The organism is Shewanella jiangmenensis (genome assembly GCF_018596335.1).
GTDB classification, from domain to species: Bacteria; Pseudomonadota; Gammaproteobacteria; order Enterobacterales; family Shewanellaceae; genus Shewanella; species Shewanella jiangmenensis.
Genome location: NZ_JAHEPS010000012.1, coordinates 1 through 57,671, shown reverse-complemented (window position 1 = coordinate 57,671; position 57,671 = coordinate 1). Strand labels below are relative to the sequence as shown.

General features: G+C 57.0%; 42 protein-coding genes (1 of these 42 running past the window's edge). 14 read left to right on the top strand and 28 right to left on the bottom strand.

What is annotated here, in order from left to right:
* A protein-coding gene (locus tag KJI95_RS18240; RefSeq protein ID WP_214508639.1) for a LysR family transcriptional regulator crosses the window boundary here: on the top strand, nucleotides 1-246 show its end. The gene continues 672 nt to the left of window position 1, outside the view; 246 of the gene's 918 nt are visible here — the last part of the coding sequence; the start codon falls outside the window, past its left edge; it ends in the stop codon at nucleotides 244-246.
* 55 nt (nucleotides 247-301) lie between these two features.
* On the opposite strand, the gene rho is transcribed toward KJI95_RS18240, so the two are convergent.
* Both rho and trxA read right to left on the bottom strand, forming a co-directional pair.
* Nucleotides 302-1,567, bottom strand: a complete 1,266-nt coding sequence (gene rho / locus KJI95_RS18235; RefSeq protein WP_214508638.1) for a transcription termination factor Rho — start codon at nucleotides 1,565-1,567, stop codon at nucleotides 302-304.
* Between the two features lie 216 nt (nucleotides 1,568-1,783).
* Complete coding sequence (gene trxA / locus KJI95_RS18230; RefSeq protein WP_011761323.1) at nucleotides 1,784-2,110, bottom strand: thioredoxin TrxA; 327 nt, start codon at nucleotides 2,108-2,110, stop codon at nucleotides 1,784-1,786.
* A gap of 151 nt (nucleotides 2,111-2,261) precedes the next feature.
* Here trxA and rhlB point away from each other — a divergent pair, with 151 nt between their 5' ends.
* The 3 genes from rhlB (at nucleotide 2,262) to KJI95_RS18215 (ending at nucleotide 8,045) form a co-directional block, all read left to right on the top strand.
* Nucleotides 2,262-3,581 carry an ATP-dependent RNA helicase RhlB gene (rhlB, locus tag KJI95_RS18225; protein ID WP_214508637.1) on the top strand — a complete coding sequence of 440 codons (1,320 nt, stop codon included), beginning with the start codon at nucleotides 2,262-2,264 and terminating at the stop codon, nucleotides 3,579-3,581.
* 9 nt (nucleotides 3,582-3,590) lie between these two features.
* Complete coding sequence (locus KJI95_RS18220; protein ID WP_214508636.1) at nucleotides 3,591-4,508, top strand: Ppx/GppA phosphatase family protein; 918 nt, start codon at nucleotides 3,591-3,593, stop codon at nucleotides 4,506-4,508.
* Nucleotides 4,509-5,039: 531 nt separating this feature from the next.
* Nucleotides 5,040-8,045: a TonB-dependent receptor gene (locus KJI95_RS18215; protein ID WP_214508635.1), complete on the top strand. Its 3,006-nt coding sequence runs from the start codon at nucleotides 5,040-5,042 to the stop codon at nucleotides 8,043-8,045.
* A 71-nt stretch (nucleotides 8,046-8,116) separates the two neighbouring features.
* On the opposite strand, the gene KJI95_RS18210 is transcribed toward KJI95_RS18215, so the two are convergent.
* From KJI95_RS18210 to rraA, 18 genes are all read right to left on the bottom strand, one after another.
* The gene (locus tag KJI95_RS18210) at nucleotides 8,117-8,653 is read right to left on the bottom strand and encodes a thioredoxin family protein (RefSeq protein ID WP_214508634.1); all 537 of its coding nucleotides are present in this window, start codon (nucleotides 8,651-8,653) and stop codon (nucleotides 8,117-8,119) included.
* Between the two features lie 145 nt (nucleotides 8,654-8,798).
* Complete coding sequence (locus tag KJI95_RS18205) at nucleotides 8,799-9,410, bottom strand: OmpA family protein (protein WP_214508633.1); 612 nt, start codon at nucleotides 9,408-9,410, stop codon at nucleotides 8,799-8,801.
* 1 nt (nucleotide 9,411) lies between these two features.
* Nucleotides 9,412-10,707 (bottom strand): TolC family outer membrane protein, encoded by a 1,296-nt coding sequence (locus KJI95_RS18200; RefSeq protein ID WP_214508632.1) that lies wholly within the window; start codon nucleotides 10,705-10,707, stop codon nucleotides 9,412-9,414.
* 12 nt (nucleotides 10,708-10,719) lie between these two features.
* On the bottom strand, nucleotides 10,720-12,009 hold the full coding sequence (locus tag KJI95_RS18195) for an HlyD family type I secretion periplasmic adaptor subunit (protein ID WP_214508631.1): 1,290 nt from the start codon (nucleotides 12,007-12,009) through the stop codon (nucleotides 10,720-10,722).
* Nucleotides 12,006-14,108, bottom strand: coding sequence for a type I secretion system permease/ATPase (locus tag KJI95_RS18190; protein WP_214508630.1), 2,103 nt, complete (start codon nucleotides 14,106-14,108; stop codon nucleotides 12,006-12,008). Before KJI95_RS18190 ends, KJI95_RS18195 begins: the two co-directional genes overlap by 4 nt.
* On the bottom strand, nucleotides 14,105-28,147 hold the full coding sequence (locus KJI95_RS18185) for a T1SS-143 repeat domain-containing protein (RefSeq protein WP_214508629.1): 14,043 nt from the start codon (nucleotides 28,145-28,147) through the stop codon (nucleotides 14,105-14,107). Before KJI95_RS18185 ends, KJI95_RS18190 begins: the two co-directional genes overlap by 4 nt.
* A 186-nt stretch (nucleotides 28,148-28,333) precedes the next feature.
* Complete coding sequence (gene hemB / locus KJI95_RS18180; protein ID WP_214508628.1) at nucleotides 28,334-29,347, bottom strand: porphobilinogen synthase; 1,014 nt, start codon at nucleotides 29,345-29,347, stop codon at nucleotides 28,334-28,336.
* A 14-nt stretch (nucleotides 29,348-29,361) separates the two neighbouring features.
* Nucleotides 29,362-31,254 (bottom strand): sensor domain-containing diguanylate cyclase, encoded by a 1,893-nt coding sequence (locus KJI95_RS18175; RefSeq protein ID WP_214508627.1) that lies wholly within the window; start codon nucleotides 31,252-31,254, stop codon nucleotides 29,362-29,364.
* Nucleotides 31,247-32,062: a TatD family hydrolase gene (locus KJI95_RS18170; protein WP_214508626.1), complete on the bottom strand. Its 816-nt coding sequence runs from the start codon at nucleotides 32,060-32,062 to the stop codon at nucleotides 31,247-31,249. The genes KJI95_RS18175 and KJI95_RS18170 overlap by 8 nt, the downstream gene beginning before the upstream one ends.
* A gap of 11 nt (nucleotides 32,063-32,073) precedes the next feature.
* Nucleotides 32,074-32,601: a hypothetical protein gene (locus KJI95_RS18165; protein WP_214508625.1), complete on the bottom strand. Its 528-nt coding sequence runs from the start codon at nucleotides 32,599-32,601 to the stop codon at nucleotides 32,074-32,076.
* Between the two features lie 93 nt (nucleotides 32,602-32,694).
* On the bottom strand, nucleotides 32,695-33,447 hold the full coding sequence (tatC, locus tag KJI95_RS18160; protein ID WP_214508624.1) for a twin-arginine translocase subunit TatC: 753 nt from the start codon (nucleotides 33,445-33,447) through the stop codon (nucleotides 32,695-32,697).
* Between the two features lie 3 nt (nucleotides 33,448-33,450).
* A complete protein-coding gene (tatB, locus tag KJI95_RS18155) occupies nucleotides 33,451-33,852 on the bottom strand; it encodes a Sec-independent protein translocase protein TatB (RefSeq protein ID WP_214508623.1) in 402 nt (133 codons plus the stop codon).
* Between the two features lie 6 nt (nucleotides 33,853-33,858).
* Complete coding sequence (gene tatA, locus KJI95_RS18150) at nucleotides 33,859-34,152, bottom strand: Sec-independent protein translocase subunit TatA (protein WP_214508622.1); 294 nt, start codon at nucleotides 34,150-34,152, stop codon at nucleotides 33,859-33,861.
* Between the two features lie 60 nt (nucleotides 34,153-34,212).
* Entirely contained in the window at nucleotides 34,213-35,862 is a 1,650-nt protein-coding gene (gene ubiB / locus KJI95_RS18145) for a ubiquinone biosynthesis regulatory protein kinase UbiB (RefSeq protein WP_214508621.1), read from the bottom strand.
* Nucleotides 35,859-36,476, bottom strand: a complete 618-nt coding sequence (locus tag KJI95_RS18140; RefSeq protein WP_214508620.1) for a ubiquinone biosynthesis accessory factor UbiJ — start codon at nucleotides 36,474-36,476, stop codon at nucleotides 35,859-35,861. Before KJI95_RS18140 ends, ubiB begins: the two co-directional genes overlap by 4 nt.
* A complete protein-coding gene (gene ubiE, locus KJI95_RS18135) occupies nucleotides 36,476-37,231 on the bottom strand; it encodes a bifunctional demethylmenaquinone methyltransferase/2-methoxy-6-polyprenyl-1,4-benzoquinol methylase UbiE (protein WP_214508619.1) in 756 nt (251 codons plus the stop codon). Before ubiE ends, KJI95_RS18140 begins: the two co-directional genes overlap by 1 nt.
* 263 nt (nucleotides 37,232-37,494) lie before the next feature.
* Nucleotides 37,495-38,532 carry a formimidoylglutamase gene (locus KJI95_RS18130; RefSeq protein ID WP_214508618.1) on the bottom strand — a complete coding sequence of 346 codons (1,038 nt, stop codon included), beginning with the start codon at nucleotides 38,530-38,532 and terminating at the stop codon, nucleotides 37,495-37,497.
* A gap of 143 nt (nucleotides 38,533-38,675) precedes the next feature.
* Nucleotides 38,676-39,161 (bottom strand): ribonuclease E activity regulator RraA, encoded by a 486-nt coding sequence (gene rraA / locus KJI95_RS18125; protein ID WP_214508617.1) that lies wholly within the window; start codon nucleotides 39,159-39,161, stop codon nucleotides 38,676-38,678.
* A gap of 335 nt (nucleotides 39,162-39,496) precedes the next feature.
* Between rraA and KJI95_RS18120 the strand changes: the two genes are divergently transcribed.
* From KJI95_RS18120 to KJI95_RS18110, 3 genes are all read left to right on the top strand, one after another.
* The gene (locus KJI95_RS18120) at nucleotides 39,497-39,745 is read left to right on the top strand and encodes a YgjV family protein (RefSeq protein ID WP_214508616.1); all 249 of its coding nucleotides are present in this window, start codon (nucleotides 39,497-39,499) and stop codon (nucleotides 39,743-39,745) included.
* Nucleotides 39,746-39,840: 95 nt separating this feature from the next.
* Nucleotides 39,841-40,344: a phosphatase PAP2 family protein gene (locus KJI95_RS18115; RefSeq protein ID WP_214508615.1), complete on the top strand. Its 504-nt coding sequence runs from the start codon at nucleotides 39,841-39,843 to the stop codon at nucleotides 40,342-40,344.
* Between the two features lie 95 nt (nucleotides 40,345-40,439).
* Complete coding sequence (locus KJI95_RS18110) at nucleotides 40,440-41,495, top strand: MJ1255/VC2487 family glycosyltransferase (protein ID WP_214508614.1); 1,056 nt, start codon at nucleotides 40,440-40,442, stop codon at nucleotides 41,493-41,495.
* Between the two features lie 57 nt (nucleotides 41,496-41,552).
* Here the strand turns inward: KJI95_RS18110 and KJI95_RS18105 are convergent, their stop codons facing one another.
* The 5 genes from KJI95_RS18105 to arfB all read right to left on the bottom strand — a co-directional run bounded on the left by KJI95_RS18105 (nucleotide 41,553) and on the right by arfB (nucleotide 46,197).
* On the bottom strand, nucleotides 41,553-42,881 hold the full coding sequence (locus KJI95_RS18105) for an acetyl-CoA carboxylase biotin carboxylase subunit (RefSeq protein ID WP_214508613.1): 1,329 nt from the start codon (nucleotides 42,879-42,881) through the stop codon (nucleotides 41,553-41,555).
* 2 nt (nucleotides 42,882-42,883) lie between these two features.
* A complete protein-coding gene (gene accB, locus KJI95_RS18100) occupies nucleotides 42,884-43,309 on the bottom strand; it encodes an acetyl-CoA carboxylase biotin carboxyl carrier protein (RefSeq protein ID WP_214508612.1) in 426 nt (141 codons plus the stop codon).
* On the bottom strand, nucleotides 43,309-43,764 hold the full coding sequence (gene aroQ, locus KJI95_RS18095; protein WP_214508611.1) for a type II 3-dehydroquinate dehydratase: 456 nt from the start codon (nucleotides 43,762-43,764) through the stop codon (nucleotides 43,309-43,311). Before aroQ ends, accB begins: the two co-directional genes overlap by 1 nt.
* Before the next feature lie 168 nt (nucleotides 43,765-43,932).
* Complete coding sequence (gene gbpA, locus KJI95_RS18090; protein ID WP_214508610.1) at nucleotides 43,933-45,399, bottom strand: N-acetylglucosamine-binding protein GbpA; 1,467 nt, start codon at nucleotides 45,397-45,399, stop codon at nucleotides 43,933-43,935.
* A gap of 384 nt (nucleotides 45,400-45,783) precedes the next feature.
* Nucleotides 45,784-46,197 carry an alternative ribosome rescue aminoacyl-tRNA hydrolase ArfB gene (arfB, locus tag KJI95_RS18085; protein ID WP_214508609.1) on the bottom strand — a complete coding sequence of 138 codons (414 nt, stop codon included), beginning with the start codon at nucleotides 46,195-46,197 and terminating at the stop codon, nucleotides 45,784-45,786.
* 90 nt (nucleotides 46,198-46,287) lie between these two features.
* Here arfB and KJI95_RS18080 point away from each other — a divergent pair, with 90 nt between their 5' ends.
* The 7 genes from KJI95_RS18080 (at nucleotide 46,288) to KJI95_RS18050 (ending at nucleotide 54,646) form a co-directional block, all read left to right on the top strand.
* A complete protein-coding gene (locus tag KJI95_RS18080; protein WP_214508608.1) occupies nucleotides 46,288-46,659 on the top strand; it encodes a SpoIIAA family protein in 372 nt (123 codons plus the stop codon).
* A gap of 27 nt (nucleotides 46,660-46,686) precedes the next feature.
* Complete coding sequence (locus KJI95_RS18075; RefSeq protein ID WP_214508607.1) at nucleotides 46,687-46,863, top strand: DUF3012 domain-containing protein; 177 nt, start codon at nucleotides 46,687-46,689, stop codon at nucleotides 46,861-46,863.
* A 73-nt stretch (nucleotides 46,864-46,936) separates the two neighbouring features.
* Entirely contained in the window at nucleotides 46,937-47,362 is a 426-nt protein-coding gene (locus KJI95_RS18070; protein ID WP_214508606.1) for a hypothetical protein, read from the top strand.
* Nucleotides 47,363-47,631: 269 nt separating this feature from the next.
* Entirely contained in the window at nucleotides 47,632-48,954 is a 1,323-nt protein-coding gene (locus KJI95_RS18065) for a TolC family protein (RefSeq protein ID WP_214508605.1), read from the top strand.
* 116 nt (nucleotides 48,955-49,070) lie between these two features.
* The gene (locus KJI95_RS18060; RefSeq protein WP_214508604.1) at nucleotides 49,071-50,294 is read left to right on the top strand and encodes an efflux RND transporter periplasmic adaptor subunit; all 1,224 of its coding nucleotides are present in this window, start codon (nucleotides 49,071-49,073) and stop codon (nucleotides 50,292-50,294) included.
* A gap of 13 nt (nucleotides 50,295-50,307) precedes the next feature.
* A complete protein-coding gene (locus KJI95_RS18055; protein WP_214508603.1) occupies nucleotides 50,308-53,508 on the top strand; it encodes an efflux RND transporter permease subunit in 3,201 nt (1,066 codons plus the stop codon).
* Nucleotides 53,509-53,734: 226 nt separating this feature from the next.
* Nucleotides 53,735-54,646: a cation diffusion facilitator family transporter gene (locus KJI95_RS18050; protein ID WP_214508602.1), complete on the top strand. Its 912-nt coding sequence runs from the start codon at nucleotides 53,735-53,737 to the stop codon at nucleotides 54,644-54,646.
* Nucleotides 54,647-54,762: 116 nt separating this feature from the next.
* Here the strand turns inward: KJI95_RS18050 and KJI95_RS18045 are convergent, their stop codons facing one another.
* From KJI95_RS18045 to KJI95_RS18035, 3 genes are all read right to left on the bottom strand, one after another.
* Nucleotides 54,763-55,779: a hypothetical protein gene (locus KJI95_RS18045; RefSeq protein ID WP_250885947.1), complete on the bottom strand. Its 1,017-nt coding sequence runs from the start codon at nucleotides 55,777-55,779 to the stop codon at nucleotides 54,763-54,765.
* A gap of 57 nt (nucleotides 55,780-55,836) precedes the next feature.
* Nucleotides 55,837-56,850: a hypothetical protein gene (locus KJI95_RS18040; protein WP_250885946.1), complete on the bottom strand. Its 1,014-nt coding sequence runs from the start codon at nucleotides 56,848-56,850 to the stop codon at nucleotides 55,837-55,839.
* Nucleotides 56,851-56,907: 57 nt separating this feature from the next.
* On the bottom strand, nucleotides 56,908-57,671 hold a 764-nt coding region (locus KJI95_RS18035), incomplete at its 5' end, for a hypothetical protein (RefSeq protein WP_214508601.1).

Sequence of the window (57,671 nt, the reverse complement as noted above, 5' to 3'; positions counted from 1 at the left end):
GTCGCCCGCCGCTGGGCGCTCGCGGGTAAGGGGTTGGTGTATAAATCCAAGCTCGATTTGGCGGCGGATTTGCTGGAAGGGCGGCTGGTGCCTTTGTTGCCGGATTGGCAGGGCGAGCCATTGGAGCTGTATCTGCTTTGCCCCGGCCGCGCCGAGGTGACACCGGCGGTGCTGGCGCTGCGGGATATGCTTAAACAAAAGGTGGCAGAGCGGCTCATTGCGCTTGATGAGGCGCAGCAGGGATAAAATAAAAACGCCGCTCAGTGAGCGGCGTTTTTGTGCGTTAGCGGGATAAGCCGGATTATGACTTGGCGCGCTTCATCGCAGTAAAGAACTCGTCGTTGGTCTTGGTCATGGCCAGCTTGTCGATGAGGAACTCCATCGCGGCCACTTCGTCCATCGGGTTCAGAATTTTACGCAGGATCCACATCTTCTGCAGCTCTTCGCTGGTGGTCAGCTTCTCTTCGCGGCGGGTGCCGGAGCGGTTGAAGTCAATCGCAGGGAACACGCGCTTCTCGGCGGCCTTGCGTGACAGGTGCAGTTCCTGGTTACCTGTGCCTTTGAATTCTTCGTAAATCACTTCGTCCATCTTGGAGCCGGTGTCGATAAGGGCGGTGGCGATGATGGTCAGTGAGCCGCCGTTTTCGATGTTACGGGCAGCACCGAAGAAACGCTTTGGACGGTGCAGGGCGTTGGCATCCACACCACCGGTCAGCACCTTGCCTGAGGAAGGCACTACAGTGTTGTAGGCACGGGCCAGACGGGTAATGGAGTCGAGCAGGATGACCACGTCTTTCTTGTGCTCAACCAGACGCTTGGCTTTTTCGATAACCATTTCAGCAACCTGTACGTGGCGGCTGGCTGGCTCATCGAAGGTAGAGGCAATAACTTCACCTTTGACCAGACGCTGCATTTCGGTCACTTCTTCAGGACGTTCGTCAATCAGCAGCACCATCAGCACAACCTCTGGGTTGTTGTAAGTGATGGACTGAGCAATGTTTTGCAGCAACATGGTCTTACCGGCTTTGGGCGGGGCCACAATCAGGCCGCGCTGACCTTTACCGACAGGAGAGCAGAGATCCAGAATACGGGCAGTGATGTCCTCGGTGGAACCGTTGCCACGCTCCATGCGCAGACGCTCTTCGGCGTGCAGGGGCGTTAAGTTTTCAAACAGGATCTTGTTGCGGGAAATTTCAGGCTTATCGAAGTTAACTTCGTTGACTTTCAGCAGGGCAAAGTAACGCTCACCTTCTTTTGGCGGGCGGATTTTACCGGCAATGGTATCGCCCGTTCGCAGGTTGAAGCGACGCACCTGGCTTGGGGAGACATAGATGTCGTCCGGACCGGCGAGGTAAGAACCATCGGCACTGCGAAGGAAACCAAAACCGTCCTGCAGGATTTCAAGAACACCGCCACCGAAGATGTCTTCACCGCTTTTGGCGTGGGCTTTGAGGATGGAGAAAATGATGTCCTGCTTGCGGGCACGGGCCATATTTTCGAGATTCATGCTCTCCGCCAAGGCCACCAGGTCGGCGATGGACATGTTTTTCAGTTCATTCAGATTCATGTTGATGGGTCTTTTTTACGCGAGAAAAAGTATTTCGCATTCAATCTGCAATGCTAACGAAGGGTATTGAAAAGATTGAACAGCGAAGAAGTGAGTTAAACGATAAGGATCTGGCTATTAAAGTAGCACCGATGGAAGTGTGCGTCCAGATTTTTAGGGAAGCCCGACACAATTAAGCCGTAAAGCTGTGCCGGGCATCACGCCGGATGGCAAAGATTAGAGCTGAGCGTCGATAAACTCTTTCAGTTGAGTCTTGGACAGGGCGCCAACCTTGGTGGCTACCAGTTCGCCGCCTTTGAACATCAGCAGCGTTGGGATGCCACGCACGCCGTACTTGGCTGGTGAGGCGTTGTTGTGGTCAACGTTCAGCTTGGCAACTGTAACCTTACCTTCGTATTCGGCAGCTACGTCGTCCAGAATTGGGGCGATCATTTTGCAAGGGCCGCACCATTCTGCCCAGAAGTCTACCAGAACTGGCAGTTCAGACTTCAGTACGTCGTTTTCAAAGCTGTCGTCGCTCAGGGTTACAATTTTGTCGCTCATGATGTTCTCCAAATGATGCCATCGCTGGTCTGTGAATGGCTTAGCATGTATATTGGGGCGGATTTAAACGAATTCAAGCGCCCACCGATTTATTGCCGCTATTTCAGCCGATCGGATATCTTATTGCAACCCTAACTGGTATGCTGCCGCTATGAGCGAAACACATTTAACCCAACAGAGGTTTGCCGACCTGCCCTTGTGTGACGAGGTCAAACAGGCACTTAACGAAAACGGCTTTGAACATTGTACGCCAATTCAGGCGTTGTCCCTGCCGGTTCTGCTTGAGAAAAAAGACATTGCTGGCCAGGCCCAAACCGGTACCGGCAAGACTCTCGCCTTCTTGGTTGCCACCTTCAACCACCTGCTGACAGCCCCCATCCCTGAAAACCGCCAACTGAACCAGCCCCGTGCCATCGTGATGGCGCCGACCCGCGAACTGGCGATTCAGATTGCCAAAGACGCGACGCTGCTGTCCAAGCACAGCGGTCTTAAGGTGGGTATTGTTTACGGCGGTGAAGGTTACGAGACCCAGCGCAAGGTGCTCGATAAAGGCGTGGACGTGCTGATTGGCACCACAGGCCGGATTATCGACTACGTGCGTCAGGGCGTGATTAACCTCGGTGCCATTCAGGCCGTGGTACTCGATGAAGCCGACCGCATGTTTGACCTTGGCTTTATCAAGGACATCCGCTTTTTGTTCCGCCGCATGCCAGACGCCAAAGACCGTCTGAACATGCTGTTTTCTGCCACTTTGTCGATGAAAGTGCAGGAGCTGGCGTACGATCACATGAACGACCCTGTGAAGGTAGAGATTGCGCCGGAAGAAAAAACCTCCCGCAATATCAGAGAAGAAATCTTCTACCCTTCGATGGAAGACAAGCTCAAGCTGCTGCACTCGCTGATTGAAGAAGACTGGCCTGAAAAAGCCATCGTGTTCGCCAACACCAAGCATCAGTGTGAAAACCTGTGGGCGAGCCTGGAGGCCGATGGCCACCGCGTGGGCCTGCTGACCGGCGATGTGCCGCAAAAGAAACGCCTGAAAATCCTCGATCAGTTCACCAAGAGTGAGCTCGACATTCTGGTTGCCACCGACGTAGCCGCCCGTGGTCTGCACATTTCCGATGTGTCCCACGTGTACAACTACGATCTGCCCGATGACTGCGAAGACTATGTACACCGTATCGGTCGTACGGGCCGCGCCGGTCAGAAAGGCGTGTCGGTGAGCTTTGCTTGTGAGGAATATGCCCTCAACCTGCCGGCCATCGAAGACTATATCCAGCACAGTATCCCTGTGACGTCTTACGATCAGGATGCGCTGATTGATATTCCGCCGCCGGTGCGAATTCATCGCAAGCCCCATGCAGGTGGCCGTAACCTGCGCGATCGCTCGGGTTCACCACGTCCGTCCGGTGCCCATCGCAGCGGCGGTGGTCGTCCTCCACGTCACGACAGGACCCGCAGACACTCATAAGACAGCCGCATGCAAAAAACTGCTTATGCCGCAATCACCCTGGGTTCCAACAGCTTTAACATGCTGGTGGCGACCACCGAGGCCGGAAAGCCCAGGGTTGAGGCCAAATACAAACGCAAGGTGCGTCTTGCCGAAGGGATCGGCTGTGATGGCATGCTCAGTGAGAGCGTCATGCAGCGCGGGCTTGAATGCCTTGAGATGTTTGCCCAGATGCTGGTTCAGCATCAGATTTCCCACGCCCGGGTTGCTGTGGTGGCCACCGCCACCCTGCGCGCCATCGCCAATGCCGACGAGTTCAAGGCGCGGGCGTTGCCTATTCTTGGCGTGCCCATCGATGTGATTTGCGGTATGCGCGAGGCTGAGCTGATTTATCGAGGCATGGTCGCTACTACTGTGGGTGAGGGGCGGCGCCTTGTGATCGACATCGGCGGCGGCAGTACCGAATTCATCATAGGCGATGGCGATAAACTGCTGTTCAAAACCAGCCTGCCCATGGGCTGCGTGACCTTTAAAAAGCAGTTTTTCAGCGACCTGCCACTGCAGGAGCGTGACTTTGCCGACGCTGAGGCCGAAGTTCACCGTCTGCTCGGCCAGTCGGAAGCCGAGATTAAACAGCTTGGCTGGCACACTGTGGTCGGCGCGTCCGGCACTGTGCAGTCGGTGGTGGAGTTGCTTGGCCACCGCGGCGAGTCGCAGCTTATCACCGTGAAGGTGCTCGAAGGATTGAAGCAGGAAATTCTGCTCCATGAAGATGCGAGCCTCGATGGTATCCATGGCCTTTGCCCAGAGCGGGCGCCGACCTTTGCCGCCGGTATCGCCGTGCTGCTGGCGCTGTTTCGTTTGCTGGGGCTTGAAAACCTTGCTCTTTCAGGTGGTGCACTGCGCGAAGGGGTGCTGCTTGAGCTGTCTGAGCGGCTTCTTGAATAATGGCCCGACTCATAAATTGAGCTTGCAGCAACCGCATAACTGAAACGCCGCACTGAGGCGTTTTTTTATGCCTGAATCGGGTCGTCCTGAACTGCCCGGTATCCATGGCAAAGCCTCGCAAATGCAGCATTCCGTCTCCCATGCTGTCTCCAGCCTCAACTCTCAACTCTCAAACCTCTAATCTCAGCTCTCAACTCTCAACTCGCAGCTCCCGGCCATTAATCCATTTCTGTGATGGTCTGAACTTCGGCTTAAGCCTCGTTGGCCATCTTCATCGCTTCGAAGGCATGCCCCAGCTTATCCAACTTTAATGCGATGATTGGTGTAATTGAATGAAAATAAACACATTTAATCCGTGGCATTTCTTAATCTGCGGCAGCTGGTTTTGATTGGTAATATGCATTTAATAAAATAGATTGTATACAGTATGTAATCGATGTTAAGGTTTTACCGCGCTTTGGCCATAAATTGCCCACAAGAAGGACTGGGCCGGCGCAACACTCAGGCAAAGGGAAAAAGGAAATCTTAACCATGTACCACACAAGCAAACAGGCGCCCAAGAGCGCCTTTTCTGCCCGCAAAACACTGGCCGCGATGGCGGTGGGTTCCGTGCTGATGATAGCCACCCCCGCCATGGCGGTAGACGGCTCCAGTATCGTTAAAGGGCAAATCGTCAACGGTGAAGGCGCAGCCCTTGGCGGTGCCACCATCACCCTCAAGCACAAGGCCAAGGGGCTGGTGTACACAGTCACCACCAACGATAAGGGTGAATACCTGCTGCGTAACGTGCCTGTGGGTGAGTACGACATCGAAATCCACAAGCCCGGCTTTAACGACTCCCGCGAGGCGGGTGTGCGGGTGGAAGTGGGTCAGGCGCTTATTCTCGACGGTCAGTTGCTGGGTGCCGGCGATGCGTCCATGGAGCGTCTGGCGGTAACCGGCAGCATGATCCGCCGGGTGGATATGGCCTCTTCGACCTCGGGTGCGACCTTCACCCAGGACGATCTGGCGCTGATGCCGGTGAACTCGGGCTTTGAAAGTATCGCCATGCTGACTCCGGGCACAGCCGCGCCGGGTGGCTCGGCGTTCCGTGGTGCTTCCAGTTTCGGCGGCGCGTCATCTGCTGAAAACGGCTATTACTTCAACGGTATGAACGTGACCAGCATCCGCACAGGCTTAGGCTCCATCGGCCTGCCGTGGGAAGCCATCGCCCAGACGCAGGTGATGACAGGCGGCGTGAGCCCCGAATTTGGCGGTGCCATGGGCGGTATCATCAACGCCGTGTCCAAGTCCGGTGACAACGAGTTTAAATTTGGCACCCAGGTACGCTGGGATCCGGACAGCATGCGCGCAAACCACGACTCCATTTACGACCATGCCGGCAATATCAGCACCAACACCCGCCACGACAGCTATGACTTCCGTGAGGTGCAGCTGTGGGCCAGCGGCGCGATAGTCGAAGACAAGCTGTTTTATTACGGCCTGTTTAATCCCCGCCGCGACGACAGCGACTGGGCCGGTCAAAAGAATATGGGCAGCCGCGAGCGTAAAGAAGACCGCTGGTTTGCCAAGCTCGACTGGTTTATTTCAGATGCGCACTCGGTTGGCATCTCGGCCATGAACAACGAGCGTAACTGGGATACCACCAACTATTTATACGACTGGGAAACCGATGTTATCGGCGCGCAAAACGGTGCCACGGCTCCCGGCCGCGACGGTGGTCAGGTTTACAGCATTAACTACAACGGCTACCTCAGCGACAGCTTCTCGGTATCGGCCGTGGTCGGCCGCACAGTCGAAACCATCTACAACGTGGTTGCCTCGTCTAATCCGTCGGTCTATGACTACCGCAGCGCGACTACCCTGAGCAGCCATACCAACTCATCTGTGTCGGAAGAAGAATACACCCGCGATCAGGCCAGGGTGGATTTTCACTGGGATCTGGATGATCACTCGATTCAGTTCGGGGTGGATTACACTCAGGTGCTGGTGGACTTCACCTCTGGCCAGAACGGCATAGGCGATGCCCAGGGTTGGTGGAGCATCAAGACCGCCGGCGTAAACGATCGCTCCGGTGCTGCTGCCGGTGAAGATTATATCGAGCGTCGCATCCGTACCCGCTACACAGATTCAGACGTGACCTCGCTTGCCTTCTACGCCAACGATTCCTGGCAGGTAACCGACCAGCTGGTGCTGAACCTCGGCCTGCGTTACAGCGGCTTTGACAACACAGTGTCGGACGGTCGCTCCTATGTGTCGGTGGATAACCAGATTGCCCCGCGCCTGCAGGCGATTTACGACCTGCACGGCGATGGCAGTGCCAAGGTATATGCCACCTACGGCCGTTACTTCCAGCCTGTGTCGGCCAATATGAACATCACTCAGGGTTCTTCTTCCATCGAATGGTTTGAGTATTTTGAGTTGGATCAGGTAGATGGCAGTGGTGCACCAGTGCTGCTTGCCGATGGCTCTCCGAGCCGTGGCGACATGCTGCGCGACCGTTACTGGCGTCAGCGCGGGATCACTGAGCCTGGCCTGATTGCCTCAAGCAGCCTCAAGCCCATGTACAGCGATGAGTTCACTGTGGGTTATCAGCAGGAGCTGTTTGACACCATGAGTGGCGGCGTGCGCTTTATTTACCGCGACCTTGGCCGCAGCGTGGAAGATACCGACGTAGGCCCGGTGCTGGCCAAGAAGCTTGCCGAGCTCGGGATTGAAGATAACGTGGGCCAAAGCTCCTACTACGTACTCAATAACCCGGGTGAAGCCATTACCATGTCTTACGACTTCGACGGTGATGGTCAGGTCGATACTGTCACCCTGAGTGAAGATGAGCTGATGCTGCCCAAGGCCAAGCGTAAGTATCTGGCGATGGAGTTTACCCTCGATGGCCGCGTGAGCGACGATTTGACCGTCAACAGCTCCTACACCTGGTCCCACAGCTACGGTAACACCGAAGGTCTGGTGAAGACAGACAACAACCAGGCCGATCCGGGCTGGACCACTTCCTATGACTATGGCGATCTGATGGATCACAGTTATGGCGATCTGCCCAACGATCACCGCCATGCGTTCAAGGTGAGTGGCGCGTACAACCTGACCGACAGCCTGGTGCTGGGTCTGGTGGCCCGTACCACCTCGGGTCGTCCGCAAAGCTACTTCTCTCAGCATCCGGAAGGCGTTGACAGCTGCGCTGCCGGCAGCCCGTGGGATGATTGCATCAGCCGCTACTACGACCACGCGTCGCACTACGATGAGAATGGCAACCCAGCCCCCCGTGGCAGCGCCGGTAACCTGCCCTGGGTGACCAATCTGGATTTGTCGCTCACCTACAACACCGCGCTGTTTGGTGGCGACCTGATGCTCAAGGGCACAGTGTATAACCTGCTGAACGCCGACACCGCCACCTCGGTGTTTGAAGAACGCACCCGTTATGCCGATACCCCGAGCGGTCTTGAGCTGAACCCGGATTACGGCATGGTGACTGACCGTCAGGAAGCCCGCTACCTGTCGCTCATCGCCCGCTACGAGTTCTGATAGCCCTAAAGGCTTTGGAACCCTGGGCATGAAAAAGGCCGGCAAGTTGCCGGCCTTTTGTCTTTTAAGTGTTACTTCAATATGTTGGCCAAATCTTTTTCCAGCGACTCGGTCGGGCGCTCGACGATGCGGCCTATCTCTTCGCCCTTATTCAGCACGATAAAGGTCGGAATGCGCTTGAAATCGTATTTGGCGGCCAGAGCTTCGGGGTCTGACTTGGCGCGGTCTACGCCTATGTAAGTCACCTTGATATTGGGGTTGGCGACTTCTTCGATAATGCGGATAAAACGCGGGGTCTCGCGGTGGCAGTCCGGGCACCAGGTGCCGATAATCACCACAATTTCAATCGGTTCGGCGACTGCCTTGATGGGGCCAAGGGCTGAGGTATCGACCTGATAGGTCTTGTAGCCTTCGCTGAATTCAGGCAATTCGGTCACGAGGCGCTCGGCCTCCACGATTCCGGTCAGGATCACTTCCTGTTTCTCCTCGCTGCAGGTTGCAAACAGGCCATTGGCTTTGTTTTCGAAGCCGCAGCCGGAGTCTGCCAGCAGCGGGGCGGTGAAAAACAGTGCCGTAGTGGCCAATAAGGCTTTGATGTTACTGTGCATCCTCTTTCCTCACAAGCGATGGGGCTGGCTTTATCCAACCATGGTTGTGAGCTGAATGAAAGGATAGGGGGGCAAGGCTTTGGGCTGGATCACCCTTTGCCGGAAAATGTGGCCTCCGGCAAAGGATGTATAGCGGTGCTGTGGCTCAGCGTTTTACTTTGGGTGCCTTGTCGGAGCTGAAAATGTTCCAGTCCATCTCCACACCGGTTTCCTGCCAGCGCGCCACCGCAATCAGGCGGTGGTCACGGCCCGACAGCTCGTTGGGGATCTGGTTTTTTTCGAAATAGACCTCGGTCTTTATCTGGCTGTCAGTAAGCCCTGCTTCCTTCGCCATGGCGCGGATAAAGTCGCTGCGTCTCTGGGCCAGCGCCTGATTATAGGCCTCGCTGCCTTCGGGGCTGGTGTCGCCAATCAGCACCAGCTCGGCACCATCCTTGCCGGCAAGCTTTTGCATCAGCGCAATCCATTCGCTGCGCTCGGCGCTGCTCAGGGTGTCTTCATCGTAACCGAACATGATGACGCGGCTCGCTTTACGCTTTTCGGCGGTGGCATTTTCGCAGCCATTGTTGCTGATGCTGGCACCGCCCGGGGTGGCGGTGCAGCCATCGCGGGCATCAATAACGCCGTCGCGGTCAAGGTCGGTGAGGGCACGGGTTTGCTCTGCGACTTCAAAGCTGTCACCGGGTTCGATGGCGCAGCCGCCAAGGAATATAGCTGCAAGCAGCGCGGGCAGGGCGAGAGTGTGTTGTGACTTCATATTATTTCTCCTCGGTCCAGCTCTCGGGGGTATCGACCCGGAAGGATTCCATCAGGCTGCCGGTGACATTGATAAGCCGGTAGGCCGCGCCCTGATATTTGTAGTGGGCATCGAGGTAATTTTTGCGGGCGAGGAACACCTCGACCTTGGCATCCAGCACGTCCAGCAGCGAGCGGCGGCCGAGATCAAACTGGCGCTGATAACCCTGCTCGGCTTTCACCGCCTGATCCACGTTTTCGCGGTAAAAACTGCGCTGCTCGCCGACAAAGCTGTAGGCGTTCCAGGCGAGGCGGGTCGCTTCGACCACCTGCAGCTCTGTCTGGCGGCGGATAGAGCGGGCCTGCTGCACCCGCCAACTGGCGGCCTCGGCGCGATCGACATCGCTGCCGCCGTTGAACAGGTTATACGACAGCACCAGCATGGCGCGGGCATCTTCATCGGGGCCGGCGATGCCGCCCATATTGTCGTTGCGGTTGGCCTGCAGCTCCAGCGACAGTTTGGGCAGGAAGCTGCTCTTGTCGCGCTCATACTGGGAGTTGGCGGCGTCCAGATCCTTGCTGGCGGCATCGATTTCAGGGTGTTTTTCCACGGCCTTTTTCAGTGCATCGCCAAGATTCTGCGGCACATATTCAAAGTCGGGGCGGGGATCGATAAGCTCGCTCGGCATCTGGCCGACCAGATCGAAGTAGCGGGCTTCGAGGTCCATCTGCTCGTTGCGGGCGGCAAGATACGCCGATTGCGCCGTAGCGACCCGGGCACGCACCTGAGCCACATCGGAATCGCTCGACAGGCCACGGCCCTGGCGGGATTCAATATTTCGCTGAATTTCCTGATGTTCTTTAACGTTTTGCTCCGACAGTTTGACCACCTGATTGATGCGGGCAAGCTGCAGGTACACTTCGGCCACTTCGAGGCTGATATTTTCGGCAAGCGAAATCAGCCCGAACTGCTCGGCTTCCTGCTCAAACTGCAGCCGGTCAACCTCGTTGCCGGTGCGAAAGCCATCGAACAGCAACTGGGTCAGCTTAAGGCCGACTTCGGTGCGGTCAAGCTCTGAGTCGACCTGTTTGCCGTTGTTGTAGCGCACATACTCGTAACCTGCGGCGCCGTAAAGATTGAGCTGCGGCAGGTAGTTGCCTCGGGCGGCGCGCTTTTCACGCACGGCCGCTTCGAAACCCGCGTACTTTTCGAGTATGCGGGGATGGTTGTTGATGGCTTCTGCCACTGACTGCTCCAGCGTCAGTGCCTGACTCGCGGTCGAGAGTGCCAACAGGGGAAGAATCAGGAGTTTACGCATAGTGTCCTTACCTTATGGTTCACGCAGGGCATTGGCTTTGGCCCGCAGCAGCGGTTTAAGCCAATACTCCAAAACGGTTTTGCTGCCTGTTTGAATATCTGTGGTGGTTTGCATGCCGGGGATAATGGGACGGCCGCCCAGATCGCTGCTGTGGGTGCGGATGTGCACTTCAAAATAGGTGGTGCCATCTTCGAGGTGATGGGCGTCGGGGCTGACGTACACCACCTCGCCCTTGAGGCCACCGTAAATCACAAAGTCGTAGGCGCTGAACTTAACCGTGGCGCCAAGCCCTTGATGCACAAAAGCGATATCCTTGGGGTCGACCCGACTCTCGACAATCAGCGCCCCGTCGCTCGGCACCAGCTCCATGATGGTTTGCCCCGGTTCAATCACGCTGCCGGGGGTGCGGATGGCGATATTGTTGATGCTGCCGTCAATCGGCGCCTCAATGCGGGTGCGCTCCAGCCGGTCGGCCAGTGCCTTGATGTTTTCGTTAAGACCATCGAGTTTGTTCTGCGCCTCGTGGCGCTCGGCTTCGGCGCGGTTGATAAACTCAAGCGCCAGGGTGCGGCGCTGCGCTATGGCTTCATTCACGGCGGCATCGAGCTGCACCAGGCTTGCCTGGGTGGCCGACAGCTCACCGCGAAGGTTTATGGCGTCGCGCTCAAGCTTAATCAGCTCAAGCTCGGCGACAGCGCCCTCACGCACCGCATCGCGGGTCATTTCCAGCTCCTGCTCGGCAAGCTTAAGGCTGCGACGGGCGGCGCTTTCACGGATACCGGCTTCTTCGCGGGCCTGCCGTTTCTGGTGCACCGCTTCGGCGCCCTGTTCAAGCTGGTTTGCCAGCTGCGACAGCCTGGCATTGAAGATGGTCAGGCTACGCTCATCCAGCGCCGCACGGGCAGGCTCAAGGCTGATGCGATGTTGCCAGTCGAGGCTGTCGTTAAGCTTGACTGAGGCTATCTCGGCGTCGAGGCGGCGCACCAGCACATCGAGCGCCACGCTCGAGACCCGCGCCTCATCCACCGCCGAGGCAAACCGCAGGCTGTCGAGCTCCAGCAGCGGCTCACCGGCCTTTACCTTCTGGCCGTCGGTGACGTGCATGGTTTTGAGCAGGCCGCCATCAAGGCTTTGAATGCGGTGCACCTTGAGGGAGGGCACCACTTGCCCCTGACCCACGACCACTTCTTCGAGGGTGGCGAAATTGGCCCAGACAAGGGTGGCCGCTATCAGGCCGACCACCAGATAAATGATGTGATTGGCGCGCCGCGCCGCTTCGAGGTGGCGTACATGCAGGCTCATTCGCTCACCTCCCGGCGGCTGATGCTCACCGATTTGAGCCGCTTGCCGCTACCAAGCTCAGAGGGGCGCTGCTCGGCCACGATCCGGCCCTTATCGAGAATAAACACCCGGTCACACATGGCGAGCACCCTTGGCTGGTGAGAGGCAATCACCAGGGTTACGTCCCGCTCCAGCGCCTTGAGGCTGGCGATAATCTGGTTTTCGGCGCGCTCGTCCAGAGCGCTGGTGGGCTCATCGAGCAGCAGCAACTTGGGCTCACGCAGCAGCGCCCGCCCAAGCAAAATCGCCTGACGCTGGCCGCCCGAAAGCTGGCGGCCAAACTCGCCGACCTGAGTTGACAGTCCAGCGCCCATCCTGTCGAGCAGCTTGTCTATACCACTGCTGACCAGCACCCGGGCAAGCTTTTGCTCGTCCACTTCATCGAGCCCCAGCAGCAGGTTATCGAGCACGGTGCCGAAACTCAGCAGCGGCTGCTGCGACACCATGCCGATATGGCGGCGCAAGTAAGGCTGCGACCATTGGGATGCTTCAAGCCCGTGGTAAAACACCTGTCCGGAAGAGGGGCGATATTGGGCGGCAAGCACCGCCAGCAGGCTGGATTTACCGGCACCGGATGCGCCGAAAAGTCCAATCCGCTCACCGGGCTTGATGTCGATGTTGATATCGCTGAAGGCCGGCATGGGCTGCTCCGGATAACTAAAGCAGGCGTTTCGTAGCATAACCGAGCCGTCGAAGCCGAGCTTGGTGGCGTTGAGGCTTTGCACGTCGGTTTCCTGCGGCAGCGCCATAATCGAGTCGATGGCGGTCATGGCACTGCGGGTCTGGCGGTATTTGAGCAGCAAGATGGCGATTTGATTGATGGCCGAGGCGGCGCGGCCGCTCAGCATCACCAGCGCAATCAGGGCGCCCATGCTGAGGTTGCCTTCGTAAATCTGGTATACCCCGGCGACCACCAGGCCAACCGTGACCAGCTGCTGACTGGCGGCCACCAGATGGCTTAAGGTGTTGGAGGCGATACGGGATTCATTCTGCCAGTCGGCAAGCTCGCGGATGCTGTTGTCCCACAGCCGCTGCGCCTTGCCAAGGGCGCCTGCCTGCTTGAGTTCGGGCAACAGGTTCAGCGTCTCAATAAGGTGCGCCTGTTTTTGGGTTGAGAGCTGACCGGACTTTTCCACCGCCGCGGCGATGCGCCGCTCAAGGATAAGGCTCATGCCAATCAAAAACGCCATGGCAAACACAGGCACCATCACCATCCAGCCGCCAAGCCAGGCCATCAACGCCAAAAACAGCAGGGTAAAGGGCAGATCCACCAGGGCTACAAGTGTCGCACTGGTAATAAAATCCCGAATCGAATCAAATTCCTGCAGCTGTTTTGCAAAGGCGCCCGCCGAGGCTGGACGGTTTTCCAGCTTCATGCCCAGCAGCTTGCCAAAGAGCTTACCTGACACCTGCTGATCCACATGTTTGCCTGCCACATCGGCAAGCCGTGCGCGGGACTGACGCAGCAGGTAATCGAACAACATGGCCACGCACACGCCACTTGCCAGCACCCACAGGGTGTCTGTGGCCTGATTGGGTACCACCCGGTCGTACACATTCATGGTAAAGAGCGGCGTGACCAGCGCCAGCAGGTTGGCGGCAAAGGAGGCCAGTAAAAAGCTCTTCAGGAAGGGGCGCATCTCATCGAAGGCCTCAGCCAGATAGTGGCGCGGGCTACTCTTTTGATGCTCGGTGGCGCGAAGATCGGTAAGCTCCTTTGCTTGTATATACCAGCTGCGGCCAAGGCAAAGGGTCTGCCATTCGCCGTGACTTAAGCTGCGACTTTCGCCGTTTGCCGACTCCAGCGCCAGGCCGTCTTCGGCCCTGCGCCTAACAAGCCAGGGCTCGTCTTCAATAAACACCAGCGCGGGCACCGCCATGTCGGCAGGCGGCAACTTTTGCAGCGACGCCGCAAGCTGAAACCGGCTCATAACCTCGGCGAGGTTTTCCGGTGTTACCGCCAGTGCCAGCTGCGACAGCTCCGCCAGTGGCGGCGTGAGCCCGAGGGCTGCGCAGCACTGGCTGATAAGGGCGCGGCTTTGATGAAAGTCAGCACTCATGACTGTTGTCCTGCAAGTTGCTGCTGCTCCATCAGCCGGTTAAGTTGCTCGGTGCCATCGAAGCTCTCAATGATGACATCGTTGCCTGTGTCTATCCCGCTGAAAAAGCCGCTGTCGCTGGTTTGACTGCTCTCGATGCTCTGTCCGATAAGCTCCGACAGTGTGGCCAGATACTCGGGCTCAGGCATGGGCATTGGCTCCGGCAGTGGCTCTGTGTGTGGATCATCTGCGCCGGTTTTCAGCGGGCTGAATCCACTGAGCGACGTCCAAAGTTCGGCCATAGTGCCCGAGGAGAACTGCGGTGCGCCCTGTTCGGATGACGAGAGTGAGTCCGTCGCATTCGTGCTGCCAAAGCTGCCTAAATCCAGATCTATGCCGGTTTTGGCATCGCCCGGCTCGTCTATCTGTGGCATGCGATCCACATCGGCTGGGGACTGCGTATTCGGTGCATCGCCCTGTTGCACGTCCCCGGTCAACTGCGGTCCCTGATAGCGGTACAAGGTTGGCTGTGCCTCCTTGATGCTGCCATAGGAAGCGTCGTTCAACTGAGGCGTTGGGGCAGACGGCAGGATAGGCGCGTCCCATAGCCCGGGGACGAAACGGGGCAGCTCGGCATCGCCACCCCAGTAGAAGCCATCATCCATCTGCACAGAGATGCTATTGCTGCCGCTCCAGGGGGCGGCCAGCGCCGGTGCACTGACATCCACAGTCACGCTGATGCTCTCTGTGGTGCCGGCAACGGTTTCACCGCTCAGGGTGGCGCTTGGTTTTAAGGTCAGCACAAAGCTGTCGCCGTCGCTGGCACCCAGCACTTTAAGGTTGCCGACGTTGGCTATGTCGACAACCCACTTGCTGCCGGATTGGGTTGCGCCTTCCAGTGTCATGCCCGCAGGCAGGCCGGTGATTTCCAGTTTGCCGGTTTCGCCCGGCGCCGGGTTTTGCAGCGCAAGGCCAAGGCCGAGCAGCAGGTTGTTGGGATCGTTTGCCACCACATCATTCACAGCCGTCCACACCGGTGGGTCGACCTCGGGAGTGAGCACTATGTCGAAATTGAGTACTTCGGCGCTGCTGACGTCGGTCATGGGCGTGCCCAGTACCGTGTTGCTGTCGATGCTCTCCAGGCGGACTTCTGTTTTCAGGGTGCCAAAGGCCAGTGGTCCCGGGTGGATTTGCAGGCCATTAACCGAGGTGGCGGCCACTTCCACCGTGGCGGTGTAAACGCCGCCGGACTCAGTGAATGACACAAAGCTGCCGCCGATAGTGACCCCTTCAAGGCCTTCGAGTGAGTCGGCAGAGGTGATGATAACCGTGACCCGCACCTGCTCCTGCCCGGTCACATCCAGGGTTTCGGCCTTGAATTTCACGTCTATTACTTCGTCTTCTTCGGCCGCGTACTGTTTTTGCGGCGGCTGGATGAGCTGCAGCCCGTCGGCGATGGGGCGCACCCCGACGATAACCGTGGTGCCGTTGTTAACGTAATCGTTGGTGCCTTGCTCCCAGGTGACAGTGCCGACATTGAGCTTGATATCGCCGCTGAAGTTTTCCGGCGGCAACAGTACCAGGCCGCTGAGCTGCTCGGGCTCCACTGACCAGGCGAAGGTGGGTTTGCCGTTAAAGCTGCCGCCGTCCGGGCCTGTGTTGGGCAGCTGAATCAGGTTGCCGCCGGCGTCCTGATAGTAGAGCACTGAGCCTGCCGGTACGCCGCTGACGGTGAGGTAAATGACCTCGGAGCCGTCCTGGTCAATCAGGCCAACGCCGCTGCTATCCAGACCCGCAAGGCTAATCAGGCTGTCTTCATCGCCAAGGATTTCGACCGTGGTGCCCGGTAGCTCGGAGGCGTCGGTGACAGGGTTGACTATGATGTTGAACGTGCTTAACACCAGCCGGGTGTCGGTCATCAGGGCGCCGCCGACCATGGCGGTATCAATGGCGGTAGCACTGAAGGCGATGCCAAACTCACCGGCAAGGTGCAGTGGCGGCACAAAACGCAGATTATTCAAGGCGCTGCCAAGTTCAGTAAGACTTGTGCCGGTAAACACCCAGGTATCTGTGGTGCCAGCCTTAAGCTGGAACAGGCCGCTGTCGTCCTGCAGGCTGCCACCGTCGAGCAGCTTAAGCTCTATCGGTTTGGTGGCATCGCCAAACACAAAGCTCTCATTACCGCCGGTCGTTGGGCTACCATGGGGGTCGACAAAGCTGATTTTTATTCCAAGCGGCACAGGGGTGTCTTCGTCCATTGCGCCATTGCCGATATTCAGTATCGCGCCATCGGCCTTGGGGGCTATTTGCGCTTCCAGGGTTTGGGTTTCATCAAGCTTGGTATCACCGCTCAGTGAGTCGGTGGCTATGATGCGGATTGGAATAGATAAATCGCCGGCATAGTGCTCGCTGATACCGTGCAGCGCCAGATTGCCAAGGGATGCGGTGGTAAACACCCATTCAATCACGGCCTTGCCGCTGGCGTTGTATACGGCTTCCACATCGGCGCCGGTAAAATAGCCGCCCTGTGGCAAATCACTTGCCAGCACGCGGAAGCTCACCACGTCGTTGGTATCTGTGGTGATGAGGCTGTTGAGATGGCCGGCAAAGCTGATGCCTTCATCTTCAACGGCGTCCGCCACTGTGAGCTGCAGGTCATCCACTTCGGTCGCCAGGCTGTTGCCCGCGCCCTGCAGGAAGGTCACGGTAAAGTCGGTGGAGATGATTTCACCGTCGTCGCGGTCGAGCACCCGCGCGTTGATGGTCACTTTGGCATCGGTTACCGGCTCATCGCTGATGATTTTCACATCTTTGAGAATATCCAGCCCCCACTCGCGCACTGTGTCTGTGGTGACGCCCGGCACCTTGATAAGCCAGCGGCCATTGCCATCGTGAATGGCGCCAAGGGGATGCTCCACATACCAGCCAGTGCCGCTTGGCAGGACGATTTCGACGTAATCGAGCCGCTCAGAGCCATCGATATCGGCCTCGAAAAACTTCACCTGGCCTGTGATGTCGATGGGGCTGCCATCGCTGCTGACAAGGCTTGGCTCGGTGGCCTTGATTTCGGTGGTGATATTCACCTGGGCATCAACCAGCAGGTGAACGCGGCTGTCTATCCAGCTGCTGACGGTTTCACCGTTGTTTGAGGTGTCGGTTATCTGATAGCGCACGGCAAGATCAAACTCGCCATCGGCATCCTGGGGCGGCAACAATGCCAGACGGCCAGAATGGATCAGCGCATCCAGGGTAGGGCTGGAGGCATCGGTCAGGGTCGATAAATCGAGCCCGCCAGCGGGAATGCTGATGGGGCGGCCATCGATAAGCAGCGTCAGGCCATTGTCGGCGGGCAAGAGTATCAGGCCCGTGATGCTTTCGCTGGCATCGATGTCGGCGCCAAGAAACGGCGCGAGGTCAATCACTGCCGGCCGGTTTTCGAGCCCTTCGTTGGGGGTGATAAGGCTTTCGCCGGTTTCATCCACAACCGGCGACACTTTCAGTGCCACCGTCAGGCTGTATTTGGTGCTGTCGCCGTCTTTTTCAGTGCTTTGCACGTTGAGGGTAAGGTTTATGTCACCGCTGAAATCCCGTGGCGGCACCAGACTTAAGCTGGCAAGCTCGGCGGCCGACACGCTGTAAACAGGTGCCGAACCATTAAAGCCTACCACCGGCAGGTTGACCGGGTTGCCGGCGGCATCGATGAGCTTTGCGCCCTCAGGAATGCCGGTCAGAGTCAGGTCGAGGGTTTCGGAGCCATCGTCATCTGAGGTTTTGAGCAAGAAGTCGAGCTTAATCGGCGTGTCTTCTGCCAGAGTCGCCTGATTGCTGATGGTGGCGCTGGCATCATCCATTACCCAGCGCGCCGGGTCTGCGTCTATGGTGGGCGCATCGTTGGCTACGCCGCGAAGCTTGATGGTGATGCTTTGCGACTCGCTGTAATTGGGGTTGGGGTGAATAATGCCGTCGGCCGGTGGAATGCCGTCCTGGGTCTCTTCGCTGGAGAAACTGCGCACGCTGAGCTCAAAGTTGCCAAAGGTGGCTGAGCTGACGTCGGCTTTGGGGACCACAAAGGCATTACCACTGTTGACGTCATCGCCGCTGACGGTCCAAATGCCGGGGCTGACCTGTACCGCTGAGGGCGCATCGATAATCCAGCCATCGGGCAGGGTAAATTCAAACCCAAGGGTTTCGGAGCTGTCCGACAGGCTGCCACCCACTATATCCCGCGCATCGATTGGCTTGTCTTCGTCGCTGCTGATATCACGCGCTTCAATGCTCGGTTTATCTGCAACAGGTTTGATATCAATTTCAACGGTTTTGACCACACCTGTGGCCACATCGCCGTTGTCATCCTCGGTGCTGATGGGGGTCACATCAAAGGTCAGTACCCCTGCCATGTCCTTGCCAATAGTAGCTTTAAGGGCCGCAAGTTCGGCGGGCGTCAGCAGCATGCCTTCGGTAACGGTTTTGCTGCCTGTGGTGAGGGTCAGGCCGTCGCTGATGTTACTGATGCGGAAGGTTACCGTTTCCGAGCCCTGGGCGTCGGCGCCGTTTTCATCTTTGGAGCTGGCGCTCAAATTCAGGCTGATGGGCGCGGCATCTTCAAGCACCGAGTAGCTGAACTCGGCGCTGCTGTCCCACTCAGGCGCATCGGCAACCGATACCACGCTGATGGGCACTTCAGTGACAGTGTCCGACAAGGAGCCGTTGCGGTCGATGGTGACAGTAATCTTGATGTTGATGCTGTCGGTGGCATCAGATAAGTCGTCTGCGGGCAGATAGGTCAGGTTGCCGCGAATGTTGGCCGTGCCTGTGAGCGGGTCAACCAACAAAGCGCCGCCGGCAAACAAATAAGTGCCTCCAGTTGGGAAAATCTGAATGCCATCAATAAACAAACTGCCGCCGGCGAGTGATGCCGCATCAATCTTAATCGCTGAAATGGTCTCGTTTTCGTCCTTGTCGCCGGGGTAGGCGAAGATGTCGAGCCGGCCTTCAGTGTCTTCATGAAATACCGGGTCGAGTATCACCACCTTGCCATCTGAGTCCTTGGCATTGAGGGTCAGCACAGCGGTGTCGGTATCGCCGTCCTTATCTTCGATGGTGAACACCAGATCTTCGGTATACAGGACGCTGGCGTAGGTAAAGAGCTCTGGGACCAGGGTCGCCAGGCCAGTCTTGTTGACTGTAAGGGTGCCGTAGCGCTCGCCTGTGTCGGTAAAGAGTTCAATGGTGTCGCCGGCGTGGTATTCCACGCCCTTGTAGATGATTTTTTGCAGCGTGCCTGTGTCGCGGCCGGTCTGATTGATGTTGAAAAGCCTAAGCTGCGATGAATCATCGGTTTCAAAGAAGTTCCACACCTTGTCTTTGGGGAGTGGAATGGCATCGGTCAACGCGACGGTAATGGTCTGGGCGGCTGAGCGGTCGTTGTCGGCATCGACCGCTTGCACCTGGAAATTCAGGTTCATTACATCGGCGCTGCCGGCAATGGGGTGATCCATCGGCAGGGTTTGCTGGAAGGTCACTGCGCCGCTTGCATCGAGCTTAAGGCGGAACACCTCGTCACCATCGCTGCGGGTGGCAATGTACCAGCCATCGGCATCGGCACTGGTACTTAAGCTGATGGCAAGCCCGCCGCTGCTGTAGCCATCGAAACTGAATCCCTCAGCAAGCTGCAGCGCTGTGATGCTGTCACTGCCCTGGCTGATTTCAATGTTGCCCGTGATGGTGATTGGCGCGTCTTTGGGGATGTCCTGCTCGTTTAAGTCCATCACCATTGGTGTGTCTATGCTGGGCGCCAAGCCATCGTGAATGGCGAGGCTGATTTGGCTTAGGGCCTCGCTGCCGTCAGAGTCGACAAAGCGGATGGGCAGTTGCAGTTGGTTAGTGCTGCCATCGCCGCTGAGCTGATCGATTGGGCCAAGCAGTTTCACATCCACATTGACCCGGGCATTTTCGCCTGCGCTGATATTGATATCTTTGGGCAGGCTCACGGTTAATACCAGTGCGCCGCTGCTGGTGCGCCCTTCAAGCACGGCGCCGCCATCTTTGAGCACCCAGTTGATGGCCTGACCGTTTTGGGTCAAAGGATTGCCGTCTTTGTCGGTGGCAGCGCCTGCGCTGACGGCAAAGCTTACATCCACCACAGGGTCGCGGGTGGCGGTAATGTCGATGCTGCCGGAGTCGCGGTTAAAGCCTGAATCTGAGGGCAGCTCCGATACCTCAAGCGCAATATTGGCCGCGACGGCGGGGGCGCCGTCGGCAACCGAGAAGTTAATTTGCGCCTTGGTGGTGTCGCCGTCTTTATCGGTCAGATTGATGGGGATGGACAGCAGCCCGCCCGGCTGGTCAAAGGCGCGCAGCAGGGTAATTTGATATGGATGGCCCGTGGTGTCGGCCGCGGTGTTAAAGCTGCTGTTAAGTTGCACTACAAACACCGGATTGGCCGGGTCGCCTGTGTGTGCGGTCAGCACTGTGCCGTCGGCAGATAACTGGTAAACGATGGGCTCAAGCCCTGCTGTCAGCACCGGCATGGCGCGCAGGTCGCCAAAGGTAAGGCTTGAAAGTTCATCACTGCCGACCGTGATGTCCATGGTGCCTTGCTTGACAATCGGACTGCCGAGCAGGTTATTTTCATCAAAACTTAAGCGGCTGATATTGCTGATGGCCGGATTATTGCCATCCTGAATATCGATAATGATTTTGCCCTGGGTGGCGGCGGTGCCGTCGCTGTCGGTGGCGTTGACCTTAAGCTTGAGGCTTATCAGCTCACTTGTCAGATGATCCAGAGGTGAGCGCAGGTCGAGTGTGACCTTGGCGCTCAGATCCCGTCCTGCCGATGTGGCAGCAAGCGTGAGTACAAACACCACTTCACCACCGGCGCTGGCGGTGATCTGTTTGCCATCGGCCGACAGGCTGTAACTGAGGGCGTTACCGTTACTGGTAATGCCAAGGGCGTTGAGTTCAAACGGCGTTTGGGCATTGAACACCATAGAATCGGCGACCAATGCATCTGACCCCGCCACAATAATAAAGTCGCGACTTTCCAGCAGGTTGCTGTCGGCTTTGGGCTCGACTAAGGTGTCGCGATACTCACCTATCACGGCATTGTTGCCGTCGTTGATGCGGATATAGGCCGAGGAGCTCGATTTGGAGCCATCGGCATCGACGGCGTAATAGCGGAAATCGAGCAGTTGGTCGACTCGATTGTCCAAATCTCCGGCCGTTTTCAGGTGCCACACGCCTTTGCTGTCGATGGTCAGCTCGCCGTAACTGGTACTCACCACCAAAGGTGTGCCGGGCTGCACATTGTAGCGGGTGCCTTCGACCTCAATGGCTATCAGGGTCAGGCCTTCGAGACTGAAATCATTGGCAAATACCGAGCCGCTGACATCCACAAGTTCTTCGGTTTCGTAGACGTCAGGCAGAGTCAATTCGGGCGCGTCAACGACGTTGAGCATCGCATAGGTGAATACAGTTTCTGAGGTGCCGTCGGCATCGTTTTGCAGTGCCTCGAGCTGAATGAACAAGGTCGCAGCGCGGCTGATTTGATCGAGTGGCTGCAGCAGGGTGACTGTCAGGACATTACCGCTGAGGCTGGCTGTGAATACAGCTGCGCCATCGCCGCTTCGGCTCGCCGTGAGGCTCATGCCATCACTGGCGACACTGAGCACCAGAGTCTGCCCCATGGAGGTGATGCTACTTAGCAATGGCTGGGCGGCGCTGATGCTGAGCGTCGCGTCCGGAATCGAGAAAGTGACGTCGGAGCTGATGCTGTCATTCAGAATCAGGCCCGCTTCATACACTGTAATGTCAGCGGGCTGGTACAGGGTCGGCAGGGCGTCGCTGGCGCTGTTGCCGGATTTATCGGATACAGTGACATCCACCATCCAGGCAGCCCGTTTGTCCATACCGGCTACATCCAGTCCGTCAAACTGCCAGCTGCCATCGGCCTGAATCAGCGTGGTAAAGGTGCGGGTTTCCTTGCCATCGCTGATGCTGAGTGTAACGGTTTGTCCGGCTTCCACCCCAGTGGTGGTGCCCTTGAGCGAATCTTCCATACCGAAAATCAATTGCGAGCCGCCGTAGCCGTCACCGGTGTCGATATCGATACTGATTTGGGTGTCGAGCACGCTGGTGTCGCTGGCGCTGGCATTGTTGCCGGCAGCGTCGCTGACCGTCGCATCCACTTTCACCTGGCCATCAACAAAGCCGAGCGCCACTAAATCGATGCCGCTGACGCTGTAGCTGCCGTCGGCGCTCACTGTGGCTGTGGTGGTAAAGCTGTGACCGGCCGAATCGGTGAGCACCAGAGTCACTGTTCTACCTGGCTCGATATTGCTGGTGGTGCCGGAGAGGCTAATGCTGCCAGCTTCGCTGCTGCCAATCAGTTCATCGCCGCCATCGACAATCACCACTGTGATGGAGGCCAGCGAGTCCTTGAGATTGCTGGTGCTGGCGTTTGCGGTGTTGCCTGAGATATCTGTGACTGTGGCATCGAACTTAAGCTCGCCATCGGCGAGGGATGAGAGGTCGGCGTTATCGATAAACCAGGCGTTGCCTGTGGCTGTGGTGGTAAAGGTGAGCTGCTTGCCGTCTTTGTCGGTGACTGTGACTGTGACGGTTTGGCCGTCTTCCACTCCGGCGGTGGTACCGAAAATGTCGGTGACTTTGCTCTCTTCGGCGTTGATAACATCATCCGCGCCTGCAATGACGTCGATGGTAATGGCGGCGCCTGTATCTTTTTGGTTGCTGGTGGCGGCGCTGGCGCTGTTACCGGCGATATCGCTGGCGGTTGCATCGAACTTAAGCTCGCCATCCGCCAAAGAAGATAAGTCGGCGTTATCGACCAGATACTGGCCACCACTCACCACTGCGGTAAAGGAAAGCTGCTTACCGTCTTTGTCGGTCACGGTAACGGTAACTGTTTGACCATCTTCGATGTCGGTGACTGTGCCGAAAATATCAGTGATCTTACTCTCTTCGCCGTTGATAACATCGTCTTCGCCTGCGGCAACGTCTATGGTGATGGTGGCATAGAGGTCCACCGGAATGCTGTTTTCGGAGTGGGCGGGGTTACCCGCCACGTCACTGACATCGGCAGTAACGTAAAGCATGCCATCAGCAAAGCCGGTTAAATCCAGGTTGGGAATGGCCCACAGGTTGCCATTCACCACTGTGGTGAGGGTCAGGGTTTTACCCATGCCATCGCTTAAGGTCACCGTGATGGTTTGGCCGTTTTCGACGTTAAGCACCACGCCGCGCACTGTAACTGAGCTTTGCTCGGCGGCATTGATCACATGGTTATTGTCGGCGACCCAGACAAAAATCCGCGCGCTGGTGTCTTTTTCATGCACCGCGCTGGCATCGGCCGGGTTACCGGCAAGGTCTTCGGCGCTTGCATCAAAGCTGAGCTCGCCATTGGCAAGGGAAGACAAATCTACATCATCAAGCTGCCACTCTCCGCCCACCACTGTGGTGGTGAAAGTTAAGCTTTTGCCGAGCTTATCGGTAATGGTGACGGTAACCGTTTGACCATCTTCGATATTGCTCACTGTGCCTGTGATATCGACTGCCGTTTGCTCGGCCCGGTCTATGTATTCATCATCACCAGTGAGCACATCGATGCTGATACTGGCGAGGGTGTCTTTGAGGTTCTCCGTGCTGGCGCTCGCCGTGTTACCGGCCACATCGGTCACAGTGGCATCGAACTTAAGCTCGCCGTCGGCTAACGAGGAGAGATCGGCGTTATCAACCAGATACTCACCGCCGCTGACGATGGCGGTAAAGGTGAGCTGCTTGCCGTCTTTGTCGGTGACGGTGACGGTAACTGTCTGGCCATCTTCCACGCCGGCAACTGTGCCGAAAATGTCAGTGAGCTTGCTCTCTTCGGCGTTGATAACATCATCCGCGCCCGCGGCAACGTCTATGGTGATGGCGGCGCCTGTGTCTTTAAGGTTCTCTGTACTGGCGCTGGCCGTGTTGGCAGCGACGTCAGTGACGGCGGCGTCAAACTTAAGCTCGCCATCGGCCAGAGAGGAGAGGTCGGCGTTATCAACCAGATACTGGCCGCCGCTCACGATGGCGGTAAAGGTGAGCTGCTTACCGTCTTTATCGGTGACGGTAATGGTAACTGTCTGGCCATCTTCGATGTCGGTGACTGTGCCGAATATGTCGGTAACTTTACTCTCGTCGCCGTTGATAACATCGTCGCTGCCTGCGGCAACATCTATGGTGATGGTGGCATAGAGGTCCACCGGAATGCTGTTTTCGGCGTGGGCGGGGTTACCGGATACGTCACTGACATCGGCGGTGACATAGAGCATGCCATCGGCAAAGCCGGTTAAATCGAGGTTGGGAATACTCCACAGGTTTCCGCTCACCACTGTGGTCAGGGTCAGGGTTTTACCCATGCCATCGCTTAAGGTGACCGTGATGGTCTGGCCGTTTTCGACGTTGAGTACCACGCCGCGCACCGTGACATTCGTTTGCTCGGCGGCATTGATGACATGGTCATTGTCGGCGACCCAGACAAAAATCCGCGCGCTGGTGTCTTTTTCATGCACTGTGCTGGCGTCGGCCGGGTTGCCCGCGAGGTCCTGGGCGCTGGCATCAAAAGTGAGGTCACCGTTAGCAAGGGATGAGAGATCTACATCATCAAGCTGCCATTCACCGCCCACCACTGTGGTGGTGAAAGTTAAGCTTTTTCCGAGTTTATCGGTAATGGTAACGGTAACCGTTTGACCATCCTCGATATTGCTCACCGTGCCTGTGATATCGACTGCGGTTTGTTCGGCGCGGTCTATATACTCATCCTCGCCGGTGAGCACATCGATGGTGATGCTGGCGAGGGTGTCTTTAAGGTTCTCCGTGCTGGCGCTCGCCGTGTTACCGGCGACATCTGTGACGGCAGCATCGAACTTAAGCTCGCCATCTGCGAGAGATGAGAGGTCGGCGTTATCAACCAGATACTCACCGCCGCTGACGATGGCGGTAAAGGTGAGCTGCTTACCGTCTTTGTCGGTCACGGTAACGGTAACTGTTTGACCATCTTCGATGTCGGTAACAGTGCCAAAAATGTCGGTGACCTTACTCTCGTCGCCGTTGATAACATCGTCTTCGCCTGCGGCAACGTCTATGGTGATGGTGGCATAGAGGTCCACCGGAATGCTGTTTTCGGCGTGGGCTGGGTTACCGGAGACGTCACTCACATCGGCGGTGACATAGAGCATGCCATCGGCAAAGCCGGTTAAATCCAGGTTGGGAATGGCCCACAGGTTGCCATTCACCACGGTTGTCAGGGTGAGGGTTTTACCCATGCCATCGCTTAAGGTCACTGTGATGGTTTGGCCGTTTTCAACGTTGAGTACCACGCCGCGCACCGTGACATTCGTTTGCTCGGCGGCGTTGATCACATGATCATTGTCGGCGATCCAGACAAAAATCCGCGCGCTGGTGTCTTTTTCATGCACTGCGCTGGCGTCGGCCGGGTTACCGGCAAGGTCCTGGGCGCTGGCATCAAAAGTGAGTTCACCGTTGGCAAGGGATGAGAGATCCACATCATCAAGCTGCCATTCACCGCCCACCACAGTGGTGGTGAAAGTTAAGCTGTTGCCGAGTTTATCGGTAATGGTAACGGTAACCGTTTGACCATCTTCGATATTGCTCACTGTGCCTGTGATATCGACGGCGGTTTGTTCGGCGCGGTCTATGTATTCATCCTCGCCGGTGAGCACATCGATGCTGATGCTGGCTAGGGTGTCTTTAAGGTTCTCCGTGCTGGCGCTCGCCGTGTTACCGGCCACATCGGTCACAGTGGCATCGAACTTAAGCTCGCCATCTGCCAGAGATGAGAGGTCGGCGTTATCGACCAGATACTCACCGCCGCTGACGATGGCGGTAAAGGTGAGCTGCTTGCCGTCTTTGTCGGTCACTGTGACAGTGACTGTCTGGCCATCTTCCACACCGGTGACCTTGCCGAAAATATCGGTGAGCTTGCTTTCTTCACCATTAATCACCTCGTCGGCTCCGGCTGCGACATCTATTGCTAGCAGGGCTGTGGTGTCTTTCGGGCTGGTGGTAACAGCGATGGCCGAGTTACCGGCGACATCGCTGACGCCAGCGCTGAACACCAGCTCACCATCGGCGAGGGAGGAGAGGTCGGCATCATTAATCAGGTATTCGCCGCCGCTTACTACGGCGGTAAATGTCAGCTGATTGCCGTTTTTGTCGGTAACAGTGACTGTGACTGTCTGGCCGTCTTCGACGCCGCTCACTGTACCGGAAATATCTGTGCCGTGGCTTTCAGCGTCGTTAATTACGCCATCGTCACCGCCATCGACCACTACGGTAATCTGCGCCGTGCTGTCTTTCTGGTTGACTGTGTAACCAAGCGCCGGGTTACCGGCTTCATCCAGGGCGGTGGCGATAAAAAGCAGATGACCATCGTTGATGCTGGATAAGTCGGCGTTATCGATTGACCAGGCGCCATTGATGAGCACTGTGGTAAAGCTCAGTACTTCGCCTTTGGCATTGATAACGGTAACCCGGATGAGGCTGCCATCTTCAATGCCCTGCGCGCTGCCAAACAGGCGGGTGGCGGCACTTTCGGCGCCGCTCAATACGTCATCGGCGCCGGCGGCCACATCGATGCTGAGCTTGGCAAAGGTATCTTTTTGCACCACTGCTGCGCTGTTTGCCGGGTTGCCGGCCAGATCCACGCTGCTGGCGCTGAACTGCAGCGGCCCATCGGCGAGTCCGGTTAAATCGGCATTGTCGATGCGCCAGACGCCATCTGTCACCAGCGCCTCAAGTTCGATGACCTTGCCATTGATATCGGTGACTTGCACCTTGACGGTTTGACCGTCTTCGATACCAGTTACCGTGCCGAAGATGTCGGTGATGTGGCTTTCAAGCCAGTTAAGGGTGTCGTCTTTCCCTGTGCCCACCTCGATGGTGATGACGGCGCTGGTATCCTTGATGACGACTGTGTCTGTGATGGCGGGGTTACCGGCGATATCTGTGGTGCTGGCGCTGAAGGTCAGCTCGCCGTCGGCAAGGCTCGAGAGGTCGGCATCGTTTATTTGCCACTGGTTGCCATTGACGACAGTTTCAAACTGCAGGCTGTTGCCGGCGCTGTCGGTGACGGTGACCACCACCTTTTGCCCATTCTGCACATTACTGACTTTACCGCTGATGTCGGTCAGCGGGCTTTCGGCGCCACTCAGCACCCCATCGCCGTGGCTGTCGACGGCGATATCTATGCTGGCGAGGGTGTCTTTGATGGTGTCGTCGCTGGCATTTTCAACCTGGCCCGGGTAGTCGGGGGCCGAGATGGTGGCGGTCAGTGGGCCTTCGGCGAGGGAGGACAGATCCAGCCCCTCGATGGACCAGCGCTCGTTTAGGATGATGACAGTAAAGGTTAAGCGATTACCGGCGCTGTCGATGATTTCCAGCAGCAAGGTGTCGCCGTCGCGGCCATTGGTGGCATCGCCGCTGATTGAGACAGTGTCAATTTCAGCCTGATTCAGGTAGTTGTCGCCACCATCTTCAATCTGAATGCCAAGTACCAGCGGCAGCAGCGGATTGGCATCGGTTTGGCGCTCCTCCGTCGCAGTCGCAGCATTTGGTGCGTCGGCTTCGGTATCAAAGCCTGAGCGTGGCACGATTTTCTCGTGCTGCTGGCGATAAGGACTAAAGCCGAAATTGATCCCTTGCTGATCCGGGTCAGCACTCTGATCCTGAGCCGGTTGGCCTGGCACTGCGGCAAGTGAGTTGTCGCTGCCATCGGGGCTTGGCGCCATTGGGGGCAGGGCCTTGAGGGCGGCGACTGCATCGTCCGGCAGCGCCATGGCGGTATCGTTGAGGGTGACAAAGGGTCGACCGTTGATGCTGTATTCAAGGGCATCGGCATTCAGGTATACCAACCCCAGCTCATCGAGCGCTGCGGCCGGGATGGCCTCGGGGTTGTCGAGCTTCAGCCATTCACCCTGACGGGTTACCGCCCAGACTGAGGAACCTATCTGAACAAAGAAAATAATGTCCGCGTGGGGAAGCTTAGTCATGCCTGTATCCTTACTGCATAAACAATCGACGGCCCTGGTGACTCAAATAAAGAATATAACGCTGAAAAGCAATCACTTGGCCAAACAGCCCATATTCCTGTGTTTAGTGCTCAAAAACAATAAAGCCACCTGTGAGGTGGCTTTATTTATCGATGATTTAATACCTTGGTATTATATCGTCAATTGCTACTTGTGCTCGTCTTTCAGCCACTGGGCTGCACGCTTGGCAAAGTAGGTCAGGATGCCATCGGCACCAGCGCGCTTAAAGCACAGCAAGGATTCCATCACAATCGCTTTTTCTGCCAGCCAGCCGTTTTGAATAGCGGCCATGTGCATGGCGTATTCGCCGCTCACCTGATAGGCAAAAGTCGGAACAGCCAGCTCGGTTTTCACCCTGTGCACTATGTCAAGGTACGGCATGCCTGGCTTGACCATCACCATGTCGGCGCCTTCCTGGATGTCCAATGCCACTTCGTGCAGCGCTTCGTCGCTGTTGGCCGGATCCATCTGGTAGCTGTGCTTGTTGCCGCCCTTGAGGTTACCGGCAGAGCCGACTGCATCACGGAATGGACCATAGTAGTTGGACGAGTACTTGGCCGAATAGGCCATGATTTGGGTGTTAACGTGACCGGCGGCTTCGAGCGCCTGACGGATTGCGCCGATGCGGCCATCCATCATGTCCGATGGGGCAACAATGTCGGCACCGGCTTCGGCGTGGGACAGGGCCTGCTTCACCAGGATCTCGGTGGTGATGTCATTCACTATGTAGCCGCTATCGTCGATGATGCCGTCCTGACCGTGGGTGGTGAAGGGGTCGAGCGCCACGTCTGTCATTACGCCAAGCTGCGGGAATTCGCTCTTGAGCGCCCGTACGGCGCGCTGCGCCAGACCATCAGGATTGTAAGACTCTTCCGCCAGCAGGGATTTTTTCTCAAGCGGCGTGACCGGGAACAGGGCAATGAGCGGGATCCCGAGTTTCACCAGTTCTTCGGCTTCTTTAAGCAGTAAATCGATGCTGTAACGCTCGATGCCGGGCATGGAGGCAATCTGCTCGGTGCGATGGTTGCCTTCCAATACAAACATTGGGTAAATCAGGTCGTTAACCGTGAGGCTGTTTTCGGCCATCAGGCGGCGGCTGAACTCGTGTTTGCGCATGCGGCGCATTCTGCGTTGTGGGAAAGCACTGGTGATAATGTTCACTATCGTCTCCTCGGTCAGGAATGGGTGTCGGGGGTATCAGTATGAAGGCATACCCGATTGCGGCCCTGGTGTTTGGCCTGATACAGCGCCTTATCCGCCTGCTCGAGTAACAGCAGCGGATGATCGTCGCTCTCAATAATGCTGCAGCTAACGCCAATACTGACGGTCAGCGGAATATTCTGGCTCTCCCAATTGATGGCAAGAGCGGCCACGGCCTGGCGCACGTTTTCGGCCACGGCCACTGCGCCTTCGGCATCGGTGGACGGCAGTATGATAGCAAACTCCTCGCCGCCAAAACGTGATACGAGATCCGTTGGTCGCTTGAGCTGGGACATCATCAGCTCGGCAATCAGGCGCAGGGTTTGATCGCCCGCGAGGTGGCCATATTTGTCATTGATACGTTTGAAATGATCTATATCCAGCATCAGAAGCGCCATCGGGGTTTGCTGGCGACGGCTGATGCGGCCTTCGGCCTGCAGGCGCTTGTCGAAGGCGGCGCGGTTTTTCACGCCGGTGAGGCTGTCGATGGTGGTTTGCTCGGTGAGCTTTTGATTCACCTCGTTGAGTTCACGCAGGGCTATTTCCAGCTCCAGTGTGCGCTCCTGCACCATTTCTTCGAGCCGCTCATTGGCGTCGGCCTCCATTTTCAGCGCATCTTCCCGGGCTTCACGGATCCGCTGCGACTGCTCCAATGCTTCCTGCTGTATTCGCAGTTTGGCTTTACGCTCGTCGCTGAAGCGAATGGCAAGCACGGCGGCCATAAATACAATTTCAACGGTCACGCCCAGCATGGCCGGTGCGACCGGATCCAGTTGGGTGTTGATAATGCTTAAGTAAATCAAACTGCTGCTGGCGGCGCCGGCAAGCAGCATGCTCCAGCCAAACAAATACAGCTTGGCGAGCTTTTGCCCCTGAAACGCCTGTATGAGTGAAAACGCCAGCAGCACCAGCGACACGCCAAGCAGGGTCACCATGTTGCAATAGATGGCGAGGGTATAGCTGATAAAGGGCGACAGCAGCGCCAGAAACAGACAGAAGGCGGCGCTGAAACGGCAAATCCGCAGCATGCGGATATTGTGATGTTTAAGCTGCAGAATTTTTTCGGCAAACATCACCGCAAAGCAAATCACCAGCGGCAACAAAAACGGAATAACCCAGGCTTGCAGTGCAGGCCAGTTGGGCCAAAGATAGCGAAAGGCGATGCCCTGAATAGTCGCGACCAGCAAGGTCATGCTGAGCACGTAGGCTGCGTAGTAGCGGTAGCTGTAGGAGCGGGTGGTAAGCGCCACAAACAGGCTGAAGAGGCCAATGGCGCTCAAAATCCCAAGCTGCAGGCCATGGCCAAGGCTTCGGGTTTCAGACAGTTGGCTCAGGCGACCCGGTGTCAGCAATGTCATCGGTACATGGGCACTGCCTTCGGTGTCTATGTGCAGCAAAATGCTGTGATGTTGCCAGGGCTTAAGCTGCATCGGATACAAAAACTGCGTTGAGCGCAGCGGCCTTTGCTCGAACGGCTGGTGGTCGCCGAGGCTTAGCTCAGTCATCAGGTTGCCGTTGATAAAATGGTACAGTTTCACCTTATCCAGCAGCGGGTTATTGATGGCGAGGATCCGCTCCTGTGGGTTGCTGCGCACCTCAATATCCAGCCGAAGCCAGAGGTTTTTCACCCCGACGCCGGGGCGGTTGTCACGTCCTGCATCTTGCCAGAGCGGGTCATCGGCGCGTGGCAGCGCCTGCACTTCAAGATGGCTGGCAGCGATAAATTGCTTTACCCACGGATTGATATCCAGTTCATCGCTGCTGGTATTGGTCAGGATAAGCGGCGCTGCTGCACGGGCGGCCGAGATGCCGCTTAGCATCAGCACAGTCAGCAGGAGTGCGAGCAGGGCGGGCAGCGACTTAGGCATCCTGGCTCCTGGCTGCGGCATCCAGATTGAAAAAACGCAGGCTATTTTGGTAGGTGCGGCGGCTGAATTCCTCTGCATCCTCGCCCCTGAGCCTCGCGATTTCAGCGGCGATATAGGGCAGGTATTCGGGCAGATTTTTACCGGATTTTGGCTTGGGGCGCATCGAGCGTGGCAGCAGATACGGGCTGTCGGTCTCAATCAGCAGCCGGTCGGCGGGAATGTGTTTGACGAGCTCGGCAAGCTCCTGGCCGCGGCGCTCATCACAGACCCAGCCGGTAATGCCAAGGTGCAGCCCAAGTTCGATACAGGTTTCCATTTGGGCGCGGCTGCCGGTAAAGCAGTGCAGCAATGCGCCTTTGAGTTCAGCCCTGTGCTCGCGCACTATGGCGATAAAGTCATCGTGGGCGTCGCGCTCGTGCATCAGTACCGGTTTGCCGAGTTTGACGGCGAGACTGAGCTGGGCGGCAAAGGCTTCGCGCTGCTGCGGGCGCGGCGAAAAGTCGCGGTTGTAATCGAGGCCACATTCGCCCACGGCCACCACCAAGGGCGACTGACACAGCTCAGTTTGCAGCGTTTCGCTGCCCGTATGCCATCCGGACGCATGGTGTGGGTGCACGCCCGCAGTGGCGTAAAGCTTACCGGGGTAGCGCTGGCACAGCTCAATCACGGCGCGGCTTTCGTCCAAATCGCTGCCGATGAGGATAAGCGGCGAGACCCCTTTGGCCTCGGCGCCGCTTATCACGCTATCGAGCTCTGGTTCAAGCGCACTGCCAATCATGTTGACGGCAATGTCCAGATAGTGGCTCATGGTGTGTGGGCTTAGTTAAGACGTTTAACCCGGATGGTGGAGTTGCGGCTGGCGCTGCCAAGGTAAAACGCGCCGAGTGCGCCTTTTTCAATAAATACCTTGTCACCGGCCACGACCTTGTAGTTGCGGCTTTCGGTTTGTTTCCACACCTGGCCGTTGGTGAAGGTCAGTTTGAGGTTGCCGTGCTGATCTTTCTCGCTTTTGGCGACTTCCAGTTCGATACGGTCAGGCTCGTCTTCGGCCTTTTTCACCTTACCGAAGCTGTCATCCACGGCGACGGCAGCTGTTGGCGCTGCGGGTGCAGCCGGGGCTGCTGGCGCCGCTACGGCAGCGGGCGCTGCAGATGAAGACGCGGCGGCAACCGGCACAGCCACAGCGGCCGCAGGGGCAATACCGGCGGCGCTTTGCTCGGCCAGTTTGTCGTAACAAATCAGCCGGTCAAGTTTATCGGCGATGGTGGCACAGCGTGCCAATTCAGATTCAACAGATGCCATGGCGGGCAGGGAAAGGCCAAGGGCGAGAAGCCAGAAGCTGCGCATAGGGGGTTCCTTGTATTTCTACTTTGGCAATCAATATAAAATCGGCCCGACCCCGAGGGGCAGGCCGACAAGTGGCAAAGGCGTTACCGTCGCTTATTCGGCGTGGGTTTGCTCTTCTTGTTCGTCTTCGCTCTTTTTACTGTAAAAGCGCGCCGCAAGCAATCCACCTTCGAACAGCAGCAGCATTGGAACCGCCAGCATGGTCTGGGAAATCACATCGGGCGGAGTTAGCAGCATGCCAATGATAAAGGCGCCCACTATGATGTAGGGCCGTTTGGCCTTGAGGTCTTCAACCGTGGTGACACCGGCCCAGCACAGCAGCACGACGGCCACCGGAATTTCAAACGACAAGCCAAAGGCAAAGAACAGCTTGAGGATAAAATCAAGGTAACTGCTGATGTCGGTCGCGACTGTCACCCCTTCTGGCGCAACGCTGGTGAAAAAGCCAAACACCACCGGAAACACCACAAAGTACGCGAAGGCAATACCGAGATAAAACAGTAAGGTACTGCTGATAAGCAGCGGCACCACCAGACGTTTTTCATGCTTGTACAGCCCCGGCGCCACAAAGGACCAGATCTGGAACAGCACATAGGGCACGGCCACAAAAAACGACAGCACTAACGTCAGCTTAAAGGGTGCAAAGAAGGGCGCGGCCACGTCGGTGGCGATCATGCTGGCGCTTTCGGGCAGCACGCTCATCAAGGGGATGGCCATGAAGTGGTAAATGTCGTTGGCCCAGTACACCAGGCCAACAAACACCAGCAGCACACCGGCGATACATTTGAGCAGTATGGTGCGCAGCTCTAACAGATGGCTTATCAGGGGTTGTTGATGTGACGACATGAATTATCCGTTGGCTTTGGGCGTGTCGCCGCCGGCCTTGGTTGATTCTACAGCGGCTGCGACCGGCGCAGGAGCGGCGGTGTCAGGCTTGGCCTGCTCTGGCTCGCTGACCTGATAGGGACGGTTTACTTCCTGTGCGGCCTGTTTGAGCTGGTCGATGGACTCTTGCAGCTCGGGCGACAGGTTAGACAGCCCCTTGCTCTCGGCCTTTTTCAGATCGGCATGTAACTGCTCAATCTTAAGCTCCTGCTCCAGCTCGTCTTTGACCGAGTTGGCCATCCGCTTCATGGCACGGATCCAGCCGGACACAGTCCGCACTGCCACAGGTAAACGCTCCGGCCCAAGCACCACCAAACCTATAATGGCGATGAGGAGCAGCTCCATAAAGCCGATACCGTCAAACATAAGGAATTACGCCTGTTCTTTCTTTTCGGCTTCTGGTTTTTTGTCAGCAGCAGGCTGAGCGGTTTGCGCTGCAGTTTGCTGAGGTGCAGCCTGAGATTGTACAGCCGCTTGCTCGGTAGGTTGAGCCTGGGCTTGGGCATTGTTTTCCAGCGCCTTTTTGTCTTCATCTGACATGGCGTTTTTAAAGCCCTTGATGGCACCGCCAAGGTCGCCACCCAGTGAACGCAGTTTCTTGGTGCCAAACAGCAAAATCACGATAAGTGCGATGATGAGCAATTGCCAAATACTGATACCACCCATGAAGGATTCCTCTCAAAAATGAAGTCGTTCTATTATGAACCTGAGATTATTTAGTGCTAGCTAAAATTTGCGATTCTTTGGCCTGGATCTCCATCCGGCCAACCAAACAATGGCGCCCGCACCGAGACAGGCCGCGGCGAGCCACAGTGTATCCGTTTGAGCAAACAAAATAGTGCCACAGATCAACAAAACAGCAGAGCTGATGAGCAGGAAATTGCTCTTGTGTGCCTTTTGTTGATATTTGAGGTACCGGTCGAGCATCTGTTGCTGAGTGCCGAGTAGTTTGCGGCCCAGCTTGAGATTGTCGTAGATAAGCTCAGGAAACTCCGGCAGTTTATCAGACCAGAAGGGCAAGTTTGTTTGCACTTTTTTGAACATTGCTTTTGGACCGACCTGCTCGGCCATCCAACGCTCCAAAAATGGCTTGGCGGTTTGCCATAAATCCAGCTGAGGATAGAGCTGGCGGCCAAGGCCTTCGATATAAAGCAGCGTCTTTTCCAGCAGCACCAGCTGCGGCTGCACCACGATATCGAAGCGTCTGGCGGTCCGGAACAGCTCAAGCAGCACATGGCCAAAGGAGATTTCATTCAGCGGCTTATTGAACATCGGCTCGCACACCAGCTTCACCGCCTGCTCAAACGCCAGAATATCGGTGTTGGACGACACCCAGCCGGACTCCACGTACAGCTGAGCGATACGGTGGTAATCGCGATTGAAAAAGGCGAGGAAGTTCTCAGCCAGATAGCGCTTGTCCTCTTCATTGAGGCTGCCCATGATGCCGCAATCAAGGCCTATGTAGTAAGGGTTTTCCGGATGCTCGCGGCTGATAAAAATGTTGCCGGGATGCATGTCGGCATGGAAAAAGTTGTCGCGGAACACCTGAGTGAAAAACAGCTCTACCCCGCGCTCGGCCAAAAGCTTTAAGTTAGTGCCCTGGGCATTGAGCGCCTCGATATCCGACACCGGAATGCCTTCAATCCGCTCCATCACCATCAGGCGTGGATGGCAAAGGGATTCATACACATAGGGAATGTAGAGCGCATCCGAGCCTTCAAAATTGGCCTTAAGCTTGATGGCGTTCAGTGCTTCAAGCTTAAGGTTAAGCTCGCCAAGAATGGTGTTCTGGTAGTCTTCGACCACTTCCACCGGCCGCAGCCGGTTGCCGCTGCCAAGCAGGCGGTCGACCCAGGTTGCCACCTGCAGCATCAGCTCAAGGTCGGCATGGACTTTTTCTTCCACATTGGGGCGCAGCACCTTGAGCACCACGGCCTTACCGTTGGATTTGAGGGTGGCGGTATGCACCTGCGAAATCGAAGCCGACGCCAGCGGCGTGTCGTCAAAATCGTCAAACAGGCTGTCGATGGGGGCGCCAAGCTCGGCTTCGATGGCGCTGCGCGCCAGCGCGGCATCAAAGGGCGGTACCCGGTCCTGCAGCATAGCCAGCTCTTCGGCCCACTCGTCGCTTAACAGATCGCGGCGGGTCGACAGCATCTGGCCAAACTTAATGTACACAGGCCCCAGTTCCTGCATCGCCAGTTTAAGCCGTTCGCCGCCGCATTTATCTTTGTGCTTGTTGCGAACCCAGAACAGGCTCATGCGCGCAGCGCGAACATACCAGGGAGTCAGTGATGGGGGCAGTACGTCATCCAGGCCATAGTGAAGCAAGGTCCGGACGACCTGATATCCACGGCGGAGGCTGGCGAGGGTCATGGTGTAAGGCGATCCCTTAATTGGTTGATTTTGTTCTCAATGGCATCGGTGGCCTTGGCAAGGGCTTCGATGTTGTCCTTAAGATGAATAAATTCGATTTTGTGCGGGGTGAGGCGATATTCCTCGGTGCCAAGCTGGGCGAGGTGACTTAAGGTCTTGTCGCCAATGCGTTTAAGCTCAGAGCCTAACCTGCGACCACCGGCCTGCAGCTTATGCGCCGGACCATCGCCTATATAGCGTGCCAGCGGCTCGCCAAGGTCAAGCTGCTGCTCTTTGAGCAGACGGCTGAAACCCTGCAGCACATCAAGGTCGCCTTCAATATCGAGGCTGCCGGCCTTGACCAGGCTGCTTAAGCTTTCGCCTTCGCTGAGGGCGCGCAGGGCAAATACCGAGGCCTTGACGCGCACATCGGTCTTGCCGTCGTATTGGCCAAGCACGGTGACGCTGTCGTCAAAAAACAGATAAAGCGGGAAAGACAGCTCAGACAGCTGAATGGCAATGGATTTGCCATTCAGGCCGTACTGACGGGGGCTGGCGCCGGTGTGGGCCAGCAGTTTTTCAAAGCCCAGTTCCACGGCGCCACACAGGATGAGGGCCAGTTCCCGGGCCAGCATCAGAACTTGTAACCCCGATGCAGTGCCACTACACCGTCGGTCATGTTGATATAGTCCACCTGCTCAAGGCCGGCGTTCTGCATCATGCCCTTGAGGGTGTCCTGATCCGGGTGCATGCGGATGGATTCGGCCAGATACTCGTAGCTGTCGGCATCCTGGGCGATGACCTGGCCCATTTTTGGCAGGATCTTAAAGCTGTACAGGTCGTAAAGCTTACGCATCACTTCGTGCTGCGGCTTGGAAAACTCCAGCACCAGCAGCTTGCCGCCCGGCTTGAGTACCCGCTGCATGGAGCGCAGCGCCGCGTCTTTGTCGGTCACGTTACGCAGACCAAAGGCGATGGTGATGATATCGAAATGGTTATCGGGAAACGGCAGCGCCTCGGCGTTGGCCTGCACGTAACTGACATTGCCGACTATGCCCAGATCCCGCAGTTTGGCGCGGCCAACCTTGAGCATGGAGTCGTTGATGTCGGCCAGAACTACCTGTCCGCGCTCACCGACCAGACGGGAGAACTTGGCGGTCAAATCGCCGGTGCCACCAGCCAGATCCAGCACTTTCATGCCGGGACGGGCGCCCGCGGTTTCAATGGTGAAGCGTTTCCACAGGCGATGAATGCCGAAGGACATCACATCGTTCATAATGTCGTACTTGGCGGCTACCGAGTGAAATACGCCGGCAACCAGGTCAGCCTTTTTATCGGCATCGACTGTCTTGTAACCAAAGTGGGTGCTGTTGGATGCGCCGTCGGACATCTGTTCTTTCCTGTTGTTTCCCAAACTGTTAAACGCGAGTGTATGCCAAAGGGCAGGCCTTGCTGAATCCGTGAGCAATCAGCTTTGTGATCCAGTGCCTATCCTGCACCTGACGGGATCTCAGCCGTGTGAGCCCGGTAGGATTTTGGCAAAAGCGCAGTGACTGCGCATTAGAGCACAATATGCGAATTTAATGAATAGCCAGTGAATAGCGAGCGGGCAGCGCTCTTATCACGAGCGGCCGCCTGCTGCATCACACAGATTCAGCCGCCGCTGGCGAGCCTGCGGCCACGAATGTAGGCGTACACCAGCTCCGTCAGGCTCTGGCCGGTTTCGCGCATGCCGGCATCGATGCCTGCGTCGTGGCAAACCGGCGCGGCCTCGGCCAGATGCAGATAAGCGCAGTCGCAGTGTTTGGCCATGTGGCTGATGTAACGGGCGGCGTCCATCAGTGGCACGCCGGCGGCGGTCATGGCGCTCGATGGCATATTGGCAATGGCGTCAACATCCAGCTCCAGCGCCACCGGCAGATCGGTGGCTTTCAGCGCCTTGCTTATCTGCCTTAGCGCGTCATCGAGGCTTATTTCGCCGCGCACCCAGATTTGCTGCAAGGTGTGCCAGCTGCCACCGAAGGCCTCGAGCTGCTCGAGGTTGGCTTCGCTGTTTTTGAGTTCATGCAGGCCGAGCACATGGTAAAAGTCGAGCGCGCCGCTGGCGGCGGCGTAGCTGAAACCATTGCCGCTGTGGCGACCTTCGCGCAGGCGAAAATCTGAATGAGGGTCAAGGTTTACCGCTGCTGCAGGGCGATGGAACGCCTGTTTGACCGCCATCAGCAGGCCAAAGGCGTTGTTGTGGCCGCCGCCGATAACTATGGGCTCGAGGCCGGCATCCATGATGGCGCTGGCTACTGCTGTGACCCGCTCATCCATGCTGGCCACCGCCTGACGCAGTTCGTCGAGCGCCGCGCCGTCGCCCGGCAGTAAGTCGTGAAAATCGAGCTGCCCGAGCACCAGTAAATCGTCGCCACGGTAAAAGCGGTTGGACTGCAGATTCACCAGCCATTTCATGCAGGCTTCAAAGGCATTGGTAGCGCCGCCACGGCCAAGGTTTGCCCGAGGGCCGGCGTCTTCACCGGCGCCAAGCAGCACAAAGCGGGCGCCCTTGTCTTTGGCCAGTTGCAGGGTATCACTGAGGTTTTGGGCTTCGCTCAGCAGCAGGTGGTGGCCAAGGCGGGTTTCGCCGGGGCGCTGGCCAAGAATGGTGTTCAGCTGGTCGCGGGTATAGGGAATGAGATGTTGCATGGGAGTCACGCCGACTGGGAATAATTGCGCTTATTGTGGCAAAGGGCGGCGAAAAGGCAACGGCAAAATGGGGTTGTGTGTAGCCGAAACGGCATAAAAAAAGGCCGGCTGCGCCGACCTTGATTGGGTGCGCCCTAGCGCGCTTATTCTATGTCCAGCGGCTCAGGTGACAGGATAATTCCGGTGCTGTCGGCGTACACATGGTCACCGGGCAGGAAGGATACGCCGCCGAAGTTCACCGGCACGTCGACTTCGCCGATGCCGTGGTTGTCCGCGCCCACCGGGATAGAGGCCATGGCCTGAATGCCGATATCCAGCTCTTCAAGTGCGTCTACATCGCGCACGCTGCCGTACACGATAATGCCTTCCCAGCCGCTGTTAACGCCGATTTCGGCGATGGTGGCATCAATCAATGCCCGGCGCAGCGAGCCGCCGCCGTCGATAAGCAGCACCCGTCCTTCACCGTCTTCTGCCAGCACGTCTGCAATAATACCGTTGTCTTCGAAACACTTGATGGTGCTGATGGTTCCGCCAAAAGAGCTAACACCGCCGTAATTACTGAACATGGGTTCAACCACATCCACGACGTCCAGATACATGTCGCATAATTCTGAGGTGTTGTATTCCATAGTCATCTCCTGTTTCGCCTTACGTCAGGCAGGCTGTTCAACACTGAACTTAGGCCAGTATATAAGGGAATCTTGAAAAGAAAAGTGTTATCAATCACGGTATTGGTCCCCCTGCCACCGCCATCAGAACTGTAGTTTAATTTCATCATCACTAAACTTTATGGCGCAAAATTTTGACTTCTGTCATCATATGACGGTTTTTTATTACAAGACTGTGGGCGATTTTGTTAGCATTGTCCCCAGTCCCATTCCAGTTTCAATTAACAATCCGCTTTAGGGGCACGGACCCCCCATTAAGCTCATGGAAGGCAGAGGGCCTTTTTCGAGGTGCCTTTATGGAAGCTCTGAACATGACAGAAATCGTCGGCTACATGGCCTCGGTGATGGTCGCTATCTCTCTGATGATGAAAGATATTATCTGGCTGAGATGGTTGAACTTCATCGGCTGCAGCCTGTTTGTGGTCTACGGTGTTGCCATCACGGCCTGGCCGGTGGCAGGCATGAACGCTTTCGTTGCCTGTATCAACATTTACCATCTGTTCAAAATCTACCGTGCCAAGACTCAAAGCCCTGTAACTGCCTGAGTTTACTTGTCATAAAAGTGTCGGGCAGGTGTCACTTGCCCGTCATGCGTCTTAGCTAATCTGCCATTTATCCGGGTTGGAACTTGGGAGATGGCATGCTCAACCGCCTCACAGCACTCGATCAACGGGGTTTCCTCGTTATTGCCAGGCTTGCCCGCACGCGGCGCCTGCAACGACCCGCTCTGCTCATTTCCGCCTCCGGCGATGGTCCTCTCTATCTATACCTTTGCTGCACCCTGATGCTGGTTGACAGCGACGGTGAACGCTTGTTTCGCCTGTGCCTTTGCGCCTTTTTATTGGAATTGCCCCTGTATTTGCTGCTGAAAAACAGCATCCGCCGCATTCGCCCTTGCCACAGCGGCGTGCTTGTTCAGGCGCAGTTTGAGCCATCGGATCGTTTCAGCCTGCCATCGGGCCACACGGCGGCCGCGTTTGTGATGTGTTTTGCCATCGCTGAGTGTTATCCGCCGCTGTGGTGGCCTGCCTTGGCATGGGCAAGCCTGATTGGCCTGTCGCGGGTCGCACTGGGCGTGCATTACCCCGCCGACATAGTCGCAGGGGCGGCCCTTGGCGGCACTTGTGTTGCCCTGGTCAGCTAATTAGCTGATGGTTTGAAGTTGTTGAATCAAATAACGGTTTGAACAGGGCCTTTGGCCGCCGCGCTCGCTAACTTTCGCACTCGATATGGAGCTATATGAAAATTCTGTACGGGGTACAGGGCACAGGGAATGGCCACTTAAGCCGGGCGCGGGTGATGGCGCGAGCCTTTGAGCACAGCACCCATCAGGTTGATTTCTTTTTCAGTGGCAGACCGGCCGCAGGCTTTTTTGATATGCAGGCCTTTGGCGAATATCGTCTGGCGCGGGGGCTGACCTTTGCCAGCGCCGCCGGTCGCATTCGCCCATGGCGGACGCTCACGCAAAACCTTCCGCCGCACTGGTGGCAGGAAATCCGCGAGCTGGATTTGTCCGGTTATGACCTGGTACTGAACGACTTTGAACCCGTCAGTGCCTGGGCTGCGCGCAGGCAGGGGGTGCCATGCATTGGCATCAGTCATCAGGCGGCGCTGCGCTTTGATGTGCCCAAGGTCGGCAACACCTGGTTCAACGAGCGGCTGCTGGAATACTTCGCGCCGGTTGACCTCGCCCTTGGCTGCCATTGGCATCATTTCGGTTTCCCGCTGCTGCCACCCTTTGTGGATGTGGCGGAAGTGAGCGAAGAGCACGGTCACGATATTCTGGTGTATCTGCCGTTTGAGTCGGCAAGCGACATAGTATCGCTGCTATCACCCTTCGATAAGTTTCGGTTTTTGGTGTACCACGCCAGCGCCGCGCCTGCGGGTTTACCTTCGCATATTCTCTGGCATGGGTTTTGCCGCGAGGGGTTTCGCCGCCATCTTGCCGGTGCCGGTGGCGTGGTGGCCAACGCCGGTTTTGAACTTGCGAGCGAGGCCCTGTGCCTTGGAAAAAAATTGCTGGTAAAACCGCTGCTTGGCCAGTTTGAGCAGCTATCGAACGTGGCAGCACTGCAGCTTTTGGGGGCGGCCCACAGCATGATGCGCTTAAGCCCTGAGGTGCTGAAAGGCTGGCTTAAGAGTGCCAATCCGGCGCCGGTGCGCTACCCGAGCGTGGGGGATGCGCTGGTGCAGTGGCTTGGCGCAGGTGAGTGGCAGCGCAATAAAGAGGCGGCTGCCTTGGGGCTCAGTCGCGATTTGTGGCAGCAGGTTGCCCTGCCGGACACCTGGCGCTGAGCGTCTAAAAAGTGGCAAAGCGTTGGTCAGGGCTCGGCGGTTATAAAAGCTTTGAGGCTATAAAAGCTTGGCGGCGAAATGTATATCCCGCTGCCAGGGTGAAAACTGCTCGCATGCCAGCAGTTTAAGGTGCAGCGCCTGATTGGTGTGGATCCCTGTGATCTCAAGCTCACCGAGCGCCTGACGCAGGCGGGCGATGGCATCCTCCCGGTCGTGGCCGTGGCACACCAGTTTGCCGACCAGCGAATCGTAGCAGGGCGGTACCACAGCGCCGGCAAAGAGCGCGGTATCAAAGCGCACCCCTGCGCCGCCCGGCAGCTGCAGGCCGGTTACTAGTCCCGGGCTTGGCAGCGACGTCTGCGGATTTTCGGCGTTAATGCGGCACTCAATCGCATGGCCGCGCACCAAGGGCCTTGCCGGCAGCGGCTCGCCGAGGGCGACCTTAAGCTGCTCAAGCACCAAATCCAGTCCACACACCATCTCGGTGACCGTGTGCTCCACCTGAATGCGGGTGTTCATTTCAATAAAGTAGAACTCGCCGTCCTGATACAAAAACTCAAAGGTGCCCAGGCCCTGATAACCGAGGCCTTTGGCAGCAGCCTCGCAGCGCGCAGCCATGGCGGCAAGCAGGTTTTTGACTATGCCGGGTGCCGGCGCCTCTTCAATCAGTTTTTGATGGCGGCGTTGGGCTGAGCAGTCGCGCTCGCCCAGACAGATTGCCTCGGCGCCGCTGGCGATGATTTGAAACTCGATATGGCGGGGCTGGGTGAGGAATTTTTCAAGATACAGGCTGTCGTCGCCAAAGGCGGCCAGGGCTTCGGCGCGGGTCAGGGCGATGGCATCAGCAAGTGCATCAGCGCTGTCGACCCGGCGCATACCGCGGCCACCACCGCCGGCACTGGCTTTGATAATGACCGGAAAGCCGATGCGCGAGGCCAGCGCCCGATTTGCCTGCATGTCGTGACCCAGGGGACCATCTGAGCCCGGCAGGGTCGGAATCCCCGCCGCCTTCATCGCCTTGATGGCACTGATTTTATCGCCCATGGTGGCTATGGTGCCCGCATCCGGGCCTAAAAACACTATGCCCTGGGCTGTGACGGCGCGGGCAAAGTCGGCCCGCTCCGCCAAAAAACCGTATCCCGGATGTATGGCGTCGGCGCCGCTTAACTTGGCGGCTTCGAGGATGGCGTTGATATTGAGGTAACTGTCTTTGGCTGCTGCCGGACCGATGCAAATAGCGCGGGTGGCCAGACGGGTATGGAGCGCGCCCTTGTCGGCGCTGGAGTAGACCGCCACTGTCTCAAGACCGAGCAGGTGGCAGCTGCGGATAATCCGCACCGCGATTTCGCCGCGGTTGGCAATCAGTACCCGCTTGAATAGCGCCATAGTCACTCAGCGTCGTCGATAATAAAGAGCGGCTGGTCAAACTCAACCGCAGCGGCGTTTTCCACCAATATCGCCCGCACCACGCCGGCCTTGTCGGCGGCAATCTGGTTCATCATCTTCATGGCTTCGATGACCGCCAGGGTATCGCCGATGGCGACCTCTGTGCCCACTTCCACAAAGGGGCGGGCTTCGGGACTGGGGGCGCGGTAAAAAGTGCCTACCATGGGCGACAGGATACGGTGGCCACCGGATTGCTCCGGCGCTGCGCCCTCATAGTCGCCGGAGCCTGCAAGCGGCACCTGGGCTGTGATATTGCCGTGGCGTATGATGCGGATGCTCTCTTCGCCGTCTTTGATTTCAAGCTCATTGATGCCGGATTCCTGTACCAGCTCAATGAGTTTTTTGATTTTGCGCAGGTCGACCGCCATCAGTTGCTCCCCTTAAGCCGCTCGGCGGCCGCTTCCAGTGCCAATTGGTAGCCTTTGGGGCCAAGACCCAGGATCACCCCCACCGCTTTATCGGAAAAATACGAATGGTGGCGGAATGGCTCTCGGGCATGGATGTTGGACAGGTGCACTTCGATAAAGGGCAGGTTTACCCCCAAAAGCGCATCGCGCAGTGCCACGCTGGTGTGGGTAAAGGCGGCGGGGTTGATGATGACAAAATCGGCGTCGGTCTGATGAATGGCGTCAATCAGCACATGCTCGGCGTTGGATTGCAGATGCTCAAACCCCAGGCCAAGCTCGGCGGCACGGGCCGCGAGAGCTTCTACTATCTGTGCCAGTGTCTGGCTGCCGTAAAGTCCGGGCTCACGCCTGCCAAGCAGATTCAGGTTGGGGCCGTTAAGCAGCAGGATTTTGGGAGAAGAGTGACTGGCAGACATGAACAATCCTTTTCGAATAAGCACGATAACAACAGATTGGCTTCAATATCGCCAAAGTTGGCGGCAGTTTCAATGCAAATTATTTGAAGTTGGCTCAAGGATGGGCTGGGCTTGGGCACAAAAAAGCCCCCGACAGGCGGGGGCGTTGGTTATGCGGGGCAGCGGTGATTAACGTACCACTTCATCCCAGGCCATTTGCCAGTAAAGGCCGATGCCGGGCTCGTACTGGTTGGAGCCAGGGGACCACTGCACGCAGTAGCCGTTGTATGGCCAGGGTTTGCAGCGGTACAGCTTGTTGTTTTTAGGCTGGAATACCAGGGTGCCAGCCTTGTACTGACCCAGACCGCTCGGGAAGCTGAATTCGGCATCTGCGCTGCCGCCTTCGCCGGGCCCTGTGCCTGGCTCTGGGCCTTCACCTGGAGGGCTGACCAGATTCAGGTGGAACACTTTCTGGGTTTGTCCGCCATTTTTGGCAACAAAATCAAATACCAGCATATAGTGGCCAGCGCTGGCGTTGGTCACCGGCAGCTCCAGCAGGAAGCCGTAGTCATTCACCTCGTAGCTTTGCTTGGCAACCGTGTTGTAGCCCTTGTTGAGGCTGACGGTGGCTGTAACCGGGGTGTCTGTGTCTACTGTGGCTGAAAACAGCACGCCATCGTCACCAATCAGGTACTCGCCTGCAATGCCGCTGACATTCACTTCCGGCGCTGGTGGCGGCGCCTCGGTTACACGGATCTCAACCCGGTTGATACCAGAGCCGCTCTGGGCAAACACGTCATTTTTACCGGCAATTGGGATGATGCGGTTGTCTGGCCCCATCACACCGGCCTTAAGCCAGCTCTGGGTGCGGTTTACTTCTTCTGCCAGCAGCTGCGGCCAGCGGGCAGGGGCACCATCGGCCTCGGTTTGAATAAGGATTTCAGTGCGCAACGATGGCTGCTCACCACTGCCGGTAAATACGACAGTACTGACCTTGTCACCCACGTTGAGGGTGCGGCCCTCATAGATGTCGCCTACATCCTGCCAGCTGATGCTGCCGGCATTGCCGTTATCAATCATCAGATCCACCATGTTGTAGAAGCTCATGGGGGTATCGCCCACGTCCCACACGCCCATCACAACGTGGTAGCCGGCGCGATCGGACGGCACGTTACACAGGTGAGTCAGGGTACGGGGTGGCTGGCGGTTATTGCCGCTGTATTCACAAAATGGCGCCGGTTCAAACTGGGCGCGGGTCAGTGGCTGGTTTGGATCCCAGTCTTTCTTGGTAATGAAATAGCGCCAGTCGCGGGTCACGTGGTTGGCGGTAAAGGTCCAGGTGAATTCATTGGCGCCGGACTTGATATGACGCTTGGCCCAGCGGTTGATGCTCTGGGCGTTGAGGGCTGAGAACGCGCCGTGGCCTGCGCTGGCGAGCTGTCCGTCGGCAACGCCGGATTCCGGGTAGCGATCCGGGCCTTCAAGGCTTTGCGGCTCGTAGTTTACCGCGCCGCACTGGCTGTTTTCGCCCATGCGGCACAAAAGGCCACGGGATTCAGGTTTGCTGATATAGCCGTGGGCCATAACCTGCTGACTTGGCAGAGCCGCAGCGGCAGCGACAGTCACTGCCACCAGGCTCAGTATTTTTTTGGACATTTTATTATTCTCCGTTGCTGTCGGTATTGGTCGTCAATATTCCGTTGAATGACCTGTTTTTGACGCCTATTGTTCTCAGGAGGCGACAATAGCGACACTCTAGCAATGGCGAATAGGTTTGGCGAGTGGAACGTGACAACTCCGACTTCTCAGTGGTTAGTTATTGTTCTAATGCTATTTTTACCATTTGATGTGCGGTTATCTTGTTGAGTAACAACTCAGGTTTGATTGAGTTATTGTTCTCGTTTTAAGGTTAATTAAAGGGTTGGTGTACGGAATAATTGTGCCTAGCGAGTATGCGAGCGGGTGGGGAGGTGGCAGTCACTGAGTGTGGCTACAGGGGGGAGCGGCAGTGCGGAAGTGATAGCGCTAAAGTCGCAGTGCTTAGATACTGACTTTGCCGCGCATGGATTTAGTGGCACCGCGCTGCTTTTTGCCATCGACCCGGCGCTGCTGGCTGGCGCGGGTAGCCTTGGTGGCAATCCGCTTTTTCTGCACCACATTGACCGATTGCACCAGCGCGATAAACTGCGCCAGCGCCGTATCGCGGTTGGCTTCCTGGCTGCGGCTTTCCTGGCATTTGATGATGATTTTACCGCTCTGGGTGATGCGGTGATCGCGCTTTTGCAGCAGTTTTTCTTTGTAAAAATCCGGCAGTGACGACGCCTGAATATCGAAAATCAGCTGGGCACAGGTCGAGACCTTATTGACGTTCTGGCCGCCGGCGCCGCTTGAGCGGATAAACTGCCATTCGATTTCCTGGTCCGGAATATGGACTCGCTGTGAGATTGTGATCATGGCCAGATTTTTGGCTTATTGCCTGCAGAAAGAATTTGTTATCATCCACAGCCTCGGCAAATGGCCGAGCCTGTCCCAGGGAGAACCTCTATGTTATGCCAGATCCCCGAGATTGCTAAGGGTGTGATCAGTCTTTTTGCCAGCGGCCGCATTACCGCCCAGGATTATCGCGCCCATTTGCAGCCGGCTATCAAGCGTTACCGTGAGGATTGGGGCCAGGTTTGCCTTTACATCGAGGCCGACGTGTTGCTCGAGGGCTGGGAGCGTGCTTCCCTGTCCGGTGCCGGTGAGGTACAGTTACCTGCGTTTGATGCCCTGGTGTTTGTCGGTGGCCCGGATTGGGTGGGTAATGCCATCCGTTTGCTGGGCCCCTTTATCCGGGGCGAGGTGGCCTGGTTCCCCTTGCAGGACAAGGCAAAAGCCATCGAGTGGATCGTAAAGCGCTCGTCGGTAAAGGCGTAAATTAATCTGATACAAGGAAGCGCGAATATGACTAAATTGACTCTGGCCAAGCTGGCCGCCGCCGTGACTCTGGTTGCAGGTCTTGCCGCCTGTGCCCCTGAAGTGGGCAGCGAAGCCTGGTGCAAGAAGATGGAAGACAAGCCCAAGGGCGACTGGTCCGCTAACGAAGCGGCCGACTACGCCAAGCACTGCGTATTCAAATAATGTGTCTGACCGGGGAACTCAACCCGGGTTTTCCGGTCATACCTTTTACTAAGCCCAATCGTCGAGGATTGAATTGATTCGTTTTTCCCTACGCACACTGCACAGACTGAGCCTGATGCTGCTGACCGTGGTGGTACTGCAATTTGCAGGTGCCAACCTGGGCGCGCACCAGTTGCACAGCGGCAATGCCGGTGAGGAAGAGCGCAATCACAGTCATCTGACGTTTTTGGCTGAAGTGACCACCCTGGCCGAATGTATCGAATGCACCTGCCCGCCCGAATTGGTGGCGAGCGATGCGCATCAGCACGACAAGGTGGAAAAGACTGAGCTCAAACAGCTCGATTTGTGCCTCGATTGCCATTGTCATGGCGGCCACCCGAGCCTGATTGCGGCCATCATTCTCCCCGACTATTTACCCTTCAACAGCATCAATGGCGGCAAGTATGCCGACTATCTGTCTGTGGTGGGCAACCCTGCCTATCGCCCTCCCATCGCCTGAACTCTGCTTCAGGGCGTAATCCTGGATTGTGTTAACTAGTTTTGTGATGACTGGTCTTTTGATGAGTTGTATACACGCGCTTTGCGGCGTGATTGCTGCTGCGTAACGCGTAAGCCGCGCACTGTGCCTGTGCTGTTGGCTTCGGTGTGCCAGAGCTTAAGGCGCTGATGCAACACTCTTCTCATCCCAATCTTGGCTTCGCCCTGTAACAAGCCGTTAAGCGCCCTGCGTGCTTAACCGACTTTTGCTTTATTAGTTCAGGACTTTGCATGAAACAGACGTTACTCACGGCTGCTGTGCTGGCCACGCTTGGCTGCATGACCTTGATGCCGCCCGCGCAGGCAGCCGTTGCCAACAGCGCGACCAATAACCTCGCCGCCAGCACTAAAGCGGCCAACAGCTCAGCCGCCTATAAAACAGCGACCAACAATACAGCGGCCTTGTCGCAGCTTGCCCGCCAGATAGAAGCGCTGCCAGCCCTCAGCGCTGCCCGCGCCAATGTGCGGGCGGCAGAGCTTAATCTCAAGGCCGCCGGCAATGCGGTGTATAACCCCGAGCTTGGCCTTGGCTATCAAAATGCCGATACCGACAGCTACAACCTTTCTGTCAGTCAAACCTTTGATTGGGGTGATAAAAAACAGGCGGCGCAAAACGAGGCGCTGCTGATGTTACGCCGTGCTGAGGCCGAGCTTGAACTTAGCCAAAGCGCCCTATGGGCCGAGGCGTTAAGCGCCATGGTGGCGCAGCAGCAAACTGCGGCCGTGCTTGGGTTTCAAACCGAGCAGCGCGAGCTTGCCAGAGCCCAGCTTAGGCTCGCGACCGAGCGCAAGCGCGCTGGGCTTATCAGTGGTGGTGAGCTGTCGCTGATTGAGCTGGACTTGGCCGCGCTTGAGGCGGCTGTGTCCCTCGCGACCCAGGCCGCCATCGAGGCCGATACCCGGCTGCTTACTCTCTTTGGCACTCTGGAGCTGCCAAGGGTCGATATGGCCGAGCTCCTTGCCCAAAGCCCGGTCGACATCGACGAGGCGGCCATTTCCCGGTTGCCGGCACTTGAGCGCAACTATCAGGATGTGCAGCTGTCGCGCCTTGGCGCCGACAAGCTGCGCGCCAGCACCAGCGCCGATCCCACCCTGACGCTGGGGGCCGAGAAAGAAGGCTCAGACAACAAGCTTGGGCTCAATCTCAGCATTCCGCTTAAGGTGCGCAACAACTACAGCGATGCCATCGCGGCCGCCACGGAAGCCGGCATAGGCGCTGAGCAGCAGTATCTGGCGAGTGAGCGGGCACTGACTCAGGCCTGGCGCCAGTATCAGTATGCCCAGCCGAAATTGGCGCAAAGCTGGCAGTCGTGGCAGATGCGGGTAAAGGGCTCGGCTTCAACCCTGGGCTCGTCCCTTGCCAGTCAGTGGCAGGCGGGCGAAATCAGCACCTCGGATTTTTTGCAGGGCAAACGTCAGCTCGCGCAGAGCTTTATCGCCGGCACTGAGCTTGAAGCCCGGCTCTATCAAAACTGGCTCGATTGGGTGGGGCAGAGCGGTTTGCTCGCGAGCCTGATGCCGAGCGGAGCAAGTGTTGAGGTAACCACGCCATGACTCAGCCATTAAGAGCACTCGATAGCAAAGCTCTCAGCCAAGCCTTAAGCAAAAAAATCAGCCAAGCATTGAGCAAAAAACTCAGCCAAACCCTATTTGTCAGCGGAGCACGCGCTATGTCTGCAATCACCCCAAAATCCTCTTTGTCAGCGCTGGCGTTTGCGGCTGCGCTGGCCTTTGTGTTGCCCATCTCCCAAGCTGCCTGGGCGGGCGATGGCCATGACCATGAACAGGGGCCCAGCGAAACGGATGCCAGAAAAAAGGAGACCAGTGAAAACGCGGTCACTGAAACTGAGGCCGGCCACGACGATGACAAGGCGCTCAAGCTCAGTCAAACCCAGCGCGAGCTTGCCGGTATTCGGGTTGAGACCATACAGACCACAGGTTTTGACCTAAGCGCCGTGGCCACCGCCAGCCTGGTGGTGGACCGCGACCGCACTATTACCCTCGCGCCTCAGCTTGAAGTGCGGGTGCTTGAGCGCCATGTGGTGCCCGGCCAAGAGGTAAAGCAAGGTGAGCCCTTACTCACCTTGGGCGGCGCAGCCATAGCGCAGGCGCAGGCCGATTATATCAATGCCGCCAACGAGTGGAGCCGCATCAGCCGCATGAGCGATGGCGCGGTCAGTCAGTCGCAAAAGCAGCAAACCCGCGTCGATTTTGAGTTAAAACGCGCGATTCTCGAGTCCATCAAGATGACCGAAGCGCAGATTAAGGCGCTGGGCGCGGCACCTGAGAGCATCGGCAGTTTTAAGCTGCTCGCGCCGATAAGTGGCCGGGTGCAGCAGGATGTGGCCAGTCGTGGTCAGGTGCTGGCGGCGGGCTCGCCGCTGATGCAGTTAACCGACGAGTCTTTCCTGTGGGTCGAAGCCGAGCTTACGCCGCAGCAGTCACGCGGGCTTGCCATGGACGGTGAAGCGCGCCTCAGTGTGTCCGGTAAGTGGCTCAAGGCAAAGGTGATTGGCCGCTCCCATGAGCTTAACTCCATCACCCGCACCGAAAAGGTACTGCTGTCGATGGCAAATCCCGGCCATGAGGTGCATGCCGGTGAGTTTGCTGAGCTGTATTTACCGCAGCGGGGCGCCGCTGCAGGTTCAGGCAGCACTGACTCAACTGGAATAGTGCTGCCGGATTCGGCCCTGAGCCGCTCAGCTGATGGTGACTGGCAGGTGTTTGTGGAAGACGCCGATGGCTTCGAGGCGGTGGAAGTGGAAATCGAGGCCCGTGCCCGTGGGCTTAACCTCGTCAAAGGCATCAACCCCGGCCAGAACGTAGTGATGTCCGGCGCCTTCTTCCTCGCATCCGAACTGGCAAAGTCCGGATTCGACATCCACAACCACTGATGAGGACGCTGCCATGCTACAAAAATTGATTGAGCAGGCGGTGCGAAGCCGCCTGATAGTGCTGCTGTTTCTGATAGGCGCCATGGCGGCTGCGGCCGTGATGTTGCCCAAGCTGGATTTGGATGCTTTTCCCGATGTAACCAACGTGCAGGTGCAGGTGAATACCGCCGCTGAAGGGCTTGCCGCCGAAGAAGTGGAGAAGCTTATCAGCTATCCGGTGGAGTCGGCCATGTACGCGCTGCCTTCGGTAACCGAGGTGCGCTCTTTGTCGCGCACCGGGCTTTCTATCGTGACCGTGGTGTTTGAAGAAGGTACCGACATCTACTTCGCCCGCCAGCAGGTGTTTGAGCAGTTGCAGGCTGCGAAAGAGATGATCCCCGACGGCGTGGGCGTGCCGGAAATCGGCCCCAATACCTCTGGCCTTGGGCAGGTGTATCAGTACATTCTGCGCGCCGCACCCGACTCGGGCATAGCGCCGGACGAGCTTCGCAGCCTTAACGACTATCTGGTTAAGCTCATCATGATGCCGGTTGGCGGCGTAACCGATGTGCTCTCCTTTGGTGGCGAGGTGCGCCAGTATCAGGTGCAGGTCGACCCGGCCAAGCTGCTCTCCTACGGCCTCAAGCTGGATGATGTGACCACGGCGCTTGAAGGCAACAACCGCAACGCCGGCGGCTGGTTTATGGCCAAAGGGCAGGAGCAGCTGGTGGTGCGCGGTTATGGTTTGCTCCCCGCCGGTGAAGCGGGGCTCGATGCCATCGCGCAAATTCCCCTTGCCGAATGGCAGGGCACGCCGGTGCGTGTTATGGATGTGGCCCAGGTTGCCTTTGGCAGTGAAATCCGTGTCGGCGCCGTGACCATGACCCGTCGCGATGAAGCCGGTAGCCCTGCACCGCTGGGCGAAGTGGTGGCCGGGGTTATCCTCAAACGCATGGGCGCCAACACCAAGGCGACCATAGATGACATCAACAGCCGCACCGCGCTTATTCAGCAGGCGCTGCCGGATGGGGTGACCTTTGAGGTGTTCTACGATCAGTCGGATCTGGTGACCAAGGCGGTGACCACGGTGCGCGATGCGCTCCTGCTGGCCTTTGTGTTTATTGTGGCTGTGCTGGCGCTGTTTTTGGTGAATGTGCGCGCCACTGCGCTGGTGCTCTTGTCGATTCCGGTTTCGATAGCGCTGGCGCTGATGGTGATGTCTTATTTCAGCATGTCGGCCAACCTCATGTCCCTTGGTGGCCTTGCCGTTGCCATCGGCATGCTGGTGGATGGCTCTGTGGTAATGGTGGAAAACATTTTCCGCCACCTCACCCAGCCCGAAGGCCGGATTGATGATGGCCAGCCGACTGACCCGGGCCTTAGTGAAGAAGATGCCCACCGCGAAGGCGGCTATGGCGGCATTGCCATGCGGATTTTGCAGGCGGCGCGGGAGGTGTGCAGCCCGATTTTCTTCGCGACCCTCATCATTATCGTGGTGTTTGCGCCGCTGTTTGCCCTCGAAGGGGTCGAAGGCAAGCTGTTCCAGCCAATGGCTATCAGCATCATTCTGGCCATGCTGTCGGCGCTGCTGGTGGCGCTGGTGGTGGTGCCCGCGCTGGCGGTGTACCTGTTTCGCCGTGGCGTGCATCTGCGCCAAAGCCCGCTGCTTACGCCAATCGATAAGGGCTACCGCCGCGTGCTGGGCGCTGTGATGGCGCGGCCCAAGGCCGTGGGGGGCACAGCGCTGCTGCTGTTTGGTCTCAGCATGGCGCTGCTGCCCAGGCTTGGCACCGAGTTTGTGCCCGAGCTTGAAGAAGGCACCATCAACCTGCGGGTAACTCTGGCGCCCACCGCAAGCCTGGAAACCTCACTGATGGTGGCGCCCAAGCTTGAGGCCATGCTGCTGGAATTCCCCGAGGTGGAATATGCCCTGTCGCGCATCGGTGCCCCTGAGCTTGGCGGCGATCCTGAGCCAGTAAGCAACATCGAAATCTACATCGGCCTTAAGCCGATTGAAGAGTGGCAGTCGGCTGGAAGCCGCGCCGAGCTGCAGCGGCTGATGGAAGAAAAGCTGGCGGTATTCCCGGGCTTGCTGTTTACCTTCTCTCAGCCCATTGCCACCCGGGTGGATGAGCTGTTATCCGGCGTAAAAGCTCAGCTTGCCATTAAGCTGTTTGGCCCGGACTTGGATGTACTGGCCGAAAAAGGTCAGACGCTTTCGGATCTGGTGTCAAAAGTGCCCGGCGCCGTGGATGTGTCGCTTGAGCAGGTGAGCGGCGAGGCGCAGCTGGTGGTGCGCCCCGACCGTGCCCGTCTGGCGCGCTACGGCATCAGCGTGGATGAGGTGATGAACCTTGTCAGCACCGGCATTGGCGGCAGCGCCGCCGGGCAGGTGATTGACGGCAACGCCCGCTACGACATCAATGTGCGCCTCAAGGCCGATACCCGCGCCAGCGCCGATGCCATTGCCGACTTCCTCTTGGTTGGTGCCAACGGCGCGCGGGTACGCCTGGGTGAAGTTGCCGAGGTGGTGGTGGAATTGGCGCCGCCCAACATTCGCCGCGATGATGTGCAGCGCCGGGTGGTGGTGCAGGCCAACGTCTCTGGCCGCGATATGGGCTCGGTGGTGAAAGACATCTACGCTTTAGTGCCCGAGGCCCAGCTGCCGCCGGGTTATACCGTGAGTGTTGGCGGCCAGTACGAAAACCAGCAGCGGGCCCAGGCCAAGCTGATGCTGGTGGTGCCTGTGTCCATCGGTTTGATTGCGCTCTTGCTGTATTTCTCCTTCGGCGCGCTCAAGCAAGTGGGGCTCATCATGGCCAACGTGCCACTGGCGCTGATTGGCGGCGTGGTGGCGCTCTATGTCAGCGGCACTTATTTGTCGGTACCCAGCTCCATCGGCTTTATCACTCTGTTTGGCGTAGCCGTGCTCAATGGCGTGGTGCTGGTGGATTCTATCAATCAGCGCCGCGCTGGCGGCGAAGCCCTGTATCAGGCGGTGTATGAGGGTACGGCCGCGCGTCTGCGTCCGGTGCTGATGACGGCACTGACCTCGGCGCTGGGGCTTATTCCGATTTTGCTCTCAAGTGGTGTGGGCAGCGAAATTCAAAAGCCGCTGGCGGTGGTGATTATCGGCGGCCTGTTCAGCTCGACGGCCCTCACATTGCTGGTGCTGCCGACCCTGTACATGGCGCTGTATAAGCGGGACGAGCGCGAGCTGGAGGAGCCTAACTGATAGCAAGTTGCTGAAAACTCGCCATGGATGGCCCGGGGCTTGCGCTCGCCTAACCCGCAAGCCCCGGTTGGCACCGCTTGCTTTGTATGTTGCAGCAGGGGTTTTGCCCATTTTTCCCTTGCTGCGGCGTAGCAGAGTGCAAAGCTGAGTTTGGTGCATGGGAGCGGGATGCTCCTTCCTTTTTCACCCTGAGGTATCTTTATTAAACGAGTTTCAGGAGGTGGGTATGGGTCACACCCATGATCATACAGGCGGTAGCGACAGGAATCTGTATATCGCTATATTTATCAATGTGCTGCTGACAGTGGCACAGATCATCGGCGGCCTGCTGGCGGGCAGCTTATCGCTGGTGGCCGATGCGCTGCACAATTTAAGTGACGCGGGTGCCATTCTGGTGGCGCTGATAGCGAGAAAACTTGGCCGAAAACCGGCCAACGACAGCTATTCATTCGGCTATGGCCGGGCCGAAATCCTCGCCACTGCCTTTAACAGTTTGACGCTTATCCTTGTGGGTCTGTACCTGCTGTTTGAGGCCTGGCAGCGCTATCAAAATCCCACCCCGGTAGACGGCTTCATTATTTTTGTGGTCGCTGGCATAGCCCTTGTTATCGACATCGTCACCGCGCTTTTGACCCTCAAGGCCGGTGCCAAAGACAGCATGAACCTGCGCGCGGCCTTTATCCACAATGTGTCGGACGCCATGGCCTCGGTGGCGGTGATTATCGCCGGCGTCTTTATCATGCTGTTTGACTGGTATATTGCCGACCTTATCGTGACGGCAATTATCTCGGCCTATGTGATGTACCACGGGGTGCTTTTGCTGTGTCAGGCCTGCCGGGTATTAATGCAGGCGGCGCCAGCGGAGCTTGATTTAGCGCTGCTGCGGGCAGCACTGCAAAGCGATACCGCCGTGGCGCAGGTCAACAGTTTAACCGCCTGGCAGCTGACCGATAAGGATGTGCAGCTTGGGATAAGCTTAAGCGTGACCAAGGTAAGCGATGGCGAACAAGCGCGCCTGCGCCAGCTCATCCAAACCCTGGTGCCCCGCGCGCGACTGCTGCTCGAGCTTTCTCATGCCCCAAAAGGCGCAGCCGATGCGGCGGTACTCAGCGCAACCAGCGCCGGTTGTTTGCATTAAGGAGCGTTTGAACGGGTCTTGTCAGAGACTAAGCTTGGTGCCTGTTCGCACCTTACTTAGTCTCGCGCCAGATGATGTGGCGTCAGCGGCTTGCCGGCGATGTTACCGGTTACTCGTCAAATGTTAAGAGCAAAGATGGCATGGGCATCAAAGTCCTGAGAATACATTCTTGCCAAGATCTTATTTAACTCCTCGTCGGCGGCATCCTCAATCCGGGTGATCTGATGTAACCCAACATATTCGCTGAATGCGGTCGACACCTGTTCAAATAAGGCGCTGACATCGCCAAAACCGGGATGGCTGAATTGTGGATTGGCCAATCCCCGGAGCGCTCGCAGTTTCATCAGCAATAAGGCGGTTAAAGGTAAATAAGTGTATATGCCGCCGTTAAACTCGAAATAACACTTCTTACCTCCTAAGACGGCTTGCTCTACCTGATGGTCGCATAGGGTCTGCAGCATAGTGGCAACCAACTCCGTGTCCGGGCTATCCCAGTTATCCAAAATTGCCGTGTAAGGAAAGGGCGCGGTCTTACGCATGTTTATTTGGATTTCGGCCGCAAAAGGAGGCTCAATCACGCCTAAATAACGCCCGTACAGCAGTACCAAAAAATCGCCAATAAAACTATGGGAGCGATTAACCCAAGTAGTTCGCCATGCGGTGGCATTGGCATGATAGAGCTCATCAGCCTCGGATTTAAGCCCCGCCAACAGCATGGGTACCAACTTAAACGCCGTTATGGTGGACCACCACCAAGTATTGACTACCGAGCCCGTTTTCTGGACAGATGTACAAAATCGATGATATTCAACTGCGGTAAGATAGTAGCCATTAGCGGCGGAGCGCAGTAGCGGCTCAGGTGCCAACACACCTTTTTCAATATAGGTAAGCTGGGCGATATAACCCCAATGACCTTCTGGCACGCCAAGCTCTGACGTTAATAACTGCCATTGACGGAAATCCTCATCAAAGTCGCGGTATTTCTTTATACGTTCAAAAGCTTCAGCTATCCCGGTATCGATGTACTCGGTCCGCTCTAACTGGCAACGAGTGAATACGGAGTTGGCATAGCTGCGCATGTCTTTGCGGCTACGGCTACGTTTATTCTGAAATTTGCTTAACAGCGCATCCATTGATGCCTCCATGCTGCGGGTGATGAAATACGCAGGTGAAAGTGCGATGACGGGTTATCATTTATTGGCAAAGATGGCATGTGCATCAAAGTCCTGAGAATACATTCTTGCCAAGATCTTATTTAACTCCTCGTCAGCGGCATCCTCAATCCGGGTGATCTGATGTAACCCAACATATTCGCTGAATGCGCTCGACACCTGTTCAAATAAGGCGCTGACATCGCCAAAACCGGGATGGCTGAATTGTGGATTGGCCAATCCCCGGAGCGCTCGCAGTTTCATCAGCAATAAGGCGGTTAAAGGTAAATAAGTGTATATGCCGCCGTTAAACTCGAAATAACACTTCTTATCTCCTAAGACGGCTTGCTCTACCTGATGGTCGCATAGGGTCTGCAGCATAGTGGCAACCAACTCCGTGTCCGGGCTATGCCAGTTATCCAGAATTGCCGTGTAAGGAAAGGGGGCGGTTTTACGCATGTTTATTTGGATTTCGGCCGCAAAAGGGGGCTCAATCACGCCTAAATAACGCCCGTACAGCAGCACCAAAAAATCGCCAATAAAACTTTTGGAGCGAATAACCCAAGTAGTTCGCCATGCGGTGGCATTGGCATGATAGAGCTCATCAGCCTCGGATTTAAGCCCCGCCAACAGCATGGGTACCAACTTAAACGCTGCTTCGGTAGACCACCACCAAGTATTGACTACCGAGCCCGTTTTCTGGACAGATGTACAGAATCGATGATATTGAACTGCGGTAAGATAGTAGCCATTAGCGGCGGAGCGCAGTAGCGGCTCAGGTGCCAACGCACCATTTTCAATATAGGTTAGCTGGGCGATATAACCCCAATGAGCTTCTGGCACGCCAAGCTCTGGCGTTAATAACTGCCATTGACGGAAATCCTCATCAAAGTCACGGTATTCCTTTATACTTTCAAATATGTTGGCTATCCCGGTTTCGATGTACTCCGTCAGCCGGAACTGGTTATTAGGAACGACGGAGTTGGCATAGCTGCGCATGTCTTTGCGGCTACGGCTACGTTTATTGAGAAATTTGCTTAACAGCGCATCCATTGATGCCTCCATGCTGCGGGTGATGAAATACGCAGGTGAAAGTGCGATGACGGGTTATCATTTATTGGCAAAGATGGCATGGGCATCAAAGTCCTGAGAATACATTCTTGCCAAGATCTTATTTAACTCCTCGTCGGCGGCATCCTCAATCCGGGTGATCTGATGTAACCCAACATATTCGCTGAATGCGGTCGACACCTGTTCAAATAAGGCGCTGACATCGCCAAAACCGGGATGGCTGAATTGTGGATTGGCCAATCCCCGGAGCGCTCGCAGTTTCATCAGCAATAAGGCGGCCAAAGGCAAATAAGTGTATATGCCGCCGTTAAACTCGAAATAACACTTCTTATCTCCTAAGACGGCTTGCTCTACCTGATGGTCGCACAGGGTCTGCAGCATAGTGGCAACCAACTCCGTGTCCGGGCTATCCCAGTTATCCAAAATTGCCGTGTAAGGAAAGGGCGCGGTTTTACGCATGTTTATTTGGATTTCGGCCGCAAAAGGGGGCTCAATCACGCCTAAATAACGCCCGTACAGCAGCACCAAAAAATCGCCAATAAAACTATGGGAGCGAATAACCCAACCAGTTCGCCATGCGGTGGCATTGGCATGATAGAGCTCATCAGCCTCGGATTTAAGCCCCGCCAACAGCATGGGTACCAACTTAAAAGCCGTTATGGTGGACCACCACCAAGTATTGACTACCGAGCCCGTTTTCTGGACAGATGTACAGAATCGATGATATTTAACTGCGGTAAGATAGTAGCCATTAGCGGCGGAGCGCAGTAGCGGCTCAGGTGCCAACACACCTTTTTCAATAT

Coding starts and splice junctions, on each gene's coding strand:
- rho (WP_214508638.1), bottom strand. CDS start 1,567: ATGAATCTGAATGAACTGAAAAACATGTCCATCGCCGACCTGGTGGCC.
- trxA (WP_011761323.1), bottom strand. CDS start 2,110: ATGAGCGACAAAATTGTAACCCTGAGCGACGACAGCTTTGAAAACGAC.
- rhlB (WP_214508637.1), top strand. CDS start 2,262: ATGAGCGAAACACATTTAACCCAACAGAGGTTTGCCGACCTGCCCTTG.
- KJI95_RS18220 (WP_214508636.1), top strand. CDS start 3,591: ATGCAAAAAACTGCTTATGCCGCAATCACCCTGGGTTCCAACAGCTTT.
- KJI95_RS18215 (WP_214508635.1), top strand. CDS start 5,040: ATGTACCACACAAGCAAACAGGCGCCCAAGAGCGCCTTTTCTGCCCGC.
- KJI95_RS18210 (WP_214508634.1), bottom strand. CDS start 8,653: ATGCACAGTAACATCAAAGCCTTATTGGCCACTACGGCACTGTTTTTC.
- KJI95_RS18205 (WP_214508633.1), bottom strand. CDS start 9,410: ATGAAGTCACAACACACTCTCGCCCTGCCCGCGCTGCTTGCAGCTATA.
- KJI95_RS18200 (WP_214508632.1), bottom strand. CDS start 10,707: ATGCGTAAACTCCTGATTCTTCCCCTGTTGGCACTCTCGACCGCGAGT.
- KJI95_RS18195 (WP_214508631.1), bottom strand. CDS start 12,009: ATGAGCCTGCATGTACGCCACCTCGAAGCGGCGCGGCGCGCCAATCAC.
- KJI95_RS18190 (WP_214508630.1), bottom strand. CDS start 14,108: ATGAGTGCTGACTTTCATCAAAGCCGCGCCCTTATCAGCCAGTGCTGC.
- KJI95_RS18185 (WP_214508629.1), bottom strand. CDS start 28,147: ATGACTAAGCTTCCCCACGCGGACATTATTTTCTTTGTTCAGATAGGT.
- KJI95_RS18175 (WP_214508627.1), bottom strand. CDS start 31,254: ATGCCTAAGTCGCTGCCCGCCCTGCTCGCACTCCTGCTGACTGTGCTG.
- KJI95_RS18170 (WP_214508626.1), bottom strand. CDS start 32,062: ATGAGCCACTATCTGGACATTGCCGTCAACATGATTGGCAGTGCGCTT.
- KJI95_RS18165 (WP_214508625.1), bottom strand. CDS start 32,601: ATGCGCAGCTTCTGGCTTCTCGCCCTTGGCCTTTCCCTGCCCGCCATG.
- tatC (WP_214508624.1), bottom strand. CDS start 33,447: ATGTCGTCACATCAACAACCCCTGATAAGCCATCTGTTAGAGCTGCGC.
- tatB (WP_214508623.1), bottom strand. CDS start 33,852: ATGTTTGACGGTATCGGCTTTATGGAGCTGCTCCTCATCGCCATTATA.
- tatA (WP_214508622.1), bottom strand. CDS start 34,152: ATGGGTGGTATCAGTATTTGGCAATTGCTCATCATCGCACTTATCGTG.
- ubiB (WP_214508621.1), bottom strand. CDS start 35,862: ATGACCCTCGCCAGCCTCCGCCGTGGATATCAGGTCGTCCGGACCTTG.
- KJI95_RS18140 (WP_214508620.1), bottom strand. CDS start 36,476: ATGCTGGCCCGGGAACTGGCCCTCATCCTGTGTGGCGCCGTGGAACTG.
- ubiE (WP_214508619.1), bottom strand. CDS start 37,231: ATGTCCGACGGCGCATCCAACAGCACCCACTTTGGTTACAAGACAGTC.
- KJI95_RS18130 (WP_214508618.1), bottom strand. CDS start 38,532: ATGCAACATCTCATTCCCTATACCCGCGACCAGCTGAACACCATTCTT.
- rraA (WP_214508617.1), bottom strand. CDS start 39,161: ATGGAATACAACACCTCAGAATTATGCGACATGTATCTGGACGTCGTG.
- KJI95_RS18120 (WP_214508616.1), top strand. CDS start 39,497: ATGGAAGCTCTGAACATGACAGAAATCGTCGGCTACATGGCCTCGGTG.
- KJI95_RS18115 (WP_214508615.1), top strand. CDS start 39,841: ATGCTCAACCGCCTCACAGCACTCGATCAACGGGGTTTCCTCGTTATT.
- KJI95_RS18110 (WP_214508614.1), top strand. CDS start 40,440: ATGAAAATTCTGTACGGGGTACAGGGCACAGGGAATGGCCACTTAAGC.
- KJI95_RS18105 (WP_214508613.1), bottom strand. CDS start 42,881: ATGGCGCTATTCAAGCGGGTACTGATTGCCAACCGCGGCGAAATCGCG.
- accB (WP_214508612.1), bottom strand. CDS start 43,309: ATGGCGGTCGACCTGCGCAAAATCAAAAAACTCATTGAGCTGGTACAG.
- aroQ (WP_214508611.1), bottom strand. CDS start 43,764: ATGTCTGCCAGTCACTCTTCTCCCAAAATCCTGCTGCTTAACGGCCCC.
- gbpA (WP_214508610.1), bottom strand. CDS start 45,399: ATGTCCAAAAAAATACTGAGCCTGGTGGCAGTGACTGTCGCTGCCGCT.
- arfB (WP_214508609.1), bottom strand. CDS start 46,197: ATGATCACAATCTCACAGCGAGTCCATATTCCGGACCAGGAAATCGAA.
- KJI95_RS18080 (WP_214508608.1), top strand. CDS start 46,288: ATGTTATGCCAGATCCCCGAGATTGCTAAGGGTGTGATCAGTCTTTTT.
- KJI95_RS18075 (WP_214508607.1), top strand. CDS start 46,687: ATGACTAAATTGACTCTGGCCAAGCTGGCCGCCGCCGTGACTCTGGTT.
- KJI95_RS18065 (WP_214508605.1), top strand. CDS start 47,632: ATGAAACAGACGTTACTCACGGCTGCTGTGCTGGCCACGCTTGGCTGC.
- KJI95_RS18060 (WP_214508604.1), top strand. CDS start 49,071: ATGTCTGCAATCACCCCAAAATCCTCTTTGTCAGCGCTGGCGTTTGCG.
- KJI95_RS18055 (WP_214508603.1), top strand. CDS start 50,308: ATGCTACAAAAATTGATTGAGCAGGCGGTGCGAAGCCGCCTGATAGTG.
- KJI95_RS18050 (WP_214508602.1), top strand. CDS start 53,735: ATGGGTCACACCCATGATCATACAGGCGGTAGCGACAGGAATCTGTAT.
- KJI95_RS18045 (WP_250885947.1), bottom strand. CDS start 55,779: ATGGATGCGCTGTTAAGCAAATTTCAGAATAAACGTAGCCGTAGCCGC.
- KJI95_RS18040 (WP_250885946.1), bottom strand. CDS start 56,850: ATGGATGCGCTGTTAAGCAAATTTCTCAATAAACGTAGCCGTAGCCGC.